General features: G+C 67.1%; 48 protein-coding genes (2 of these 48 cut by a window edge). 21 read left to right on the top strand and 27 right to left on the bottom strand.

Going from position 1 to position 57,435, the window contains the following annotated elements:
* Positions 1–437, bottom strand: the 5' end (the start) of a protein-coding gene (locus K9D25_RS23140) for a DUF1403 family protein (protein WP_244451171.1). It extends 520 nt beyond the left edge of the window; 437 of the gene's 957 nt are visible here — the first part of the coding sequence; it begins with the start codon at positions 435–437; the stop codon falls past the left edge of the window.
* Between the two features lie 534 nt (positions 438–971).
* On the opposite strand from K9D25_RS23140, the gene K9D25_RS23145 reads away from it, so the two are divergent.
* The gene (locus K9D25_RS23145) at positions 972–1,904 is read left to right on the top strand and encodes a recombinase family protein (protein ID WP_244451102.1); all 933 of its coding nucleotides are present in this window, start codon (positions 972–974) and stop codon (positions 1,902–1,904) included.
* A 59-nt stretch (positions 1,905–1,963) separates the two neighbouring features.
* Here K9D25_RS23145 and K9D25_RS23150 read toward each other — a convergent pair whose 3' ends face one another.
* Genes K9D25_RS23150 through K9D25_RS23160 form a run of 3 tightly spaced genes read right to left on the bottom strand, consistent with a single transcriptional unit; the run spans position 1,964 to position 5,714 of the window.
* Entirely contained in the window at positions 1,964–3,259 is a 1,296-nt protein-coding gene (locus K9D25_RS23150; RefSeq protein WP_347881482.1) for a TniQ family protein, read from the bottom strand.
* Positions 3,157–4,074, bottom strand: a complete 918-nt coding sequence (locus K9D25_RS23155) for a TniB family NTP-binding protein (RefSeq protein ID WP_432207966.1) — start codon at positions 4,072–4,074, stop codon at positions 3,157–3,159. Before K9D25_RS23155 ends, K9D25_RS23150 begins: the two co-directional genes overlap by 103 nt.
* Positions 4,071–5,714 carry a Mu transposase C-terminal domain-containing protein gene (locus K9D25_RS23160; RefSeq protein WP_244451105.1) on the bottom strand — a complete coding sequence of 548 codons (1,644 nt, stop codon included), beginning with the start codon at positions 5,712–5,714 and terminating at the stop codon, positions 4,071–4,073. Before K9D25_RS23160 ends, K9D25_RS23155 begins: the two co-directional genes overlap by 4 nt.
* Before the next feature lie 281 nt (positions 5,715–5,995).
* On the opposite strand from K9D25_RS23160, the gene K9D25_RS23165 reads away from it, so the two are divergent.
* From K9D25_RS23165 to K9D25_RS23175, 3 genes are read left to right on the top strand one after another with little or no spacing between them, the layout of a single operon-like run.
* Complete coding sequence (locus K9D25_RS23165) at positions 5,996–6,250, top strand: type II toxin-antitoxin system VapB family antitoxin (RefSeq protein WP_244451172.1); 255 nt, start codon at positions 5,996–5,998, stop codon at positions 6,248–6,250.
* Positions 6,250–6,639 carry a type II toxin-antitoxin system VapC family toxin gene (locus tag K9D25_RS23170; RefSeq protein WP_244451173.1) on the top strand — a complete coding sequence of 130 codons (390 nt, stop codon included), beginning with the start codon at positions 6,250–6,252 and terminating at the stop codon, positions 6,637–6,639. The genes K9D25_RS23165 and K9D25_RS23170 overlap by 1 nt, the downstream gene beginning before the upstream one ends.
* Before the next feature lie 11 nt (positions 6,640–6,650).
* Positions 6,651–7,721, top strand: a complete 1,071-nt coding sequence (locus K9D25_RS23175) for a site-specific integrase (RefSeq protein ID WP_244451174.1) — start codon at positions 6,651–6,653, stop codon at positions 7,719–7,721.
* A 22-nt stretch (positions 7,722–7,743) separates the two neighbouring features.
* Here the strand turns inward: K9D25_RS23175 and K9D25_RS23180 are convergent, their stop codons facing one another.
* From K9D25_RS23180 to repA, 5 genes are all read right to left on the bottom strand, one after another.
* Entirely contained in the window at positions 7,744–8,154 is a 411-nt protein-coding gene (locus K9D25_RS23180) for a type II toxin-antitoxin system VapC family toxin (protein WP_347881485.1), read from the bottom strand.
* Positions 8,151–8,384 (bottom strand): AbrB/MazE/SpoVT family DNA-binding domain-containing protein, encoded by a 234-nt coding sequence (locus K9D25_RS23185; RefSeq protein ID WP_244451175.1) that lies wholly within the window; start codon positions 8,382–8,384, stop codon positions 8,151–8,153. The genes K9D25_RS23180 and K9D25_RS23185 overlap by 4 nt, the downstream gene beginning before the upstream one ends.
* Before the next feature lie 75 nt (positions 8,385–8,459).
* The gene (gene repC, locus K9D25_RS23190) at positions 8,460–9,689 is read right to left on the bottom strand and encodes a plasmid replication protein RepC (protein ID WP_244451176.1); all 1,230 of its coding nucleotides are present in this window, start codon (positions 9,687–9,689) and stop codon (positions 8,460–8,462) included.
* A gap of 197 nt (positions 9,690–9,886) precedes the next feature.
* The gene (gene repB / locus K9D25_RS23195) at positions 9,887–10,891 is read right to left on the bottom strand and encodes a plasmid partitioning protein RepB (RefSeq protein ID WP_244451177.1); all 1,005 of its coding nucleotides are present in this window, start codon (positions 10,889–10,891) and stop codon (positions 9,887–9,889) included.
* 202 nt (positions 10,892–11,093) lie between these two features.
* Positions 11,094–12,326 carry a plasmid partitioning protein RepA gene (gene repA / locus K9D25_RS23200; RefSeq protein ID WP_244451178.1) on the bottom strand — a complete coding sequence of 411 codons (1,233 nt, stop codon included), beginning with the start codon at positions 12,324–12,326 and terminating at the stop codon, positions 11,094–11,096.
* A 568-nt stretch (positions 12,327–12,894) separates the two neighbouring features.
* On the opposite strand from repA, the gene K9D25_RS23205 reads away from it, so the two are divergent.
* The 3 genes from K9D25_RS23205 (at position 12,895) to K9D25_RS23215 (ending at position 17,934) form a co-directional block, all read left to right on the top strand.
* A complete protein-coding gene (locus tag K9D25_RS23205; RefSeq protein WP_244451179.1) occupies positions 12,895–13,407 on the top strand; it encodes a sigma-70 family RNA polymerase sigma factor in 513 nt (170 codons plus the stop codon).
* Positions 13,408–13,491: 84 nt separating this feature from the next.
* A complete protein-coding gene (locus K9D25_RS23210; RefSeq protein WP_244451180.1) occupies positions 13,492–14,466 on the top strand; it encodes a FecR family protein in 975 nt (324 codons plus the stop codon).
* Between the two features lie 174 nt (positions 14,467–14,640).
* Positions 14,641–17,934: a TonB-dependent receptor domain-containing protein gene (locus K9D25_RS23215; RefSeq protein WP_244451181.1), complete on the top strand. Its 3,294-nt coding sequence runs from the start codon at positions 14,641–14,643 to the stop codon at positions 17,932–17,934.
* On the opposite strand, the gene fhuF is transcribed toward K9D25_RS23215, so the two are convergent.
* The 6 genes from fhuF to K9D25_RS23245 form a co-directional block, all read right to left on the bottom strand.
* Positions 17,918–18,643, bottom strand: coding sequence for a siderophore-iron reductase FhuF (fhuF, locus tag K9D25_RS23220; protein ID WP_244451182.1), 726 nt, complete (start codon positions 18,641–18,643; stop codon positions 17,918–17,920). The genes K9D25_RS23215 and fhuF overlap by 17 nt on opposite strands.
* Entirely contained in the window at positions 18,640–20,643 is a 2,004-nt protein-coding gene (gene fhuB, locus K9D25_RS23225) for a Fe(3+)-hydroxamate ABC transporter permease FhuB (protein ID WP_244451183.1), read from the bottom strand. The genes fhuF and fhuB overlap by 4 nt, the downstream gene beginning before the upstream one ends.
* The gene (locus K9D25_RS23230; RefSeq protein WP_244451184.1) at positions 20,636–21,544 is read right to left on the bottom strand and encodes an ABC transporter substrate-binding protein; all 909 of its coding nucleotides are present in this window, start codon (positions 21,542–21,544) and stop codon (positions 20,636–20,638) included. Before K9D25_RS23230 ends, fhuB begins: the two co-directional genes overlap by 8 nt.
* Positions 21,538–23,925, bottom strand: a complete 2,388-nt coding sequence (locus K9D25_RS23235; RefSeq protein ID WP_244451185.1) for a TonB-dependent siderophore receptor — start codon at positions 23,923–23,925, stop codon at positions 21,538–21,540. Before K9D25_RS23235 ends, K9D25_RS23230 begins: the two co-directional genes overlap by 7 nt.
* A 194-nt stretch (positions 23,926–24,119) precedes the next feature.
* Positions 24,120–25,037, bottom strand: coding sequence for a FecR family protein (locus K9D25_RS23240; RefSeq protein WP_244451186.1), 918 nt, complete (start codon positions 25,035–25,037; stop codon positions 24,120–24,122).
* Between the two features lie 53 nt (positions 25,038–25,090).
* Positions 25,091–25,585 carry an RNA polymerase sigma factor gene (locus tag K9D25_RS23245; protein ID WP_244451187.1) on the bottom strand — a complete coding sequence of 165 codons (495 nt, stop codon included), beginning with the start codon at positions 25,583–25,585 and terminating at the stop codon, positions 25,091–25,093.
* Between the two features lie 231 nt (positions 25,586–25,816).
* Between K9D25_RS23245 and K9D25_RS23250 the strand changes: the two genes are divergently transcribed.
* On the top strand, positions 25,817–26,614 hold the full coding sequence (locus tag K9D25_RS23250) for an ATP-binding cassette domain-containing protein (RefSeq protein ID WP_244451320.1): 798 nt from the start codon (positions 25,817–25,819) through the stop codon (positions 26,612–26,614).
* A 30-nt stretch (positions 26,615–26,644) separates the two neighbouring features.
* Here the strand turns inward: K9D25_RS23250 and K9D25_RS23255 are convergent, their stop codons facing one another.
* Entirely contained in the window at positions 26,645–27,256 is a 612-nt protein-coding gene (locus tag K9D25_RS23255) for a TetR/AcrR family transcriptional regulator (RefSeq protein WP_244451188.1), read from the bottom strand.
* A gap of 275 nt (positions 27,257–27,531) precedes the next feature.
* On the opposite strand from K9D25_RS23255, the gene K9D25_RS23260 reads away from it, so the two are divergent.
* From K9D25_RS23260 to alsS, 10 genes are all read left to right on the top strand, one after another.
* Complete coding sequence (locus K9D25_RS23260) at positions 27,532–28,584, top strand: efflux RND transporter periplasmic adaptor subunit (RefSeq protein WP_244451189.1); 1,053 nt, start codon at positions 27,532–27,534, stop codon at positions 28,582–28,584.
* Positions 28,581–29,666, top strand: a complete 1,086-nt coding sequence (locus tag K9D25_RS23265) for an efflux RND transporter periplasmic adaptor subunit (RefSeq protein ID WP_244451190.1) — start codon at positions 28,581–28,583, stop codon at positions 29,664–29,666. Before K9D25_RS23260 ends, K9D25_RS23265 begins: the two co-directional genes overlap by 4 nt.
* Positions 29,663–32,755, top strand: a complete 3,093-nt coding sequence (locus K9D25_RS23270; protein ID WP_244451191.1) for an efflux RND transporter permease subunit — start codon at positions 29,663–29,665, stop codon at positions 32,753–32,755. Before K9D25_RS23265 ends, K9D25_RS23270 begins: the two co-directional genes overlap by 4 nt.
* A 476-nt stretch (positions 32,756–33,231) precedes the next feature.
* A complete protein-coding gene (locus K9D25_RS23275; protein WP_244451192.1) occupies positions 33,232–34,245 on the top strand; it encodes a tripartite tricarboxylate transporter substrate-binding protein in 1,014 nt (337 codons plus the stop codon).
* A 114-nt stretch (positions 34,246–34,359) separates the two neighbouring features.
* Positions 34,360–34,863, top strand: a complete 504-nt coding sequence (locus K9D25_RS23280; RefSeq protein ID WP_244451193.1) for a tripartite tricarboxylate transporter TctB family protein — start codon at positions 34,360–34,362, stop codon at positions 34,861–34,863.
* A 12-nt stretch (positions 34,864–34,875) separates the two neighbouring features.
* Positions 34,876–36,396, top strand: a complete 1,521-nt coding sequence (locus K9D25_RS23285; protein WP_244451194.1) for a tripartite tricarboxylate transporter permease — start codon at positions 34,876–34,878, stop codon at positions 36,394–36,396.
* Positions 36,397–36,405: 9 nt separating this feature from the next.
* The gene (locus tag K9D25_RS23290) at positions 36,406–37,692 is read left to right on the top strand and encodes an RNA polymerase subunit sigma-70 (RefSeq protein ID WP_244451195.1); all 1,287 of its coding nucleotides are present in this window, start codon (positions 36,406–36,408) and stop codon (positions 37,690–37,692) included.
* 3 nt (positions 37,693–37,695) lie between these two features.
* On the top strand, positions 37,696–37,956 hold the full coding sequence (locus K9D25_RS23295) for a hypothetical protein (protein WP_244451196.1): 261 nt from the start codon (positions 37,696–37,698) through the stop codon (positions 37,954–37,956).
* Between the two features lie 163 nt (positions 37,957–38,119).
* Complete coding sequence (budA, locus tag K9D25_RS23300) at positions 38,120–38,950, top strand: acetolactate decarboxylase (protein ID WP_244451197.1); 831 nt, start codon at positions 38,120–38,122, stop codon at positions 38,948–38,950.
* A 22-nt stretch (positions 38,951–38,972) separates the two neighbouring features.
* Positions 38,973–40,646 (top strand): acetolactate synthase AlsS, encoded by a 1,674-nt coding sequence (alsS, locus tag K9D25_RS23305; RefSeq protein ID WP_244451198.1) that lies wholly within the window; start codon positions 38,973–38,975, stop codon positions 40,644–40,646.
* 315 nt (positions 40,647–40,961) lie between these two features.
* On the opposite strand, the gene K9D25_RS23310 is transcribed toward alsS, so the two are convergent.
* From K9D25_RS23310 to K9D25_RS23340, 7 genes are all read right to left on the bottom strand, one after another.
* On the bottom strand, positions 40,962–43,988 hold the full coding sequence (locus K9D25_RS23310; RefSeq protein WP_244451199.1) for an efflux RND transporter permease subunit: 3,027 nt from the start codon (positions 43,986–43,988) through the stop codon (positions 40,962–40,964).
* A complete protein-coding gene (locus K9D25_RS23315) occupies positions 43,988–45,070 on the bottom strand; it encodes an efflux RND transporter periplasmic adaptor subunit (RefSeq protein WP_244451200.1) in 1,083 nt (360 codons plus the stop codon). The genes K9D25_RS23310 and K9D25_RS23315 overlap by 1 nt, the downstream gene beginning before the upstream one ends.
* A 204-nt stretch (positions 45,071–45,274) precedes the next feature.
* Complete coding sequence (locus K9D25_RS23320) at positions 45,275–46,726, bottom strand: GntP family permease (RefSeq protein WP_244451201.1); 1,452 nt, start codon at positions 46,724–46,726, stop codon at positions 45,275–45,277.
* 3 nt (positions 46,727–46,729) lie between these two features.
* A complete protein-coding gene (locus tag K9D25_RS23325; protein ID WP_432207972.1) occupies positions 46,730–47,815 on the bottom strand; it encodes a patatin-like phospholipase family protein in 1,086 nt (361 codons plus the stop codon).
* Between the two features lie 71 nt (positions 47,816–47,886).
* A complete protein-coding gene (locus K9D25_RS23330) occupies positions 47,887–48,990 on the bottom strand; it encodes an ABC transporter substrate-binding protein (protein WP_244451203.1) in 1,104 nt (367 codons plus the stop codon).
* A complete protein-coding gene (locus K9D25_RS23335) occupies positions 48,987–50,375 on the bottom strand; it encodes a sensor histidine kinase (protein WP_244451204.1) in 1,389 nt (462 codons plus the stop codon). The genes K9D25_RS23330 and K9D25_RS23335 overlap by 4 nt, the downstream gene beginning before the upstream one ends.
* A complete protein-coding gene (locus K9D25_RS23340; RefSeq protein WP_244451205.1) occupies positions 50,362–51,036 on the bottom strand; it encodes a response regulator transcription factor in 675 nt (224 codons plus the stop codon). Before K9D25_RS23340 ends, K9D25_RS23335 begins: the two co-directional genes overlap by 14 nt.
* A 211-nt stretch (positions 51,037–51,247) precedes the next feature.
* Here K9D25_RS23340 and K9D25_RS23345 point away from each other — a divergent pair, with 211 nt between their 5' ends.
* The 3 genes from K9D25_RS23345 (at position 51,248) to K9D25_RS23355 (ending at position 54,286) form a co-directional block, all read left to right on the top strand.
* Positions 51,248–52,219 (top strand): Bug family tripartite tricarboxylate transporter substrate binding protein, encoded by a 972-nt coding sequence (locus K9D25_RS23345; RefSeq protein ID WP_432207973.1) that lies wholly within the window; start codon positions 51,248–51,250, stop codon positions 52,217–52,219.
* Between the two features lie 71 nt (positions 52,220–52,290).
* The gene (locus K9D25_RS23350; RefSeq protein ID WP_244451206.1) at positions 52,291–52,770 is read left to right on the top strand and encodes a tripartite tricarboxylate transporter TctB family protein; all 480 of its coding nucleotides are present in this window, start codon (positions 52,291–52,293) and stop codon (positions 52,768–52,770) included.
* A gap of 7 nt (positions 52,771–52,777) precedes the next feature.
* The gene (locus K9D25_RS23355) at positions 52,778–54,286 is read left to right on the top strand and encodes a tripartite tricarboxylate transporter permease (protein ID WP_244451207.1); all 1,509 of its coding nucleotides are present in this window, start codon (positions 52,778–52,780) and stop codon (positions 54,284–54,286) included.
* Positions 54,287–54,449: 163 nt separating this feature from the next.
* Here K9D25_RS23355 and K9D25_RS23360 read toward each other — a convergent pair whose 3' ends face one another.
* The 4 genes in view from K9D25_RS23360 to K9D25_RS23375 are tightly spaced (at most 38 nt apart) and all read right to left on the bottom strand, a layout consistent with a single transcriptional unit that may run on beyond the window.
* The gene (locus K9D25_RS23360; protein WP_244451208.1) at positions 54,450–54,803 is read right to left on the bottom strand and encodes a cupin domain-containing protein; all 354 of its coding nucleotides are present in this window, start codon (positions 54,801–54,803) and stop codon (positions 54,450–54,452) included.
* A 38-nt stretch (positions 54,804–54,841) separates the two neighbouring features.
* Entirely contained in the window at positions 54,842–56,539 is a 1,698-nt protein-coding gene (locus tag K9D25_RS23365; protein WP_244451209.1) for a GMC family oxidoreductase, read from the bottom strand.
* A complete protein-coding gene (locus K9D25_RS23370; protein WP_244451210.1) occupies positions 56,536–57,330 on the bottom strand; it encodes an ABC transporter permease in 795 nt (264 codons plus the stop codon). The genes K9D25_RS23365 and K9D25_RS23370 overlap by 4 nt, the downstream gene beginning before the upstream one ends.
* A protein-coding gene (locus K9D25_RS23375; protein WP_244451211.1) for an ABC transporter permease crosses the window boundary here: on the bottom strand, positions 57,330–57,435 show its end. It continues 767 nt past the right edge of the window; the window shows 106 of its 873 coding nt (coding positions 768–873); the start codon falls outside the window, past its right edge — the gene reads right to left on this strand; the stop codon is at positions 57,330–57,332. Before K9D25_RS23375 ends, K9D25_RS23370 begins: the two co-directional genes overlap by 1 nt.

The raw sequence follows: 57,435 nt of genomic DNA on the forward strand, positions 1-57,435 counted from the left end.
CCCTCGATCCGGTCCGGCAACATCGCCAGTTCGTCGCTCCAGCGAATCCCGAGTTGCTCCGTGACCGAGCGCAGGGCTTCCACATCGACACCGGGCGAGCGGCCGGCGAGGCGGCGCCAGGCGGCGAGAATGGTGCCGGCAGGCCCCGGATCGTCGCCGGGCTGGCGCAGGTGCCACGCATCGCGCAGCACGGCCTCAGTCTCGGCCCGGCCGACGACGGACATGGCGGCGGCAGCGCAATTCAAGGCGAGACGCTGGCGCCAGGCGCCGGCCCAGGGCGGAGCCGCTCGCACGAGATTATCGAGCGAATTCAGCGCCGCTCCGGCGAAAAAGGCGGCTTCGGCGGGGTCCGTCACCGGGCCAAGCGGCAGGGCCCAGCCGGGGACCGTGGGCACAGCGAAAGAGACCGGGAGGAACGGATTCGGCGCGGCGTCCATGGCGGAACCCTATCGGGCTCGTGCGCTTTCGTCTATCAGATTGGCAATTAACCGCACGCACTGTCAAACGATAATAGCATCCGATAATCTTGCATTATCGGATGTCATGATCCTTTATATAAGAGAGGGCGTGTCGCTCGGCCGAGATGGCTGGAATCGGCTGGAAAGCCGTCGTTTTTCGCCTCCCCTCTTCCCGGATGGGTGGATTCCTCGCCCTAATTGAGCGGACCGCCCGACCTGGATCGGTGGATTTCCCACGCCGCTGGAGCCGCGAGGGCACCCCTCGGGCGGAAAATCAGCCTCTTCGGGCCCGATGGGCACGGCGCCAGCGTCCAAAACCCCTGAAATCGCCTGTTTTCCGCACAGAGCCCCACAGGCGGCCGTTTTGGCCTCTTCTGGCACTTGGACCCATCTGCGGTGCCCGATCGACCTCCACGGGCCTCTGGCAAGGTCGATAAAACACGTCTGCAAAGGTTCGTTTGCTCAAATCTGTATTGATTGTACAAAGGGCCGGAAATCGCCCCCGGAGACGCCATGGCCCGCCCCGCCTTCTCCCCTCCCCGGCCGGCTCGCCGCCTGATCGGCTATGCCCGGGTTTCGACCGACGAGCAGGCGACCGATGCCCAGGTCGACGAGTTGCGCGCGGCCGGCTGCCAGATCATCCACCAGGAGCATGGCTCCGGGGCTTCGCGGGCCCGGCCGGTGCTGGCCAGGCTGATGCGCGAAATCGGGCCCAGTGACGTCCTGGTCGTCGTGCGGCTCGATCGCCTCGCCCGCTCGGTCAGCCACCTGCTCGCGGTAATCGAGGACCTGGAAGGACGTCAGGCCCATTTCCGCTCGTTGCGCGACCCGATCGACACCTCGACGCCGCAGGGCATGTTCTCGCTGCAGGTGCTCGGCGCTGTCGCCCAGCTTGAGCGTGCCCTTATCGCCGAGCGCACCAGGGCCGGGATGAAGGCGGCCAAGGCGCGCGGCAAGCTCCCCGGCAACCCCGGCCTGCGCGAGCGTCGGCCGGAGGCCATCCGTGCCGCCTCGGCGGCACGCCAGAAGGTCTATGTCGGTGACCTGATCGCCTCGGCCTCGGCCTGGCTGCCGATCGTGCGGCGCATGCGGCCGCAGCACAGCTGGGACGACGTGGTGCGGGTGCTGAACCATCGCGGCCAGAGCTGGACCATCGAGAAGCTGCGGCGCGCCGTGCATCGGCTGGTGCAGGAGCGGATGGCGGAGGCGGAGCTGCTTCGGCGCTCACCGCGGCGTCCGCCCGAGGACCGGCTGATGACGCTCGTCGCCGGCATCGCCATCGCCGACCCGGATCTCAGCTTGCGCGACATCGCCGCCCAGCTTGAGCGGATGCGCGAGCGCACACCGCGTGGCGGGCGGCAATGGGCCGCCTCTTCGGTCAAGTCCCTGTTGGACCAAGCGCGCCGGCTGGGGCTCGTGGTGCCGCAGCCGCGGGACGATACCTGAGATCGCAACGTGGCCCGCTCCGATCGCGCCGCGCTGCGCCGACGACAAGCGCGCCGAACCTATGCTGCCCTGGTGTCGCTGTGCGCCGGTCCTTGGGCGGCGCCACGCTTTGCTGCCAACCGCACTGCCGACGGAGCCGGGGCATCGGCCTCAGGCCGCCGGGCCAGAGCCTTGTTGGACAGGGTGTTGAGAATTCGCCGCTGCGTGCGCGGATCCTGTCCCTGAACAGCACGCCATTCCTCACTGGCCAGGATGGACCGGGCGAGCGCCAGATAGTCCGCATCCGATCGGCCTGGGGTTTTCGCGCACGAGGAAGCCATCGGCACGGGTCGCTCCTTGGGCCGCGGGCGCGGCTCCTCGGTCCAGGCCACCAACTGGTCCAGTGTGAGGGCCAGGCGCCCCCTCATCGAGGAGTTGCCGAGGTCCAGCAGCGCCGCGACGCCCAGCAGCGTCACCATGCGCCAGCCGATCGGCGCCGTTGCCAGCGGCTCGCCGGGATCGACCCCTGCCTGTGCCGTCGGAGTCAGACGAAGATCCGGCACGACATCTGCCACGAACGGTGTGCGACGCCCGGTGCGGGGGCGCGGCGGCTTCCACAGTAACCGGGCGACATGGAGCATCCGATCCCGAACCGCAGACTGATCTTCGATCCCTGCCGCCACCAGCGTCGATACGGCGGCAAAGAGGTCCGCGGAACCGCCGCGCCGCTCCTGGGGCATCGTTCGGGCGATCCTGCCGCATCGGATACAGGCGAGCCGGGCCGCCGCCTCATGAACAACGAACCGAAAACCGGAGCTGTCGAGACAGTGAGGACACGCTTCGTCGAGAACGCGATGATGGCGGCTGCAGACCACGGTCTCGACCAAGGCCCACGTCCGGCGGATATGATGGTCACGGCCGGCGGCGGCATCGTCATCAAGACAGGCCAAACAGACCGGCCGCCGGAAAGCGCCGGCCACTCTCCCCTCCCCCCAGACATACCAGCTGCGCGACCGTGACCGCGAGGAGAGCGCGAGGGCCCGCATGCGCTTTTCCGAAAGCCGGCACGCCGCCGCCCAAGCCTGCACCATCTCGGCCGAGGGCGCGAAGTCCCGCTCGGTGAACCTGACACAGCGGTCGTCCCGGAGGACGCCAAGCCACCTCGAAAGGTCGTCGTGGATGAGGTCATAGCGGCACGCGACGCGACCTTGCCAGGATGATAGCAGCTCATCGTCTTCCGGCCTCGGCGCGAGGGGGAGCTCGCGCCGCACTGTCATCGGCCGGCCCGCGGCTGAAGGCGCGCCTCGACCTTGCGCGTCATCGTGACGAGCGGCAGCACCAGTTCCTCGGTCTGGAAACTGTCCATGGTGATACATTCGGCGCCGGAGCGGATCGCCTCGACCGCAACCGTCTCGATCAGGCGGAAGATCCGCACCGTGACGCCATCGGTGAGGTCGAGCACGCGGGTACGGATCGCCGGCGCCGCCAGGTTCGAGGGCCGGCGCAGCGGCAGGATCGTCGCCAGGCTCGCCAGCAACTGCGCGAGGCGGGCGTTATTCTTCCAGTGCCGCAGGTGGAGGGCTTCGAACCGCTCTGCCAGCTGCGGATCGGTCAACAGCGCCTGGCGCGCGAGGTCCGTCCCCGCGCAAACCAGAGGAATCCTGAGATCGTTGGCCAGAAACCGGATGGCGTTCAGAAAGACCCGCTGTTGCCGGAAGCTGCCGGCGAGCATGGCGTGGATCTCATCGATGATCAGCATGCGGGCGCCCATGCTGCGCAGCAGCCGGCGGCAGACTTCCTTCTGCCGGTGGGTCGCCCCGTCCGCAGGCCCGGGCGCCCCGAGCGCCGTGAGCAGCTCACTGTAGATGTCCCGTTCGATCGGCTCGGCCGGCATCTGCATGGCGACGACCGGCATGGTGGTCACGCCCGTGCCCTGGTCGAAACAGGCGGGATGGTCGCGCAGGAACTTGCGGATGATCTTGGTCTTGCCCATGCCGGTGTCGCCATAGAGCAGCAGGCACGGCATGCGATCGCGGGGCGGATAGACTAAAAGGTCCTCGAGGCGGCTGAGCGCGGCCCGTGCCTGATCGAGGTCAAGCCACCGATCCGCTCGGATCCAGGCGATCCGCTCCGCATCCGCCAGAGCGGCCTGGTGGCGATAGGCCGGCAGGAGGTGGGCGTAGTCGGTCATGACCATTCCTCGACCGCCAGAACGGGCAAAGTCTCCGGTTCGTCCTTGGTGCCGGGCGCGACGACCTCCGCCGCGGCGCCCTGATCTGCGGCGTTGAGCGATCTCGCCCGCCGCGCGACCTGACGACGTGCGGATTTCGTGATCGATGCCGAGGTCTCCAGCAGCTCGCGCTGGGCCTCGACCGTGTCGAAGATGAGTTGCTCGTCGGTGAGCCGCACACCGCGCTGCCGCAAGGCCGCCTGGGCCAGCCGGTGCTCGCCGAGCGTGATACGCGGCCGGCGCAGGTCCGCATACCGGATCGGCCAATGGGCGCCGTCGGGACCCTCGACGAACACGCAGGACAGGTCACGGGGATCATACTTGACCCGCAGCTGTCGATCGAGCCGACCTGCCCAAGGGCTCAGAACGTCATCCCAGTAGCGCAGGCCGAAGATGTGCACGCCATCCCGACGGATGCTGCGCTCCTCGAACGGCAGGAAGTCGTAGAAGAACTGTTGATCATCATGCGGGTGCCGGAACGGCGCGCGGCGACGATCGAGAGCCTCCCGCCAGGCGGCATTCGGAGGCATCTGCAGGCTGCTGTGGACCTCGTTGTGGTAGCGGCCGACGATTTCGAGCGTCAGCCAGCGCTCGAGCTCCTCGATCGTCATGACCGCGTGACGCTCGGGATCGTAGTCGCCGCGCTCTGAAATGGAGCTGAACGTAGTACCGGGGAGCATATGGACCGCTCCCATCATGGTGCCGATCAGCCGCTCGATGTGGCCGCCATAGTGCGGGGTCGCCACAGGCCGGTGGAGCAGCGAGATGCCGTACTCGGCAGCTCCACGGGCCAGCGCCCGGGCGCGGAATTCGCGCGCATTGTCGACGTGGATGATGTCCGGCAGGCCCGACACAGGCCAATCGAGCTCGATGCCGCGCGCCAGGAGCCACTCCGCCTTTGGCATCACCGCATGATGTATGGCCAGGGCGACCGATGCCGACGACGGCGCCTCGAGGCTCAGATAAAAGCCCACCACGATGCGGCTTGCTACGTCGATCGCGAGCGTCAGCCATGGCCGCTGGATCGGCAGGCGGTAGATCGTGTCCACCACGAAGAGATCGACGCGCGTGTGATCGATCTGGACGATCTGGAGTGCGTGATCGGCACGGTATTCCTCCGGAACCGGTCTGAGCCGATCTCTGGCGGCCTTGTTGCCTTCACGCTGGCGGACAAGCTTGAAGCGGTCGATCTGCTCGACACGGGCTCGAACGGCTTTCCAGGACGGAATGTCCAGCCCGCGTTCACGACAAAGATGCCGGATGTGGTCATGAAGCGTGCTGACGGACGCTTTTTGCCGGGTGAGATACTTGTCGCGGATCGCCTCCTCGATGGCCGCCTCGACCTCGACGGCGAGGCGCCGGGCTCCTTTCTTTGGACCAGGTCGCGCCGCGGCCAGCGAACTCGTCACCGGCGCGCTGCGGTACTGCTCGATCAGCGCGTACAGCCGGCTTCGGCGTAATCCGAGGATACGGCACGCCGTCGCGACATCGATCGGCGACAATTGCCCGGCGTTGATCAGTGGCCGGATGACCGCCTCTCGGGCGACCGCGACCTGCCACCGGCTATCATCGATCGCGAGCTTGTCCTGGTCGCACGGCACGTGTCGACCTCCGCACTCGCCTTGATCCAGCGATCAAGGCTAAGATTCCAACGAACAAGGCTGAATCCACCGAATTAGGGTGAGCCGAACATGTTAAAAATCAATCAAATGGAATCCGGGGAAAAGAGCAGTGCGACAGGGCGGTTTTGACCCTTTTGGGCCGGCCGGCGGCCATCGGCCGGGCCCGAAGCCATGAAAATCGCGTTCTGCGGGCATCGACAGGTTGCCCCAAATCGACGCTCAGGTAGAATATTGACAAAATAGAACCTGGAACCATAAAAATGGCGCTGAGCATAAAGGACCCTGAAACCGAGAGACTGGCCCGCGCCTTGGCCGCACGCACTGGCGAGAGCCTTACCGTGGCGACACGCCGCGCGATTGAGGAACGTCTCAAGCGAACCGGAACGGGCGCGCGCAGGGCCGCTCTCCTCGAGGACATGGAAGCAATGCAGCGGCGCTTGAGTGCGCTTCCCGTTCTCGACGATCGCAGTCCGGAGGAGATGATTGGCTACGACGAGAACGGCGTGCCCAACTGATGGTGATCGACACCTCCGCCATCATCGCGATTTTTTTCAACGAGCCGGATGCCGCCCTTTATCGCGAGCGGATCGCCGAGGATTCGGTGCGGCTGATGTCGGCCGCAACCCTTGTCGAGGCCGCAATGGTCATTGAGGCCCGCTATGGCGATACCGGCGGCGCCGAGCTCGATTTATGGCTGCACAAGGCCGAGGTCGAGATCGTGTCGGTGACGGACGATCATGCCGACCAGGCGCGCCGCGCCTGGCGACGCTACGGTAAGGGCCGGCATCCGGCCGGCCTGAACTATGGCGACTGCTTTTCATACGCCCTGGCCGTGCTCTCCGGCGAACCGCTGCTGTTCAAGGGTGCCGACTTCGCCCAAACCGACATCGAGGCGGTGCGATAAGCGAGGAAACGATGCCCGAGCCTCCCCGCAGCGAGGATCTGCACGCCGGACCGGACTCGGCACGAGCAATTGCCGAAGCCCTCTCCGCTGCCCTGCCCGCTCATCTCGAACGTCTCACGGACCGCGCGCGCGGCTATGTCGAGGCGGCGAGTTCGGCGAATACGCGCCGTGCCTATGCCAGCGACTGGGTGCATTTTTGCTCCTGGTGCCGGCGGCAGGGACTCGAACCGCTGCCCCCCTCCCCTCAACTGGTCGGGCTTTACATCACCGCCTGCGCCTCCGGTGCGGCCATCCCCGGCGGCAAGGCGAATTCCGTCGCCACCATCGAGCGGCGGCTGTCCGCCCTCGGCTGGAACTACGCCCAGCGCGGCACGCCGCTGGATCGCAAGGACCGGCACATCGCTACCGTGCTCGCCGGCATTCGCAACACCCATGCTGCCCCGCCCCGGCAGAAGGAAGCCGTGCTGCCGGAAGACTTGCGCGCCATGCTGGAGACGCTGGAGCGCGGATCGCTGCGCGGCCTGCGCGACCGGGCCATGCTGCTGATCGGTTTCGCCGGCGGCCTGCGCCGCTCAGAAATTGTCGGGCTGGACTGCGGGCGCGAACAGACGGCGGACGGGCGCGGCTGGATCGAGATCCTCGACAAGGGGATGGTGGTCACGCTGCGCGGCAAGACCGGCTGGCGCGAAGTGGAGATCGGCCGCGGCTCATCGGACGCCACCTGCCCAGTCAGCGCGCTGCAGACCTGGCTGAAACTGGCGCGGATCGGCCATGGTCCGCTGTTCCGGCGCGTGACCGGTCGCGGCACGGATGTCGGCACTGAGAGGCTCAACGACCGCGAGGTCGCCCGGCTGGTCAAGCGCGCCGCGCTCGCCGCCGGTGTGCGCGGCGACCTTTCCGAGGGCGAGCGGGAGATCAAATTCTCCGGTCATTCGCTGCGCGCCGGCCTTGCCTCCTCGGCCGAAGTCGACGAGCGCTATGTGCAACGCCAACTCGGCCACGCCTCCGCCGAAATGACCCGCCGCTATCAGCGCCGGCGCGACCGGTTCCGGGTGAATCTCACAAAGGCGGCGGGGCTATAGCGGAAGAGCACCCTCCCCCAATCTAATCCTCCGCTTCCGGGGAGATCAGCGACAGCGAGGGAAAATAGCGCGCATAGCGGCCACGGTCCCGCGTGAGCAAAGGCAGTTCGTTCACCGCCGCATGAGCGCCGATGAAGAAATCCGGCAGCACGCCTGTGCGCGTCCCCCCGCCTTGCGGTAAGAGGCAAAGACCTTGCCGGCCAGAAACAGCGCCGCGCGCGGCATAGGCGCAACGGCTATCCCCGCTTCGCTCAAAAACCGCCTCGATATCCTCGATCCGCTCATAGCGGACCGAAAGCTCGGCATAGACGACATCGTTGACGAGCAACGGACCACGCAGGGACGCCGCCTCCAACTGGTCGATCGACCATTGCGCCCAAACCGGGTCGTCGGTGACCAGATCGAGCAGGACATTGGTGTCGATCAGCGTCACGTGTCACCGCGCGTCAGCGCCATGATCGCATCCGTCGTCAGCCCTGCGCCGGCATGCCCGCGCAGCTTGGCAAACCGACTGGGCGCGCGCTTTTCATCCGCCCGAGTCAACACCACAGTGCCATCTGGTGCGCGCCGAAAATCCACCCGGCTCCCCGCCACAATGCCGAGCAGGTCGCGCACGGGCTTCGGGATCGTCACCTGGCCCTTGGACGTCACAGTCGTGCTCATCGCCCCTCTCCTGGTAAGGACACTTACGAGATAAGTATTACACGCCCTGGGTTCTTCAAGCCACGCCTCTCGCCCTCATGCCCGTTTCTTCTCCCCTTTCCGTTTGCCGATCAGCGCCATGAGCATCGGCCCGATGGAGAAGGTGCCGGCTTGCGCCTTTCGCGTCAGGTCGCGGATATAGCCGCCGGCACTGTTGATCGCCGTGCCGCGCTGAAGAATGGCGGCGACGACCACGGCGGCCTGCACCTCGCCCATGGCGGATTGCGCCTCCTCCCAGGCGCTGGGGCTGATCCCGAGCATCGGCCGGACCACGGCGACGGTCGCCATGAAGTCCCGCCAGTTGGAAATGCCGCCCCGGGCATAGTCGATGATATCGGGGCAGGCATCGAGGATCATGCCAAGAGGATAGGCCCCCTCTGGCGGACGCGGCGGTTCCGTCTTCAGTTCGGTCCCCGCCCCCCTGCTTTCTCGAAAGCGAGGTTCAAGATCAATAGGAGACTTTGGATTTGAATTCTGTTTGTGGCGCTCAGTTTGAGACTCATTGGCGCTTGAAAATGAGGTTTTTGCCTGCGCTTCCAGCAAGATGAGGATCTCGTCGGCCAGAATCGCGAGGTCTTCCGCAACACGCTCCAGCGTCGGGCGGTCAGCATTGCGCGGAATCCGCTCGACAATGGCCCGGTAGAGCCCATGGATCTCCATCCAGTCGGCGGGGCCCTGCCCGCACAGCTGCGTGGGAACGCCTTCCTCAAGGCCGGTGGCGATCATCTTGGCGATGTCCCGCCGGCACAGGGTGATGCGCTCGCGCACCAGCTTGAGCGCTCGCTCTTCCGCCTTCACTTCCTCGGCCCAGGCTTCGAACTCCTCGGCCCGCGCCACCAGCGGCGACAGGTCGAAGCCGAAGGCCCGCTCGATTTCGCCGGCGCGGTCCTTGCGGGCGTAGCGTTTGCCGTTGGGGCTGTCGCGCCGGACGATCAGCCCCGCATCCACCAGCACCGCGAGATGCCGGCGCAGCGTCGCCGGCGCCATGCCATGCGCCCGCAGCGACAATTGCTGGTTGGACGGGAAGACGATGAGGTCCTCGCCGGTCAGCGCGGTCTCCGGGTGAAACGACAGCAGCGCGTCAAGCACCGCCAGCGCCCGCTCGGACACACCGATGCGCGCCTTCGCGGTGCAGATCGCCCGGAACACGTTCCATTTATGCACCGCCTTGTCCAAGGGGCGGGCCTTCGCCACGGCCTGGCTCGCCACATGGGCAAGCGACAGCGACCGCCGCCCGAAGGGGGTCGTCGTGATATGCGTCTGCATTTTCCTTCACCTTGATCTGGGCAAAAGAAAAACGCTCGCCGAAACGGCGCTGAGGCCTCGCATGAGGCTTGACGGTGATTCCAGGAAGTGCGATTCTCAGGCTGTCACACGTTGAGAAGGGCTTCCGGAACTCTGTTTCGGGGGCCTTTTTCTTTTTGCCGGGTGTAGCATTGGGGCATGGGCCCCGGCTCAGCCGGTCAATTCGTCATCTCATCTCCCTTGTTCGCGTCCGAGAATTCCTCAAACAGCCTGTCGAGCTGGGAGGCAACGAAGTCGGCGAAATCCGGCACGGCCTTCTCGTTGAAGACCAGCGCCGTGCGCCCGCCTCCACGCTCGACATACCCTGCCCGGCGGCCCTGCGGCGTCGTCCAGACATCGCTCCGCGCAGGCAGCCGGGGCTTGTCGGCCAGCCTCTGCCAGAGCGCCTGAAAGCGCCGGTCGCTGTCCATGGCCCGCAGGGCCGGGTCGTCCAGCATCGCTTCCACGCTCTGGAGAAGTTTCGGGTTGTCCAGCTTCTCGGCGAGGCCGAGCCATCGTGCTCGTCCCGATTTGGGGGCCGGGCCGATACGCCGGACAAGCGCTTCCGGAATACGGCGCGCAACGGCGATGTAACGGCTAAGATCGGCCTTGTCGGTGGAAAGGGCGGCGATGATGGTCTGCCGGTCATGGCCGGCATCCTCCAGCCGCTTGGCGAACAGCGCTTTCTCGATAAACGACAGGTCTTGTCGGTCGAGATTCTCGCGCCCTTGCGCCACCACCAGCTCGGCGTCGCTCAGCGACTTGATGATCGCCTTCACCGAACGGCCGAGCCGCTCGGCGGCTCGCAGCCGGCGTCGGCCATAGGCGATCTGAAAGCGCCCGGCCGCATCAGGGTGCGGCCGCACGAGAATGGGCACCTGCTGTCCGTTCGCCTCGATGCTCGCGACCAGTTGCTCGAAGCCGGGATCGATCTCGATCGAAATCCGGTCGGCGATTGTCGAGCCGTCGATCTGGCTCGGCTCAAGCGATACCACGACATCGCTTGTGGCCAACTGCTGCTTCAGCCGTTCGCTGGCTCTCGCGGTTTCGGACAGCTCCTGGAGCGATGCGCCCATTGCCGCGACGGCGCCGGTGCGAACGCGCTCCGGTGCCCGCGCAGGGGAGGGGGCGGCAGCGTCCGGCTTCTTCAGGAACAGCGAATTGATCGCGTCCTTCCGACTCATCGCCATCCCTCCTGAATGAGGCGCCGCACGACAGGGTCGAGCCTCGGCGTGCTGTTGGGAGCTCCCAACGCGGCCGCGATGTCACCGCGGATCGCGCGCCCATGTGAGAGGGTCGCGTAGGCTTGCCTCGCCGTGTTGGGAGCTCCCAACACGGTCGGCCGGGGAGGGGAGGAGCAGGGCGCCATACCGCGATCCCTGTTCATCACGCCCGCCCCCACGCGGCCTTGATCAGCCCTTCGATCTCGGCGTTCACAGCGTCCAGGGCTTCCATCGCTCGGTCATAGGTCGACCGCGTGAGATTCTCCCGCCCGATCTCATAGAGCGTCTGCTTGGTCAGGCCGGCATCGGAGATGGCAGCGGACTTCACCATCGGGTTGGTCAGGACATAATCGTCGAACAGGTTGCGCAGCAGGGCTGCCACCTTGGTCTGCGGGGCGTCCTGCGGCTCGAAGCGCGTGAACAGGTAGCGGAGGAAATCATATTTCAACTCTCCGCCCGCCTCGCGAACCACGCCGAGCAAGTCCCGCGTCATGAGCAGAAACTGGCTCATCGAGGCAATGTCCAGCATTTGCGGATGCACGGTAACGATCATCGCGGTCGCCGCGCACAGGCCGCTCAGGGTGAGGAATCCCAACTGAGGTGGGCAGTCGATGACAATAACGTCGTAGCGATCCGCCACCTCGTCAAAGGCCGCAGCCACGCGGGTAAAGAAGAGATCCCCTCGCGACCTGTCCGTGGCGGCCAGCGCCTTCGGCGTCGTGTGCTCGAACTCCATCAGTTCGAGATTGCCGGGGATGAGATCGAGGCCGTCAAAATAGGTGGGCCGGATCACCTCGGCCAGCGGCCGACGGGCACCGTCATACCGAATGGCGGCGTAGAGCGTTTCGTTCGCAAGGACGTCGGTTTCCGGCATCACGCCAAGCAGGGCGGAGAGGCTAGCTTGCGGGTCGAGATCGACCGCGAGCACGCGGTATCCCTGCAGTGCGAGGTACTGCGCCAGGTGAGCGGAAGTCGTGGTCTTGCCCGATCCGCCCTTGAAATTGGTGACCGCCAGAACCTGAAGATGTTCGCCCGCGCGACGATGCGGCACGAACTCGACGCTTTCCCTGCCGCGAGCCGACCCTGCCAGAAGACGTCGGATCTCATTGAGCTGTCCCAGCGTATACAGACGCCGGCCATTGGCGGCCGTCTCCGGCAGGGGGCCTTCTCCCGCAAGCGTCATTTTCCGCAAGGTCGAATCCGAAATGCCGATCAACCGCGCCGCTTCGCCGGACGTGAAGCGGCGGAGAACCTTCTTCGACGAGGGCGGGAACAAGGCCTCGCTCATCGCCTGCAGCTGCGAACTCAACAATTCGGCCTGTGAGCCGATCGTCTCGTCCACACCAGCTATAATTTTTCGCGCGGGATCAGCGGCGTTCACGTCGAAAACTTTCATCACGGATAAACTGCCAATACGGCATGTTTTCCGTGACGATAAGCATGAACCGATTCGACGCAAGCGTTTAGTGGTTAACGAGACCTTACCAGCACGAAAGCGCCAGTGGCACCGGCCTGCTGACATTGAAGAACTTGGCGTGTTGTCAATACCTTGACCAAGATGCATTCCGCGACAGGACGCTTTCGGCCGGCTAGGGCGGGCCAAAATTGTCAGTCACGCCCGCTCGCTTTGTCACCCCCAATTGCCTTCCGGTAGAGCATTCACCGGCCTCAACGCGCCGTCCGACCGGTCACGCCCGATTCCCTCCGCGAACGCGAATGAACCCCAGCCTTCAACCGCGCCAACTCGTGGCCGAAACGCAGCAGATTTTATCTGTAATCGTTAGAAATCATTGATCTTGCATCACAATTCGGTTGAGCTAAGGCTAGCACTGCTTTTCCTTTACAACGCGGCGCGCAGCCCATCAGCGGCGTTCGCCTTCCACCGGTAACCGCCTTGGCTCCTTGCGTGATCAACCATCGGCTCTGGACGGCATGCGCCCACGCCCGCGCCGGAGGAGGGGACCATGCCTAGGGCGCTCAACCATTGGCTCGGAGAGCTTTACCGGCGCCATCACCGCGACCTCGTGCGGTTCGCCGCCCGGCTGGTGGGGGATCGCGACGGCGGCGAGGAAGTGGTGCAGAATGCCTATCTGCGGCTCGCCGGCCGCTCCGCGCAGGCGGTGGCGATCGAGCATCCCAAGACCTATGCGTTTGCCGCGACCCGCACCGCCGCCATCGACTTCACTGCCCGGCGCCACGCCGAATGGCTTCACCGGGTCGACATTGAGGAAATCGACGCGCTGGCCGCCCGCGGCGATTGCGAGGGCGACCTGCACCACCGGCGCCGCATCGTCCGGCTCGCTGTGCTGCTGAACGAACTGCCGCCGGCCTGCCAGAGGGCTTTCGTGATGAACAAGCTGGAAGGCCGTGGCCATCGCGAGATCGCCGCGCATCTCGGCGTCTCCGTCAGCATGGTGGAGAAGCACATCCTGCGTGCGCTCATCCATTGCCGGGACCTCATGCGCGACGAGGAGTGAGGAAAGGCCATTGAGGATTTCGCGCGTGACAGGCGTCTATAGGGGTGTGCCTTTGTCCCATTCTGTTGCGAGACGCCCTTGGTAATGTCGCCGCCCCATCGCCCGTCCTACCCGCCCCGTGCCCTGTCGGACGAGGCGCTGGCTTTCATCGTGCGCCTGCATTCCGGCGAGACGCAGCCGGCGGTTCTTGCCGCCTTCACGGCGTGGCGGCAACTGAGCCCCGACCACGAGGCGGCGGCACGGGAGGCGGAGCAGCTCTGGGGCGATGCGTCGCTTCTGCACCAGGATGCCCGCAGCGGCCTCATCCGCCCGGGCCCGGGCCGGCGCGCCGGCGACGGCCTGTCGCGACGCGACCTGCTGGCGGGAGCCGCCGGGCTCGGCCTCGCCGGCGCCGGCGGGGCGTGGCTCGCGGGACGGCTGGGGCCGCGTGCCGACATCGCCACCGGAACCGGTGACGTGCGGACGGTCACACTGGCCGACCGCTCTCAAGTCACGTTGAACGCCCGCACGGCGCTCGCGCTCGATTTCACCGCCGAACGGCGCGAGGTGCGGCTGCTCGAAGGGCAGGCGTTTTTCGACGTGGCGGCCGATTCCTCGCGGCCGTTCGAGGTGGTGGCGGGGGAGAGCCGGCTGCAGGCGCTAGGCACCGCCTTCGATGTCGACGCCAATCGCGGCGACGGCTCGGTGGCGGTGAGTGTCGTCGAACATGCGGTGCGCGTGACAGGAGCGGACGAACGCACGCTGAAGGCGGGCGAGCGCCTGCGCGTCGGTGCGGATGGGCGCCTCGGGCCGGTCACGTTGCAGCCGGCCGATATCACTCTCGCCTGGCGCTCGGGTTTTTACATCGCGCAGGACCGTTCGCTCTCGGACATCATCGCGGCGCTGCGTCCCTACCATTCCGGCTGGATCATTGCCCGCGGCGCCGGCCTCGACACGCTGCGCGTCAATGCCGTGCTCGACCTGCGCACCCCCGAGGCGTCGCTTGCCGCTCTGGCGCAGGGGCTCCCGGTCCGGGTGATCCCGCTTTCGGCGTTCCTCACCATCGTCTCGGCGGCGTGAGCGCGATTTTTCTTCTGAGAGCGCTGAGGATTTCCCCGCCGCCTCCCGTCTTAGCCAGCGAGGAACCGGAAGACCCGGCAGGGCAGGGGCCTCGTCACGCGAGCGGAGACAGGACGAATGGCGGGCTTCAGGGGACGAAAGGGTGTTTTGTGGGCATGCCTGACGGCATCGACGATGCTGATGCCGCTGCATCTCGGCGCGGCGCAGGCGCAGCCGGCGGGCGCGGTCCAGCGCAGCTTCGACATACCGGCCCAGCCGCTCGGCGCGGCGCTGACCGCCTTCGCCCGCCAGACCGGCATCCAGTTCGCCTATCCCGCCTCGCTCACCTCCGGGCGGACCTCGCCGGCGCTGCGCGGCAGCTTCTCGCCGGAAGACGCGCTGGCGCGGCTGCTGGCCGGAAGCGGGCTGATCTATGCCTTCACGGGCCCGGCCCGCGTGACGATCTCGGCGCCGGTCTCGGGCGGCGGCGTGGACAGTGCCGCCGACGGCGCGATCGCCCTTGACGCCATCGACGTCTCCGGCGCCCGCGCGGCGGCGGACACGCCGTTCGAGACCCCGGGCTCCACCAACTACATCTCAGCCGAAGAGATCGAGCGCTTCCCGCCGCAGACCGCCGGCGCGTTGTTCCAGGGCACGCCGGGTGTCATTTCCGGCGGCGGCAATAACGGCGCCTCGATCGACCCGAACATTCGCGGCCTGCAGGGCCAGAACCGCGTCGCCACTACGATTGACGGCTCCCAGCAATCGACCTCCTCCTATCGCGGCTATTCCGGCATCGACAGCCGCACTTATGTCGACCCGGATCTCATTTCGGGCATCACCGTCACCAAGGGCCCGGACGGCGCGGTCGCCGGGGCGATCGGCGGCACCATCGCCATGCAGACGCTGGACGTCGAGGACATTCTTCAGGCCGGCGAGCGTTGGGGCGTGCGTGTGCGCGGCGGGCTCGCCACCAATTCGGTCGCGCCGGTTGTCGGCGAAACGGCGGCGGTGTTCGGCGGCGGCGACGGCGCGGCCATCACCAATGGCAGCTTCGCCCTCGCGGTGCGGGAGGAGAATGTCGACGTGATCGGCGCGGTGGTGCGGCGCAAGACCGGCAATTACTTTGCCGGCACGCAGGGCTCCCTCACCACCACCGACTATCTCGGAAACGAGGTGCCGCTGTCGAATTACGGCCATGGCCAGCTTGTCTACAACACCTCGGAAGACGTGACCTCGGCGCTGCTGAAAGCCACTTTCCGCCCCACCGACGAGCAGGAACTGCAGATCGGCTATCTCTATTACGGCAACGAGTTCGGCGAGATTTCGCCTTCCGCGATCAATGCCGGAACCAATGTGACCTTCCAGATCCCGCTCAGCTCGGTCGCCATCAACCAGCTGACGGCGCGCTATCATTATGAGCCCGCCAACAACGACCTCGTCGACCTCAAGATCAATGCCTACCTCTCCAACACCGATGAAAACAATGTCTTCGCCGTTCTCGGCACCACGCCGGAACTGCAGCAGCAATCGAAGAATGTCGGCGTCAACGCCAGCAACACCTCGCATTTCATGCTGAAGGACACGCCGCTCGATCTCACCCTGGGCGGCTCATTCACCTATGAGGACGCAGAGCCCGTATCCGTCGACACCTGGGCCGATGCGACGTGGTGGGCGATTCCGGCCGATGGCGACCGCACCATCGGCGCGCTGTTCGCCCGCGTGAACTGGGAGCCGACCCCGTGGCTCGCCTTGGCGGCGGGGGTGGAATACCTCGCCTATGACACCAACTTCACCGGCACGACCTATTACGCGACCGACGAACCCTTCAGCGGCTATTCCGGCGATGGCTTCAGCCCGAGCGCCAGCATCACCGTGACGCCACTTGAGGGCTGGCAGATCTATGGCCAGTACCAGAGCGGCATCCGCCCGCCCAGCGTGCGCGAGACCAGCCAGACCCGCGCCGACCAGGTGTTCACCAGCGATCTCGACGCCGAACAGGCGAGCAATTGGGAAGTGGGCACCAACTTCCTGCGCGACAATCTCTTCATGGAGGGCGACAAGGCCCGGCTGAAGCTCGCCTATTTCGACAATACCACGAACAACTATATCGGCCGCACCTTCACCGGTACGATGAGCCTGTTCAATTATGATTATGTGCGCTTCAAGGGCTTCGAAATTTCCGGCCGCTACGATGCCGGGCCGATCTTCACCGAATTCGGCTTCAACTACTACACCGACTACGAAGCTTGCCTCGATGACGGCACCTGCCTCGACTACACTCTGCCGGCCGATTACCTGACCAATCAGGTGCCCCCGCAGTTCACCGCGTCCTTCACCGCCGGCGCGCGGCTGTTCGACGACCGCGTGACCATTGGCGGCCGCGTCACCTATATGGGCGAGCGCCTCGCCCCCGTGGTGGATGACGGCTCCTATTTCGTCGTCACCAAGCTGTGGGAGCCCTACACGGTCGTCGATGCCTTCGTGCAGTGGAAGCTGAACGAGAACCTGACGCTGGATGTCAGCGCGCTGAACATTCTCGACGCCTATTATGTCGACGCGCTGAACAACACCGACATGCCCGCCCCCGGCCGCACCATCACCGCGACCCTGACTGGGCGCTTCGGCAGCGGCGAACCGCTGGCCCCGTTGCCGCTCGGCCTGCGGCTGAACAGCGAGGCGTGGACCGGGCTCTATGCCGGCGCCTCCGTCGGCTATGGCTTCGCGTCCATCGACGGCACGACGACGCTGGCGGATGGTAGTGCCAACGCCATTGCGGCGACGGAATCGGCGAACGAGACGCTCGACGGCATGCTGGGCGGTGGCCAGATCGGCTACAATTACCAGTTCCGCAATGGGATCGTGCTCGGCGTCGAGGCGGATTTCAGCTGGCTCGCCCACAAGACCACGCATGCAGCGATCGCCACCGAGGCGCAGATCCTCATCGACAACGAGATGTGGCAGGCCAAGACGGATTATGCGTTCGACTGGCTCTCCACCATCCGCGCCAAGGCCGGCTATGCCCTCAACGACCGGCTGTTCGTGTATGGCACCGGCGGCGTCGCCTTCCTGCGCGAGAGCGAGCAGCGCTCGCAATACATCGCCACCACGTCAGGGGCGAGCGTGCCGAACGGCCACACCACGACGCTCTATTTCACCGAGGCGACCGGTGCGACCCGCACCGGCTTCGCCGTGGGCGGCGGCGCCGAATACGCGCTCTCCGACCGCTGGTCGTTGAAGATGGACTATCTGTTCACCGGCTTCGGCAGCGAGAGCTTCCTGTTCCCCGGCGCCCGGGCCGGCGTCGGCAAAAGCTATTCGGTGCGCACGGTCTGCCGGGCCAACAACTCGACCCCGCCATGCCCTGGGGGCAAAACGGTCATCATCACCCAAAACTTCACCGGCAGCTCCGAGACGGTGAATGGCCGCGAGGCCTCCAACGAGGCGGACCTGCAGATGCTCAAGATCGGCCTCAACTATCGTTTCTGACCATCGGATCCCGATCAAGCGGACAGGTTCCGCAATAGGGGAGGGTAGGGATCAGGTAGCGCAGGCAGCACACGCGGCGCTGGCGCGTGCCGTCGGCGAGGTAGCGCACCGGTTCGGCGAGCGGGTTGGCGGCACCATTGGCGAAGCGCCGACGCGCCAGCAACTCCCGCCCCTGTTGCACCCCGGGGTGAGCTTCCCCCAGCAACTGCGCGCAATGGCCGATGACCCTCTCGAACAGGTTGCCGGCATTGCTCCAGATCACGCGCCGCGTCAGTCCGCTCGCCCGGGCGAGGCTGTCGATGACCGGCGGCAAATGCTCGGTGACAAGGAACCCGAAGCGTTCCTCCGTGTCGCCGGGCGCTGAGGCCGTCCCCGCATGCGGCAGCGCGAAGGTGGCGACGCCGCCTTGAGCGTCCAGCGCGACCCGCATCCCGCGAGGGGCAAGTGGCAGGTGCCAATCGGCGGCGATCGCCGCCGCCGTGGCCGGCACCAGAAGACGGGAGAAATACAGCTTCGACCATTGCGAGGCGACCGCGCGCGGCTCCGGCTGCTCATAGCGCTCGCCGAAGCGGGCAAGCTCGGCGGCGAGGCGGTCGCTCCGCAGAAGCGCGTCGAGCGGTTCGAGCGCCGCCCGACCGTCATAGACGATGAGCGCGTCGCCGAACTCCTCTAGCGCGCCGGGGAACAGAGGGGCCAGCGGCTCGATCATCGCCGCCCCATCAGCACGGCATAACCCAGCGCGCCGATAACCGTCACCACCAGCCCGGCGGGTGCGTCCCAGGGGAAAGCGATGGTCCGGGCGAGCAGATCCGCCAGCATGAGCAGGATCGCACCGGCGAGCATGGCGCCGGCGATCTCCGCAAGCGGCGTGGCGAGGCCGGCGCGGCGGACGATATGCGGCGCCAGTAGACCGACAAAACTGATCGGCCCGACGATCAGTGTCGCCGTGGCCGTGAGCACCGCGGTGAGCACAATCAGCGCCAGCCGTGCCCGCGTGACGCCGACACCGACCGAGGCCGCCGTCGCGCGCCCGAGCGGCAGCAGCGCGAGCCAGCGTCGAACCAAGGGCAGTGTGAGCAGGGTTGCGGCGAGGACGGCAAGGGCCACGCCGGCATCTGCCGGGCGCACGGCATAGGTGGAGCCGGACAGCCAGCCGAGCAGCTGCACCAGTCGGGGGTCGCCGACCAGCACCGCCACCGAGAGGATCGAGGCGGCAAAAGCGCTGACCGCCACCCCGGTCAGCAGCAATTGCTCCGGCGCGAAACCGGAACGCCCGGCGAGGCGCAGGCTCAGCCCCAGCATGGCAAGGGCGCCGAAGCTGGCGAGCACCATGGCCTCGGACCGGCTAAGTGGCGGCAGCAGCAGCACCGCCGGGATCAGCACCAGTGCCGCGCCTGCGGAGACCCCGGTGAGTTCAGGGCTCGCCAGCGCATTGCCGGTGAGCCGCTGCATCAGGCAGCCGGCCAGCGCGAGCATGGCACCCGCCGCGCCCGCGGCCGCAAGGCGCGGCCAGCGCCAGGGCAGCACGTCGGCAAGGTCGCCCCCGGTGGCGAGGAACCAGCCTTCCGGCAGGCGCCCCAGCGACACGCCGGCAGCAACCGCGAGCAGCAGCGCGAGAGCCGCGAGCACCAGGACCGGCCCCGCCCGGCGCCGGGCGACGGCAGTGGCAGCGCGCGCGCGCGGCGGCGCCGGCGGAAGACGGCCGAGCAGGATGAGCAGCAAGGGCGCGCCCAGAAGCGCCGTCACGATACCGGTCGGGATGTCGATCACGCCGGAGACAAGCAGCACGGTTTGATCGGTCACCAGCAGCAGCCCCGCCGAGAGCAGCGGTGCCGCCACGAGCGACAGGCTTGCGCGCCGGGCGCCGGAGAGATCGGCCAGTGCCGCACCGGCGAGGCCGACAAAGCCGAGAATGCCGAACTCGGCGCAGACCAGTGCCGCCGGCACGAGCGCCAGGACCAGCGCGACCAGCCGCAGCCGCGCTGGCGCCAGGCCGAGAGCGCGCATTCCCTCGTCGCCAAGTTCGAGCAGGGCGAGCGGGCGGCGGATGAGCAGCGCCCCGGCGCCCGTGGCGAGGACCGCCAGCGCCAAGAGCCGCACCCCCGACCAATTGTCCTGCACCAGCGAACCCGACTGCCAGATCAAGAGTTCGCCGATCTCCTCGAAATGCACCAGGATCAGGAGGCTGGTGAAGGCATCGAGGCACAGCCCCAGCACCAGCCCGTTGAGGATCAGCCGCAGCGGGTCGAGACCGGAGCGGAGCGACAGCAGCAGAACGAGGCCCGCCGCCAGGCCGGCGCCGGCGAGAGCCGGCAGGAAGAAGCCGGCGGCGAGCCCGGGCAGCCAGATCAGCGTCCCGGCGACGCTGGCACGCGCCGCGGCGAACAGGCCGAGCGTGCCGGCTTCCGCCAGTGGGTTGCGCAGGCTCTGGCGCAGCAGGACCGCGCTGGTGCCGAGCAGCCAGCCGGCGAGCAGCGCGGCCGCCACGCGCGGCAGCAAGCCGTAAAAGACCCGCACTTCGGCAAGATCCGTCCCATCAGGAGCGAACAGCCGGAGCGACCAGTGGGTGACGCCGATGCGGGCGAGGTTGAATCCGGCCAGCGCCACGCCAAGACCGAGCAGCGCCGCGATGAGCGGCAGACCGGGCAGGCGGGGCCAGCCGAAGCGGGGCGCGCCGACACCCTCCTCGCGGCGGGCGGCTTCAGACATCGCGCAGGACCGGAAGCGTTGCGGCGAGCGCGCGCGCCAGGCGGGTGACCGAGCGTGGTCCGCCATTGGGATAGACCACCGGGATGCGGACGAGCCGGCCCTCCCTCACGGCGGGCAAGGCTCTCCAGACCGGGCTCCGCCCCAGCCGGGCCAGCGCCGCCTCGGTCTCGGCCCCGCGATCGAAATGCACGATCACCGCTTCGGGTCGCTCGGCGAGGCGCAGAAGTGGCGCGTTGGTGACGCCGAAGCCATTGACGCGGCCGTCATAGGCATTGGCGAGGCCGAGGCGCGCCAGTGTGTCCCCCACCATGCCGCGACCGCCGAACAGCGAGAGATTGCGCCCGTCGCGGTTGAACCGGCAGACATAGACGGGCCGGACGAACCCGCGCAGCGCCGCAGCCGCGTGCACAAGCGTGGTCTCGCATTCTTCAATGGGCGCATCCGCCCGTGACGGTTCGCCCAGCAGCGTGGCGACGAGGCGCAGAAGATCCTCGCCATGCGCAATGGCGGCCTCCCGGCCGGCCAGCACCGGCAACGGCACGAGCGGCGCGATGGCCGCGAGGTTCTCCAACCCCGCCGCCTGCCAATCGGCCAGCAGAATGCGCCGGGGCGCCAGCCGGCGCAGATAATCGAGATTCGGCTGCGCGAGCGGCCCGAGGTCGCGCACTTCCTCCGGCAGCAACGGATCGGCCACCAGCCGCCGATAGAGCGCGACATTGGGGGTTGCCAGCGGTGCGACACCGAGCGTCAGCATGAGTTCCGTGATCAGCAGGTCCATGCTGACCACGCCCAAGGCTTCGCCGGCGGCGGCGCCTCGTCCGGCGAGCAGCAGCGGCAGAGCAAACGCCCCGGCCAGAAGCCGGCGCCGGTCGAGGCCGCCGCCCACCGTATCTCTCACCATTTATAGCTCAGCGTGCCGATGACCGTCGCCGGCTCGCCATAGCGGCATCCGTCAATGGAGACGCAGGTATAGTACTGCTCGTTGAACACGTTGCGGGCGTTCACCTTCAGCGTCGCGCCCTCGAGCTTCGGGTTGTAGACGCCGAGATCGATGCTGGCCATGGCGTCGACCAGCGTATAGGCCGGCACCTCATAGACGCTGTCGGTGAGATTGGTGGTGCCGATATAGCGGATGCCCGCCCCGATCTTCACGCCCCGCAGCCCGATCTCGTCCAGCGTATAGGTGACCCAGAGCGAGGCGGCGTTGCGCGGCACTAGCGCCACCTGCTGGCCGATATCCTCGGTGTAAGCGCTCTCGATGATGGTGGCGTCGGTGTAGCTGTAGGCGGCGATCAGCTCCAGCCGTCCGATCGTGCCGCGCGCCTCGAATTCAAAGCCGCGCGAGCGCACCTCGCCCTGCTGGTAGGAATAGCCCAGCGCGTCATAGGTCACGACATTGGTCTGGGTGATGTCGTAGACGGCGGCGGTGAACAGCAGGTTCTGCCCCAGCGGCTCATAGCGCAGGCCCGCCTCATATTGCAGGCCCTTGCTCGGATCGAGCGGCGCGCCGGTGGCGTAGTTGAGACCGGCCTGCGGCTGGAACGACTGGCTGACGCTCGCATAGGGCGCGAGCCCGTTGTCGAAGAGATAGACGAGGCCGGCGCGTCCGGTGAAGGCGGCGTCTTCCTGATCCGTGACCTTGCCGGTCTGGTAGCTGGTGGTGGTGCTGTTGGTCCAGTCCTGCCGCCCGCCGAGCAGCAGCACCCAGTGCTCGCCGAACTTGATCTGGTCCTGCACGAACACGCCATACTGGTTGGCCAGCGTGTCGGAGCCGCGGTCGATCGCATAGTTGATGTTGGCGCCGCCATAGGAAACGCCGGTATCGAGATCGAGGAAGCTGTAGGAGCCGCCGCGGTAGCGATGGGAATCGTAGGAGCGCAGATAGTAATCGAAGCCGACCAGCGCCGTGTGCTCGGCGCCCAGCGCCTCGAACTTCGCTTCCAGCGAATTGGCCGAGGTCACGCCATAGGAGCTGTCCATCCGCGTCTGCGCGATCCGCGCCAGCAGCCCGCCGGTCGCCCAGAGCGGCGCGAGATTGCCGGTCATGTAGCTCCAGTCGACATCGGCATTGTAGTAGCGGTTATTGCTGCGGAAGGTCAGGCCATTGTCGAAGCGGTGCTCGAACAGGGCAGCGGCCGAGTAGCTGTCGCTGTCATAGCCATCGAAGCCATCGATGCCGAGAAATTCACTGCGTGGAATGTTGCCGGCGCTGACATCCTCGAACAGCAGCGGGGTGGCAAATCCGGTATCGACGCTCTGATAATTCGCCAGCAGCGTCAGGCTGGTGTCGTCGGTCGGGCTCCACGTGATCGCCGGGGCGATATAGGCCTTGTCGTCGGGCGTGTTGTTCACCCAGTTCTCGCCGTCGCGGTAAAGGCCGGTGAGCCGGTAGGTGAGCGTGCCGTCCTCGGTCAGCTTGCCGCCGAAATCCGCCGATATCTGCTTATAGTCATAGGTGCCGCCTTCGAGATTGACCTCGCGCAGCGTCTCCTCCGTCGGCCGCTTGGAAATGGCGTTGATGACGCCGCCGGGCGACATCTGGCCGTAGAGGATGGAGGCCGGGCCGCGCAGCACCTCGACCCGCTCCAGCCCATAAGGCTCCTGGCCGCCGCCATAGACATTGGACTGGTACTGCATGCCGTCGCGCAGCATGCCGCTCGACCCGTCGGCGACATTGAAGCCGCGCATCATCACATCGTCGGCCATGCGGCTGAAGGCGCCGGACTGGGCGACCACGCCGGGCGTGTAGAGCAGCGTGTCGGTGAGCGAAGTGGCATTCTGGTCGGCGATCTGGTCCGCCGTCACCACGCTGATCGACTGCGGCGTCTCGATGATCGGCGTGGCGATGCCGGTGCCGGACGAGGTCGTGGTGGCAAGATACCCGTCGACCGGGCCGAACGGATTCTGCTCGCCCGCGACCTCGATGGTGCCGAGCTCGATCGAGCCGTCGGCGGCCGATGCGTCTGCGCCGGTGGACGGGCCGGAGATGGTCAGCGTGTTGCCGCTGATCCGATAGGTGAGCCCCGAGCCCGCCAGCAGCCGGTCCAGCGCCTCGGCATAGGTGAGACTGCCGGCGAGGGCTGGCGCGTTGCGACCCCGCGCGAGGCCGGCGTCGAAGAACAGCTGCAGACCCGTGGCATTGGAGAAGGCGATCAACGCCCGCGACAGCGGCTGGGCCGGCATGTCGAAACGGGTCCGGGCCGCAACGGATGCGCCTTGCGCGTGCGCGGCTCCCATCGGCAGCAGGGCGCCGACGAACGCGCCGGTCATCATCAGGGACATCAGCAGCGCCGATTTGCGCTCCCGCCGCGCGCGCACCTGTTGTCCCGGCTTCCGGCCGGACCTTTCCCCGATGCCGCCTGCGTGCATTGACCAACCCCTGTCCTGTCCGTGAAGGGCGCCGTCTGCGGCCCTCACAAGGTCAGACACCCCGGACGGGGAAACAAATGAGCGCGAAGGCGAAAAAATCGTTCCGGCTACCGGCCATAGACGAAAGCGATGAGACGGCCGTCGACGACCCGCACCGGAAGCGTCGCGGCAATGGTGGCGAGAGCGGCGTCGACATTTCGGGTCTCGAACACCGCCGTCACCGGCATGTTGCCGATGTCCGTGTCCATGAGGAGGATGCGCCCGCGCCGGTAGCGTTGCAGTTCGCGCAGCACATCGGCGAGCGGGACATCCTCAAACACGATGCGATCGCGCCGCCACGCCTGAACGATGCCGGTGTCCACCTCGACCGGCGCGGCGAGGCCGGCCGGGCCATAGCTCACCTGCCAGCCGGCTTGCAGAGTGAGGGGAGGGGCGTCCGGCACCGCTACATCGACCGCGTGCTCGACGACCGCGACGGCGACGGTCTCGTCAGTCACCTTCACGTCGAAGGCCGTGCCCAGCGCACGGGTGCGCCCGTGCGCTGCATCCACGACGAAGGGGCGCGCCGGGTCGGGAGCGACCTCGAAGAAGCCCTCGCCCTGCAACAGGAGGATGCGGCGCAGACCCGGCGAGAAATCCGTCGTCATCGCCGAAGCGCTGCCGAGTTCCACACGGCTGCCGTCCTCCAGCGTGAAGCTGGCCCGTTCACCGGCAGCGGTGCGGAAGGTCGCGAAAAGGAGCTGCCGGTTGTAAAGGACATAGCCGGCCGGCACGGCGAGAGCCGCCGCCAGGCCTCCGAGCAGCACGTCGCGGCGCCCCAGCCGGCCGGCCCGGCGCAGCCGGCGGAACTCCGGCTCGACCGCGTCAAAGCGATTCCACAGGGCTTCCGCCCGGGCAAAGGCGGCGCCGTGTTCCGGATCGGTGGCCAGCCACGCGGCAAAAGCCCGGCGCTGCTCGGCGTCCGCCGGCTCCTCGCGCAGGCGCACGAACCATTCAAGGGCTTCGATGTCGACGGGTTCGGTCAAGCCGAGGCTCACGCGCATTGGGGGTTGCGGCAGAAGCCCGCCGCCAGGGCAGCCTACAGGCGCCGGCTGAGTTCAGCCATGGCCGCGACGATATGGGTGATGACCGTGTTGCGGGAGACCTGCATGCGCGCGGCCACCTCGTCATAAGACAGCCCCTCGATGCGGCACAGCACGAAGGCCTCGCGCCGGCGCGGCGGCAGCGCGGCGAGGGCGGTGAGCAGATGCATGAGTTCGCTGCGGTGCAGCGCCGCCATTTCCGGCGAGGGCGCGGGATCGGCAAGCGCGTCCAGCGGCTCGCCGGCCATTTCCACCTCCGCGCGCCGGCGGCTGTCGCGCAGATGGTTGAGCGCGAGATTGCGCACCGCCTGCATCACATAGGCCGGGCTCGGCGCTTCTCCCTGCGGATGCCGCCCGAGCAGGTTGACGAAGGCCTGCTGCACCACGTCCTCCGCGCTCGCCGGATTGCGCAGGATGCGGCGCACATAGGCGCGCAGGCGCCCCTGCTCGGCGACGTAGAGCCGTGTTACGTCCAGAAGCTGTGCAGTCATCTCGTCATGAACCGGAGAGCAGGACACGGGGCGGGAAGAGACGCGCACCCTATTCATGCTGATGACTTGATTCAACAATCTTAGTTTTGATTTATTATAATATCAGATGAGCAATGCGAGCGGCTTATACTTCATCGCATTTGACCTCGTGCGACGGAATAGCGTAAGCGGGGAGGCGAGAGCCGGAGAAGGCCCGCCGCCAGCCAAGGACACCGCTTGACCCCAACATCCATGCTCACCTCCGCCGCTTCCGGCGCGACACCGCTGTTCGACCTCGACCGCGTCAGCTTTGCCGTGCCGGGGCGGGTGCTGCTCGCGCCGCTGACGCTTACTCTCCCGGCGGGAGGGCTGATCGGCCTGATCGGGCACAATGGATCGGGCAAGTCGACGCTGCTGAAGATTCTCGCGCGTCAGCATCCGGCCTCGGCCGGTGAAGTCCGCTTCGACGGGCAGCCGCTCGGCGCGTGGAAGGATCGCAGCTTCGCCCGCAAGCTCGCCTATCTCCCGCAGGCGACGCCGCCCACCGGAGGGCTTCTGGTCCGCGAGCTCGTCGCTCTGGGCCGCTATCCCTGGCATGGCGCGCTCGGCCGTTTTTCCGCCACCGACCGCAGCAAGGTGGACGAGGCAATCGCGCTGACCGGCATCAGCTCCTTCGCCGACCGACTGGTGGACACGCTGTCCGGCGGCGAGCGTCAGCGCGCCTGGCTCGCCATGCTGGTGGCGCAGGATGCCGAATGCCTGCTGCTGGACGAGCCGACATCGGCGCTCGACATCGCCCATCAGATCGAGGTGCTGGCGCTGGTGCGCGACCTCTCGCACGCGAAGAAACTGAGCGTGATCGCGGTTCTGCACGACATCAACATGGCAGCGCGCTTCTGCGACGAGATTCTTGCCTTGAGCGGCGGGCGCCTCGTCGCGCGCGGCGCGCCCGGCGACATCGTCACGCCGGATCAGTTGCAGGCGATCTACGGTCTGCGCATGGAGGTGCTGAACCGCGCGGGTGGAGGCCTGTTCGCCACGCCCGCCTGACGATGCTGGGCCGCTCCCACGCGCGACCGCCTATCGGCCGCCGCCAAGCCCCGGCTCGGAGGACGAAGGCGGGCGGTAGCCCTTCAAGAACAGTGCGAGGCCGCTTTCGATCGTGGCCGTCACCCTGTCGTTTGTCAGCGGCTCAAGGGCGAGCAGACCCGTCAGCGGTATGTCGACGGAAATGAGCTGAAGGAACTGTGAGGCGGCAAGCGCCGGGTCGGGCACCGCCAGGTCTCCCCTCGCGCTCGCCTCGCGCAGGAAGAACTCGACCCGCTCCAGGATCGCCTTGGGTCCAGATTCATAGAAGATGCGTCCGAGTTCGGGGAACCGCGGCACCTGGGCGATGATGGTCCGATAGAAGGCAAGCGCATCGGTCGTGGCGAACATCGCCGTGAAATTCTGGGCGATGGCCCTCAACGCCTCCTCGACATCTTGGGTGTCCGTCGCTGAATTCCAGATGGACTGCGCCGTCTGCTGGCAATTGTCCCGCACAAGCGCCGAGAACAGCGCCTCCTTGCTCGGGAAATAGACATACATGGTCGTCTTGGAGATCCGCGCGGCCTTGGCGATCGCGTCCGTGCTGACGGCATCATAGGGAAGTTCCAGAAACAGCGCATGCGCGGCCTCCAGCACCTGCCGCACCTTCGGGTTTTCCATGTCAGCTGGTGCGGTCGTCCCCGTCTCGGGAGCCTCGATTTTCCCACCGTGCCGAACCATGCCGCACCTCCTCACACGAAAATGGACTGTACAGTACAGTTCACCATTGACCTCTCGCGCATTTTGCGTCAAGCCTGCGACTGAACTGAACTGAACTGACCAGTACAGCCAAGGCGATTCCCATGCACGTCCGTCTTATAGGCATAGCCGGGCACACGAAGCACCCGCCGACGCGCCGAGCGCCCGCCGTCCTTGGCGGCTTGCTCGCGCTCGCCGCGCTGACCGGCTGTGGACAGGAACAGGCAGCGACGCCGCGGGCGCTGGAGACCGTCAAGGTTCAGACCGTGTCGTTTCAACCCGTCGCCCGAACCATATCGCTGAGCGGCACGGTGACGGCGCGGGTCGAGAGCAAGCTTTCCTTCCGCACCGCCGGCCGAATTGCCGAACGCAAGGTCGATATCGGCGATCATGTGAAGGCCGGCGATGTTCTCGCCACCATCGAGACGCCGCAGCAGGTGGCCGACCTCCAGGCCGCGAAAGCGACGTTGCAGTCGGCCGAAGCGACGCTGACGCAGGCGCAAAGCAGCTTCGACCGGCAGAAGCAGCTGATCGACAGCGGCTTCACCACGCGCAGCAGCTACGACTCCGCCGAGGAGCAGCTGCGCCGGGCGGAAAGCTCACGCGACTCGGCCCGCGCGGATGTCGGAACCGCCGAGGAACAGCTCGCTTTGACGGTGCTGAAGGCCGACGCGGACGGCATCGTCACTGCGCGCGATGCCGAAACCGGCCAGGTGGTGTCGGCCGCCCAGACCGTGTTCACCGTCGCGCGGGACGGTGCCCGCGACGTGGTATTCGATGTCTACGAATCCCTGCTCGCCGATACCCCTCAAAGCGATCAGGTGGAGATCCGGCTGCTGTCCGACCCGAACGTGGTCGCCACCGCCATCGTCCGCGAAGTGTCGCCGACCTTCGATTCCGCCACGGGAACCGTGCGCGTGAAGATGTCGCTGATCGATCCGCCGGTCGCCATGGGCCTTGGCGCGGCGGTGGTCGGCAGCGGCACGTGGGCGCCGAGAAATCTTGTCTCTCTCCCATGGACCTCTCTGTCGGCGAGCGAAGCCGGGCCGGCCGTCTGGGTCGTCGACCCACAGACCCACACCGTCTCGCATCGCGCCATCACCGTGGAGCGCTACGTCAAGGGCGAAATCCTCATCAGCGCCGGTCTCAAGGACGGCGAGATCGTCGTCACTGCCGGCGGCCAGTTCCTGCGCCGGGGTCAAGTCGTCTCCATCGCATCGGGAGAGCCGTCGTGAGGTTTCAACGCGCAGTCATCGCGCTGGTCGGCATTGGCGCGCTTGGCGTGCTGACCGGCTGCTCGGAAAACGAGGCCGCCACCGCGCCTGTGGTGCGGCCGGTGCTGTCGATGGTCGTGGAGCCGCAGCGCGCCGAGACGGTGAGCTTCACCGGAACGATCCAGCCCCGCTTCTCGCACGACCTCGGTTTCCGCGTCCTCGGCCGGGTGATCTCGCGCGACGTTGATGTCGGCGCCACGGTCACGGCCGGTCAGCTCCTCGCCACGCTCGATCCGGTGACGCTCACTCTCGCGGTCCGGCAGCTGGAGGCGGAGCTTGCGAAGGCCGAGGCTCAGCTGGTGTTCGCGACTGCGACCCGAGACCGCAAGAAGGCGCTGGTCGCCCAGAAGGTCGCGTCGCAGGCCGATCTCGACACGGCGGATGAATCGCTCGCCAGCGCCAGCGCCGCCGTCACCCGCGGCCGCGCCAACCTCGACAAGGCGAAGGAACAGCTGTCCTACACCCGGCTGGTGTCGGAAACCGACGGCATCGTCACCGCCACAGCGGCGGAAGTCGGCCAGACCGTGAATGCCGGCGACACCGTCATTACCGTCGCCCAGGCGGACATTCGCGAGGCGATGGTCGACGTTCCCGACGAAATGGCGCGGACGCTGAAAATCGGCGATCCATTTACCACCTCGCTCCAGGTCGAGCCCAGCGTCCATGCGGAGGGACGCGTGCGCGAAATCGCGCCGCAGGCCGACGCGGCCACCCGGACCCGCCGCCTCCGGATCACCCTTGACGCGCCGCCGCCGACGTTTCGCATCGGGACCACCGTCGTCGCCTCGCCTCGGCGCGACGAGCGCAGCCTGGTCGATCTGCCGCGTTCAGCGCTGCTCCGTGCCAATGGCGACACCTTCGTGTGGGTGGTGGACGAGAAGGCCATGACTGTCTCCCGCGCCCGCGTGGAGGTAGGGGAGGCGACCGGTGACACCGTGCCGATCATCCAGGGCATCGACGCCGGAACACGGGTCGTGATCGCCGGCGTCAACAGCCTCAGCGAAGGCCAGAAGATCAAGATTGACCCGGAGATGGTCCCATGAGCGGCTTCAACCTGTCCGATTGGGCGCTCCGCCACCGTTCGCTGGTCTGGTACTTCATGCTCATCGCGTCGGTCGCTGGCGCGCTCGCCTATGTCCATCTCGGGCGGGAGGAAGACCCGAACTTCACCATCAAGACGATGCTCATCACCGCGACCTGGCCGGGCGCATCGATCGAAGACACCGCCACTCAGGTGACCGACCGGATTGAGCGCAAGCTCGAGGAAATCACCACCCTCGACTACACCAAGAGCCAGACCTCGCCGGGTCGGACCACGATCTTCCTCAATCTTCGTGACACGACCCAGGGGCGCGCCGTCAACGACACTTGGCTGCGGGTGCGCAACATCCTCACCGACCTCAAGGGCGAGTTGCCGGACGGCGTTCAGGGCCCGTTCTTCAACGACGATTTCGGTGATGTGTACGGCAATATCTACGCCTTCACCTCCGACGGGCTCACCCAGCGCCAGCTGCGCGACTATGCCGAGGCTGCGCGGGCGCGCATCCTCACCGTGCCCAATGTCGGCAAGGTCAACTTGATCGGCGCTCAGGACGAGGTCGTCTATCTCGAATTCTCGACCCAGCAGATGGCGGCTCTCGGTCTGAGCCAGCAGACCATCATAGATGCCCTGAGCGCGCAGAACGCCGTCGTCCCCTCAGGCACCATCGAGGCCGATGGCGAGCGGATTTCCGTGCGCACCAACGGGCAGTTCGGGTCGGAGAAGGATCTCAGCAAGGTCAATCTCTGGATCAATAAACGCTTTTTCCGCCTGTCGGACGTGGCAACCATCACCCGCGGCTATGTGGACCCGCCGACCTCGCTGTTCCGTTACAATGGGCAGCCGGCGATCGGCCTCGCCATCGGCATGAAGCCGGCCGCCAATCTGCTCGAATTCGGCGAGGCGCTCTCCCAGGAGATGCGCCGGATCGAAGCCGAGCTTCCCATCGGCGTGGGCGTGCATCTGGTCTCCGATCAGCCGCAGGTGGTCGAGGAAGCCGTCGGCGGCTTCACCAAGGCGCTAGGCGAGGCGGTGGCGATCGTGCTCGTCGTCTCCTTCATCAGCCTCGGCCTGCGCGCCGGGCTCGTCGTCGCCCTGTCGATTCCGCTGGTGCTGGCGATCACCTTCGTGGTGATGGAATATCTCGGCATATCGCTCCAGCGCATTTCACTGGGCGCGCTCATCATCGCCCTCGGTCTGCTGGTGGACGACGCGATGATCGCGGTCGAGATGATGGTCTCGCGGCTGGAAGTGGGCGACACGCTGGAGAAGGCGGCGACCCATGTCTACACCTCCACCGCCTTCCCCATGCTGACCGGCACGCTCGTCACCGTCGCCAGCTTCATTCCCGTCGGATTGAACAGCAGCAGCGCCGGCGAGTTCACCTTCACCCTCTTCGTCGTCATCGCGGTCTCGCTGGTCGTCTCCTGGATCGTCGCGGTTGTCTTCACGCCGCTGCTCGGCGTCACCCTGCTGCCGAAATCCATGAAGAAGCACCATGAGCAAGCCGGGCGCTTCACCCGCCTCTTCCGTGCCGTCCTGCACACCTGCGTCCGCTTCAAATGGCTGACCATCGCGGCCACATTGGCGCTTTTCGTCGGCTCGGTCGTCGGCATGGGCTATGTGCAGCAGCAGTTCTTTCCGTCGTCCGACCGGCCCGAAGTGATCGTGGACTGGACCGCGCCGCAGAACGCCTCCATCACCGAAACCCGCACGCAGATGGATCGTTTCGAGGCGGTCCTCAAGGATGACCCCGACGTCGCCTTCTGGTCGTCCTATGTCGGCGAAGGCGCGCAGCGTTTCCTGCTATCCTTCGATGTGCAGCCGGCAAGCCCCAATTTCGGCCAGCTCGTCATCATGGCGAAGGGGCTGGAGGCACGGGACCGGCTGATCCGGCGGCTCAAAGCTCTCGGCGAGACGCAGTTCGTCGGCACGGACGTGTTCGTCCATCCGCTCGACATCGGGCCACCGGTCGGCCGTCCTATTCAGTACCGGGTCAGCGGCCCGGATATCGGCAAGGTGCGCGGCTATGCTCACGAGGTCGCATCCATCATCGGCTCGAACCCCAACACCGATCGCGTGACCTATGACTGGAGCGAACCGGCCCGGGTGGTGAAGATCGACATATTGCAGGACAAGGCCCGCCAGCTCGGCGTCACCTCGCAGGATGTGGCGACGGTGCTGAACGGCGTGGTCGGCGGAACCACGGCAACCCAGATCCGCGATTCCATCTACCTCGTCGATGTGGTCAGCCGGGCCCGTCCGACCGAGCGCGCCTCCACGGAGACGCTGGAGAACCTTCAGATCCCCGCGCAAAACGGGCGCTCCTTCCCGCTCGCGGCGATCGCGACCTTCCACTACGAGCTGGAGCAGCCCCTCATCTGGCGGCGCAACCGCATTCCGACGATCACGGTCAAGGCCGGCCTGATCTCCTCGGTCCAACCGGCCACCGTCGTCGATCAGATCAAACCGCAGATCGACACCTTCATCGCCAAGCTGCCGGCCGGCTATCATGTCGTCACCGGCGGCGCGGTCGAGGAAAGCGCCAAGGGACAAGGTCCGATCGTAAGTGTCGTGCCCATGATGCTGATCGCCATGGCGACGCTGCTCATGTTCCAGCTGCAGAGCTTCCAGCGCCTTGTCCTGGTGGTGGCCGTCGCGCCACTCGGCCTGATCGGCGTCGTCGCCGCACTGCTGCCCTCCGGGGCGCCGCTGGGCTTCGTGGCGATCCTGGGCGTTCTGGCGCTTATCGGCATCCTGATCCGCAACTCGGTCATCCTCATCGTCCAGATCGAGCATCTGGTGGAGCAAGGAAAGGACAAATGGGGTGCCGTGCTCGAGGCCACGGAGCACCGGATGCGACCGATCATGCTGACCGCCGCCGCGGCCTCGCTGGCGCTGATCCCGATCTCGCGCGAGGTGTTCTGGGGCCCGATGGCCTATGCGATGATGGGCGGTATCATCGTCGGGACGGTTCTGACGCTGCTGTTCCTCCCGGCGCTGTACGTCGCCTGGTTCCGCATCAAGGAACCCGATGACATGCAGGCCAGAACGGCAGAAGGGGTCTCAGGCGTTCAGCCGGCTGGTAGCTGATAGCTGCCTCGCGCCCGGCGCGAAACCGCGTCGGGCGTGCCGCGCGTGGGGCGCCGGCCGCACCCACGGACGCCATCGGCCTATGGATGCCGCCGCTGCGCCCCAAGGAAAAGCGATGCAGGCCATGGCCGGGCGCCACAGGCTCGGCTATCCCTTGACCTTCCGGCAATTGCTCGCAACTGCCGGAAGGCGGCGCCCCCACTTCATACCGACACGTCAGGGCATCGGCACGAATAAACCAATCGTATATTGGTTTATTCGTCACCCCCGACCCTGGCGTGCAGATCGAGAGATTTCGATCCCTAATAGCCACCAATAACTTAGAATTCCCTGAAACGGGCGGGCCGCGGCCGGCCAAAATCTTGACTTACTTCCGAACCAATATATAACCAAAGACGAATAGGGTCAGATTGATCCAATAATCGGGCACAGACCCGACACGGCGGGCGCGGCCACGTGCCTTTGGGAGGAAGCCAATGTCCAACATGTTCAATCGCCGCCAGATCCTGGTCGCGGGCGCTGGGGCGCTTGCCGCTCCGGCGCTTCTCGGGCGCTCACGGGCCTTTGCGGCCGACGGGTTCCCCAGCAAGACCATGCAGGTACTGATACCCACCGGCGAAGGCGGCGGCGTCGATCAGGCGGCGCGCGCCTTCAATCGTATCTGGAGCAAATATCTCGGGGCCAATTTCGAATATTCCTACTTCCCCGGCGCCTCGGGCCAGGTGGGTTATGAGGTCTTCGTCGCCATGCGGGAGCCGGACGCCTACAATATCCTCTTCGGCAATATCGGGCCGGAAATGATCATGTACGCGACCCAGAAGGTAAAATACAAATATCCTGAGGACTTTACCTATATCGGCAGCATGGATGTCGATGACTCGGTGATCTGGGTGCCGGGCAACAGCCCGTTCAAGACCATTGGTGACATGGTCGAGCAGGGCAAGAAGCGGGAGATCACCCTTTCCACCAGCCGCCTGCCTCATCCCTCCACCATCGGTGCGCTGGCCCTGGCCGAAGCCACCGGCATGAAGGTGCGGATGATCCCCTATGGCGGCGGCGGCCCGGCGCGCTCCGCCGCGCTCACCGGCGAGGTCGACGGGTGCGCGACCTTCCTGTCCTCCTCGCTCGGTCTGGGCGATCAGGCGCGGTTCCTGGCCGTGTTCAACGACAGTAACCGGGCGCCGGAACTGACCAATAACGCCCCGGCGGTGAACCAGGCGCTCGGCACCAAAATTCCGCCCTTGTCCGGCCAGCGCGCCATCGCCATCCACACCAAGGCGGTGGAAGCCTATCCCGACCGGGTGAAGAAGCTGACCGACACCTTCCAGCAGGTCTTTTCCGATCCCGACTACAAGGTCGTTGCGGAGAAGGCCGGTACGCCGTGGGAATTCATCCAGTTTGGCGACGTGGCCTCCTGTCAGAAATCGGCGGCTGAATTCATCGAACTCGCCGAGCGGTTCCGCCCGCTGCTCACCGCTTCCAAGGGCTGAGCCCGGCAGACCCATCCGGCGCCACTCCGCATGCCGGGTGGCGCTGCGGCCGCATGCGTGCGGCGCCCCGCCCGGCGGGACCGGGCCTTCCCGTTTTCTGCGCAGGACAGAGCCATGAACGACGAGCGTAAGGCCCCCGTCGCGACCGGCGCCGACTGGATCATCCCCGGCCTCGGCGCCGCCTTTGCGACCTACTATCTCTATTCCATCAGGGACCTCGAATGGGAAGCCAAGGTGTCCGGCGTGTTCTGCGCCGTCGTCCTGTTCCTTCTCATCGCCATTTTCGCGCTGCGGACGGCGATCGGCCTGCTGCGCGGCACCCATTACGTGGAATGGCGCAGCCTGTGGGAAAGCCGCTCGCTCGCCACCATACGCGGCCTGCTGTTCGGGCTCACCGTGCTGTCGGTGGCGATCATCCCGTGGGCGGGGTTCACCGTCTCCACCTTTCTGTTCCTCTTCTTCGCCTTCCTCTGGCTGCAGCGGATGAGCGTGAAGAACGCGGCAATCACCGCCGCAGCCCTGGCTCTGGGGGGCTATCTCCTCTTCATCTTCATCCTGCGCACCGCCTTCCCGACCGGCCCGTTCGAGCGGCTGGTCGCGGCTCTGACCGGCCTGTGAGAGGCGCCTGCGATGAACCTCAGCTTCAGCCTGCTCGCCGACCAGTTCCTGCTTAATTTCAGCTATCTCTGGCTCATCGTCATCGCCACGACGATCGGCATCATCATCGGTGCCATGCCCGGCTTCGGCTCGGCCAACACCATCATCATGCTGCTGCCCTTCACCTTGGCAGTGGATGTGGACGTCGCCATGATCTTCATGGTGTCGCTGTTCGTCGCCTCGCATATGGGCGGGGGCATCACCTCGATCCTGCTCAACATTCCCGGCAATGGCGGTTCGGCGGCGACCTGCCTCGACGGCTATCCCATGGCCAAGAAGGGGCTTGGCCAGCAGGCCCTCGTGCTGTCCTTCGTGGCTTCCACGGTCGGGGGCATGGTGACGGCGCTGATGTCGATCTTCCTGCTGCCCTATATTGCGCGCCTCGCCTACTACATGCACAGCGTCGAGATGGTGGTGATCCTGCTGTTCGGCATCACGCTGATCGCCTCCGTCGCCTCCGACAACATGCTCAAGGGCCTGATCGCCGGCTTTCTCGGTCTCCTCATCGGGGCCATCGGCGCCGACCACATCTATTCCACCCCTCGCGGCACCTTCGGCTTCATCGAGCTTTATGACGGCGTGCCGCTGATCGCGGTGCTCATCGGCATCTTCGCCATCTCCGAGGCGCTGATCATGATGGAGCAGAATTCCGTCCTCAGCGAAACCGGCATGCAGATGATGAAGCGGTCCGGCTGGAGGGAGACCTGGGACGGCGTCGTCATGTCGTTCCAGCGCACCTGGCACATGATCTGGACCGGCATCATCGGCCTCATCATCGGCATCGTGCCCGGCGCCGGCGCCTCCATTGCCGCTTTCGTTGCCTATCAGCAGTCGCGGCTCTATTCCAAGACGCCGGAAAAATACGGCACGGGTATTCCCGAGGGCGTCATCGCGCCGGAATCGGCCAATAATGGCTGCGCCTCCGGCGATCTCATCCCGCTCCTCGTCATCGGCGTGCCCGGCGGCACGACGGCGGCGGTGATGCTCATCGTGATGACCTATCACGGGGTGCAGCTCGGCCCGCGCCTCTTCCTGCAGAATCCGGGGCTGGGCTATGGCGTCTTCATCACCATGCTTGTCGCTTATGCGGTGATGCTGTTCACCACCCTGCCGCTGACCCGCTGGGTCTCCAAGCTGGTGATGATCCCCACCCCCGTCCTGGCCCCGATCATCATCGCCTTCACCCTGGTCGGCGCCTTCGCCCCGCGCGCCTATATGTTCGACCTGTGGCTGACCCTGCTGTTCGGCGCGATCGGCTATGTCTGCCGCAAGACCGGCTTCAATGTCGTGGCGCTGCTGATCGGCGTGATCCTGGGACCGATGCTGGAAGCGAATGTGATGCGGGCGCTGCGCATCAGCGGCAATGACCCGTGGGTGTTCTTCTCCTCACCGGTCGGCAATGTGTTGTGGGCGGCCCTCGCCATTTCGCTGGCCATTCCGTCCATCGTCCAGTGGCGACGCAACCGCGCCGCTGCCCGCATCGCCGCCGCCTGAGGTACGACCATGAACGCGCCTTCGACGCCGGGCCCGATCGCCAGCGCCAATCTCCGCCCGCTCGCCCGGCTCGACCTGCCGGGCGGGGGCGAGGTGACGATCAAGGACGGCCATGCCTTCATCGGCCATATGTCGCCGCCCGACGGCACCACGATCCTCGATATCCGCGATCCCGTACGGCCGCGGATCATCGCCCGGCTGGCGCCGCCCGATCCGTTCTCCCACACCCATAAGGTCAAGGTGGCGGGCGATCTCATGATCACCAATGTGGAGCGGCACCGCCGGCACTTCTACCGCCGGGGAGAACGCCTCGCGACCGTCGCAGCGGAACTGGAGGCCGGTCTGGGCCGCCCCCCGGAGGAGGCGGAGCTTGCCGCTGCCCTCGGCGTGGCGCCCGGCGAAATGGCGGATCTGCGCGCCGGGCTCGCCCGCGGCTACGATGCCGGCGGCTTCCGCGTCTGGGATATCGCCGATCCCGCCCATCCGCGCGAGCTGGCCTATGTGAAGACCGGCGGCATCGGCGTGCACCGCTTCGATATGGACGAGCGCTTCGCCTACATCTCCACGGAGATGGAGGGCTATGTCGGCAATATCCTCGTCATCTACGATCTCGCCGATCCGACGCGGCCGCGCGAGGTCTCGCGCTGGCACCTGCCGGGCCAGAATGTCGCCGCCGGCGAGACGCCGAGCTGGCCCGGTCAGCGCCACCGTCTGCACCACGCGCTGCGGGTGGGCGACATTCTCTGGGCCGGCTGCTGGTATGCCGGCGCCTATACGATCGATGTCTCCGACATTTCCCGGCCGCGCACCCTCGGCAGCTTCAATTACCACCCGCCATTTCCGGAGCCGACGCATACGCTGTTCCGGCTCGCCACTTCCATCGCCGGCCGCGAGATCGCCCTGATGGTCGACGAGGAACACGACCATACGCCCGGCCAGCCGCACGCCTTTCTCTGGGTGATGGACGCCAGCTCTCCGGGGGCGCTGACCCCCATTTCCACCTTCCATGTCGCCGACACGGATTCGCCCTACGCAAAGGCCGGAGGCCGCTTCGGCGCCCACCAGTTCCAGGAACGGCAAATCGGCAGCCTCGTCTTCGCCAGCTGGTTCGCCGGCGGGCTGCGGGTGATCGATCTGGCGACCCCGGACGTGCCGCGCGAGATCGGCCATTTCGTGCCGCAGCCGGCGCCCGGCCATCGGGCGCCACAAAGCAACGATGTCGATGTCGATCCCCGCGGCATCGTCGCTCTGCTGGACCGCGACCGCGGCCTCGACCTCATCGCCTTCGAGGGCTGAGCCATGTGCATCGACTGCTTTGACGACAGCGACGCGGCGGGGGAGGATCTCGGCTTCGCCGCCGGGGAGATCGCCTGGCTGGCGCGCCGCATCGAGAGCGACATGAAGGGCGCGCCTCTGCCGGCGCGCAGCTGGCAGATCTATTTCGGCGAGGCGAGCGGCGCCCTCGACTGGCCGTCACTGGAACGCATCGGGCGGGCCATGGAAGGCGCCCGGCAGGTTGCGCAGCTCGCGGGCGGGCCGTTCCACGCGGCTGACGGCTGATCTCGGCACATCCTCTGGCGGACCGCCTTGGGTGGCGCCGGAGGCTGGCCGACAATCAACCTACGTCGAAGACCTCGAGTGCCCCATGCGTTGAGCAGGGTTGCGTACCATGTTAGGGCATGTGGCCTCTGCCGCGCGCGGGGCGGCATGAAAGGGAACTGGCATGGCACGAACGACCATCCATCTACCCATCTCCCTGCAGAGGCGGCTCGACGACGAGGCCGCGCGAAGGAGTATCAGCCGCGAGTGGCTGATCCTGTCCATCCTCGCCGAGCACGTCGATCTCAATGTTCATACCGTCTTCCAGGTTTCCACCTCGGGCGCGCTGGTCGCCGGCGTGTACGACAAGGAGGTCACGGTCGGGACATTGCTTGAACATGGCGATTTCGGCCTGGGCACTTTTGCCGGCCTCGATGGCGAGATGGTGGTGCTCGACGGCCGTGTCTATCAGGCCCACGGCTCGGGCAAGGTGACCGAGGCCACCGGCGAGGCCGGCGCGCCCTTCGCCGTCATCACCCACTTCACCCCAGACCGTTCAGGGAACGTCACCGACATCGGCAGCTTCGGCGATCTGGAAGCGCGCTGCGACGGCTTCCGCGCCTCCGACAATATCTTCTATGCGCTACGCCTGCACGGCCGGTTCGCGCACATCAAGACGCGGGTGGTGAATCCGCCGGCGCCGGGCACCGCGCTCACCGAAGCCGCCAAGTCGCAGAGCGAGTTCGAATTCGACGATGTTACCGGAACGCTGGTCGGCATCTGGTCGCCGGTCTTCGCCAGCGAGTTCAGCGTCCAGGGTTATCATTTCCACTTCATTTCCGACGGCAAGGATCAGGGTGGCCATGTGCTGGATGTGCGGGCGGAGACGCTCGACATTGCCGTCGAGGCCCTGTCGGATTACCGGCTGATCCTGCCGGAAACGGAAGCGTATCTGAAGGCTAATCTCGGCCGTGACATCGCCGCCGAGCTGAATGCCGCCGAACGTGGCCACTGAACGCACGCCTGCGGAGAGCATCATGTCCGATGAAAACAAGACGGCCCCGATCGGCGCCGACCTGGTGGTTCGCACGCTCGAAGAACGTGGCGTGACGCATGTGTTTGGTATTCCGGGGGCGAAGATCGACGCGGTGTTCAATTCGCTGCTGTCGTCGAAGATCGAGACGGTGGTCTGCCGCCACGAGCAGAACGCGGCCTTCATTGCCGGCGGCATCGGCCGCATGACCGGCAAGGCCGGTATCTGCATCGCAACGTCCGGGCCTGGAGTCTCCAACCTCGTGACCGGGCTCGCCACCGCAAATAGCGAGGGCGACCCCGTCCTCGCCCTTGGCGGCGCGGTGGCGGTGGCCGATGCGGACAAGCACATCCATCAGTCGATGGATGCGATCGCGATCATGAAGCCGGTGACGAAATACGCGGTCAGCGTCGGCGCGACCGACCAGATCGCGGAAGTCATGGCCAATGCCTTCCGCGCCGCTGAAGGTGGGCGCGCCGGCGCGAGCTATGTCAACCTGCCGATGGATGTGATGAAGGCGCCGGCGCCGCAGTCGCCGGTGGCGCTGCCGCGCTTCTCCGGTCTCGGCCCTGCCGATCCGGCCGCAGTGGCCGAGGCGGCGCGGCTGATCAACGAAGCTGCCAACCCGGTCGTGCTGCTCGGCATGATGGCGAGCCGGCCGGACGCCGCCGCCGCGCTGCAGCCCTTCCTCAGCAAAGGAAACCTTCCCGTCGTCGGCACCTTTCAGGCGGCCGGCGCGGTCGGAGCGTCGCTGTTCGCGAATTTCGGCGGCCGCGTCGGCCAGCTCGACAATCAGCCGGGCGATGAACTCCTCGACGCGGCGGACCTCATCATCACCGTCGGCTATGAACCGGTCGAGTACTGGCCGCCGGAATGGAACCGGGGAAAGACCCGCGCCATCATCCACATCGACGTGCTGCCCTCGACGCTCGACGCCGACTATCAGCCGCTCATCGAGCTGGTCGGCGACATCGCGCTGACGCTGCAGGCGCTGACGCCTAAGCTCGCGCGCCATGGCACGCCGGCCCTCTCGGCGGCCATGCTGCACAAGATCGACGCGGAACGGCGGCTGCTCACGGAGGGGGCGGCCAAGCGCGGCGGCGTGCCCATCCATCCGCTGCGCCTCGTCCACGATCTGCAGCAGTTCCTTAGCGACGACCTGACCGTCTGCCTCGACATGGGCTCGTTCCATCTCTGGATCGCGCGCTACATGTACAGCTTCCGCCCCCGCCAGCTTCTCATCAGCAATGGCCAGCAGACGCTCGGCGTCGCGCTGCCCTGGGCGATCGCCGCCTCGCTCGTGCGGCCAAGCGAGAAGGTGCTCTCCATCTCCGGCGATGGCGGTTTCCTGTTCTCGGCGATGGAGCTGGAGACGGCCGTGCGCCTCGGCACCAACATCGTGCACATGGTCTGGATCGACGGCAGCTACGACATGGTCAAGATCCAGGAGGAGATGAAATACGGGCGCGGTTCGGGCGTCGAGTTCGGCCCGATCGACTATGTCAAATATGCCGAGGCTTTCGGGGCGAAGGGCGTGATGATCCGCTCGCCCGACGACATCCTTCCCGTCCTGAAAAAGGCATTCGAGACGCCCGGCCCGGTGATCATCGGCGTGCATGTCGACTACAGCGACAATGCCAAGCTGTTCGCCCAGGCCCGGGAGAACGCGTTCCATTGACGCAAGACGGATACTGAACCGTGTCCGGCCCTTCTTTCAGGATGAGGGCCTCCAGCTCGCTGGCGAGATAGGCGGTGAATTCCGCCTCGCTCATTCCCTCCGGCTTCCCGCGATATGGGTCGACCGAATGGTACGGATGACCTACGGCCGCGGCAGGTCGAAGCCCCGTGGCGGTTGGTCGGCCCGGTGAGGCTCCCGGCGCCGGTGGGCGAAAGCGGCGCACACCGGCATGGTACTGAGGAGCGTTTTCCGGATCGTGCAACAGCGACGAGGCACGTTCTGGGCCGCCCCTCCACGCCGGCCTCACCCCGGCGATCACCGTTCCCGCCCGACCGTGGCCAGATAAAGAGCCGGCAGGAAGACCAGTGTGAGCAGTGTGGCCACCATCAGACCGCCCATGATGGCGAAGGCCATGGGGCCCCAGAAGACAGTCGGGGCGATGGGGATCATTCCGAGGACGGTGGAGACTGCGGTGAGCATGATCGGGGTGAAGCGGGCGCAGGCGGCGTCGGTCACCGCCTGCCGTGCCTCCTTGCCGGCAGCGCGCTCGGATTCGATCTGACCTATTAGAATCACAGCGTTTTTTATGATCATGCCGATCAGCGCCAGCACGCCGAGAATGGCGACGAAGCCGAGCGGGCGGCCGGACACCAGCAGTGCGATGACGACGCCGATGAGACCGAGCGGCGCGACGCTGACGACCAGTGCGGTCAGTGAGAACCGCCTGAGCTGGAACATGAGGACGGTGAGCATGATGAGGATCATCACCGGCACCACCGCGATCACCGAGGCGAGCGAGGCTGCGCTTTCCTCCACCGTGCCACCGGTCTCGATCCTGTAGCCCGCCGGCAGCGTCTTCGCCAGCGCGTCGATGGCGGGGGAGAGCTGGTCCACCACCGTCTCCGGCAGCTCGCCCGGTGCGATGTCCGACTGCACGGTGAGCGAGGGCTGCCGGTCGCGGCGCCACACCAGCGGGTAGGTCTGCTCATAGCCGAAGCTGGCGAACTGGCTGAGCGGCACGGTGCGCCCGCCCGGCAGCGGCACTTCCAGCGTGCGCAGCGTGTCGAGCGACACGCGCTGCTCGTCGGTCGCCCGCAGCACCACGTCGACGAGATAGATATCGTCGCGCACCTGCGTCACCGGGGCGCCGGTCACCACCGTGTTCAGCACCGAGCCGATGGCCTCTGTCGACAGGCCGAGCAGCCGCGCCTGGTCCTGATCGACCCGGATGCGGATTTCGCGCGCCGGTTCGATCCAGTCGTAATTCACCGTCCGCGTCAGCGGATCGGCGGCGATGACCTCGGCCAGTTTGAAGGCAATGTCGCGCACCTGCCCGAGATCGGGCCCGACCACCCGGTACTGGATCGGCCAGCCGACCGGCGGGCCGAGTTCCAGCGGCGAGACGCGGCTCACCACATTGGGGAAGTCATTGGCCAGCAGCGTCGCCAGCTTGGCTTCCAGCCGCTGCCGCGCCGCCACATCCTTCGCCACCACCACCGCCTGGCCGAAGAAATCATTCGGCAGCTGCGCGTTGAGCGGCAGATAGAAACGGATCGCGCCGCGCCCGACATAGCCGCTCCAGCGCGCCACGTCCGGGTCGTCGCGTAAGGCGTCGTCGAGCCGCGCCATGGCGCGCTCGGTGGCGTAGATCGAGGCGTTCTGCGGCAGTTGCAGGTCGACCAGCAGCTCGGGCCGGTCGGAGGAGGGGAAGAACTGCCGGGGGATCAGCGGCAGCGCCAGCACGGCAGCGACGAACAGCGCCAGCGTGACGGCGATGGTCACCCAGCGGGCGTTCAGCGCGGCGGAGAGCAGGCCGCGATAGAGGCGCATGATCCGGCCCGGCGGGCCGCCCGCCGCCTTTGGCGGCTTCAGGATGACGAGGCCGATCAGCGGCGCGAACACCACCGCCACCAGCCAGGACACCAGCAGCGCGATGGTGACCACCGCGAACAGGCTGAACGTGTATTCGCCGGCCGAGGAGGCGGCGAAACCCACGGGCACGAAGCCGGCAATGGTGACCAGCGTGCCGGCCAGCATGGCGAAGGCATAGGTCTTGAAGGCGAAGACCGCCGCCACTTCCTTGGGCTCGCCAGCGGCGAGGCGCCCGAGCGTGGCGTCGGTCGTGGTCATGGCGTCGTCGACCATCAGCGCCAGCGCGATGATGAGCGCGCCGAGCGAAATGCGCTGCATGTCGATGTGAAGCAGCCACATGATGGCGAACACGCCCGCAAGCGTCAGCGGGATGGTGAGCGCCACCATGAGCCCGGCGCGCACGCCCAGCGCGATGAAACTGACGACAAGGATGATGAGAATGGCCTGCCAGAGCGATTCCATGAATTCGGAGATCGCGCCCGCCACCGTCACCGCCTGATCGGCCACCAGATGCGGCTCGATGCCGAGCGGCAGTTCCGCCGTGATCTTCGCCATGGCCGCGTCGACATTGCGGCCGAGCCGCAAGATATCGCCGCCCTCGCGCATGGCGATGGCCAGGCCGATGGCCGGCTCGCCATTGGTGCGGAACAGCGGGCGCGGCGGGTCGGCATAGCCGCGCCGCACCGTGGCGATGTCGGCGAGCCGCAGCATGCGCCCGTCCACGGCGAAATTGATGTTGGCGATGTCCTGTTCGGAGCCGAAGGCGCCGGTCACGTCGATCACCAGCTTCTCGTCGCCGGTCTGGATGGTGCCGGCGGGCTGCACCACATTCTGCGCCCGCAGCGCCGCCACCAGCGCCGAGCGGTTGATGCCGAGGGCGGCGAGTTCGCGCACCGAGAACTCGACAAAGATCTGCTCGTCCTGTTCGCCCAGCAGCTCCACCTTGGCGACATCGGGAACCAGGAGCAGCTTCGAGCGGGCGGCCTCCACATAGTCGCGCAATTCGCGATGGGTGAATCCGTCGGCGGTGAAGCCGTAGATCAGCCCGAACGTGTCGCCGAATTCGTCGTTGAAACCCGGCCCGACCACGCCGCGCGGCAAAGTGTGGGCCATGTCGCCGATGCTTTTGCGCACATGGTACCAGACATCGGGCACCTCATCGGCCGTGGTGCTGCCCTTGAGGTTGACGAAGATGGTGGTGATGCCCGGGCGGGTATAGCTGCGGATGAAGTCGAGATGCGGCGTTTCCTGCAGCGTGCGTTCCAACCGCTCGGTGACCTGCTGCAGCATGTCCTCGATGCCCGCGCCGGGCCACGCCGCCTGCACCACCATGGTCTTGATGATGAAGGAGGGGTCCTCGGCCCGGCCCAGCCGCGTATAGGCGAACAGCCCGGCGACCACGACCGCCAGCATGAAGAAGATGACCAGCGAGCGCTCGCGGACCGCCCATTCCGAGAGGTTGAACCGCATCACGAGCCCGCCCCGAGCAGGCGGACCTTCTGGCCGGGATGCAGCGCCTGAACGCCGGCGGTGACCACCACCTCGCCCGGGCTGAGCCCGGTCTCGACGCTGATCGACGCCGGGGAGAAGCGGCGCAGCTCGATATTGCGCAGCGCCACCGTGCCGGTTGCCGGATCGACCACCCACACCGCCGGGCGGTCATTGACGGCGGTGAGCGCCGAGGCGGGCAGCTCGATCGCCGCATCGGTGCCGAGTTCGACCCGGCCGACGACGGTGGAGCCGAGCCGCATCGCCGCCGGCGGATTGTCGAGCCCGACCCTCACCCGGAAAGTCCGCGTCACCGGGTCCGCCTGCGGCGCCACTTCGCGCACGCGGCCGGTGGCGGTCACCGTCGGATCGTCGCTCAGCGCGACGGTGATGACAGGGTCCGCCGGCACCGCGCGCAGCACATTGGCCGGCACGTCGAACACCGCGTCGCGCCCGCCCTGCCGGGCCAGTTGCAGGATCATCTGCCCGGCCTGCACCACCTCGCCCGGCTCGCCGCCGCGCGCCGTCACCGTACCGGCGGCATCGGCGACGAGTTCGGTGTAGCTGACATTGTCCTGCGCGATCTTGAGCTGGGCCTCGGCATTGTCCACCCCGGACTGGGCCGCCTGCAGCGCGGTGCGGGCGGCATCGTGACTGGCCTGGGTGGTGAAGCCGTTGCGCAGCAATTGCTCCTGCCGCTCGAACGTGTTGGCGGCGGTGACGAGCTGGCTTTCCGCCGCTGCCAGCGCGGCCTGCGCCGAGCGGCGCGCGTTGAGCGCGTTCTGCGGGTCGAGCCGGGCGACCACCTGCCCGGCCTTGACGACATCGCCGACATTGGCGCTGCGCTCGATCATCCGGCCGGAAACGCGGAAGGCGAGGGCGGCCTCGTCCTGTGCCTGCACATCGCCGGTGAAACTCGCCACCTGACCGCCGACGCCCTTCTCCACCGTGACGACCCGCACCGGACGGGGCGCCGGCGCCTCCGCTTCCGGCTCCGCACCGCAACCGGCAAGGGCGAGGCTGGCGGCGAGAATCGCGGCGATCAACAGGGGGCTGGCCGTCATCGGGATGCACCTTCGCTGTCCGGCTGTGCCGCAACGCCACGGCGCTACGGGAGGGGGAACCCGCCATTGGATACCCGCTCACGTGACCGAGCGGCAACCACTATACGCGCGGGCGCGCACCGCGACACGGGCCGAGCGTCCCCAATACAGGCGTTTCATCCCATCCCTTCGACGGAGGAAGCGACAGGCGGGACAGCGGCCGCGTCAGAAGCTCCCCAGCACCGAGCCGAGCCCGATGACCGCCACCAGCGCCAGAAGCGCGCCGACAATCGCGACCATGACGATGTCGCGGTAGCTTTCCCTCGGCGTCACCCCGCAGACGGCGAGCAGCGTCACCACCGCCCCGCTATGCGGCAGGCTGTCGAGCGTGCCGGCGCTCATCACGGCGACGCGGTGCAGCAGCGCCGGCTCGATACCGAGCGCCCCCGCGCGCTCCAGAAACACCGGGCCGAGCGCGTCGAGCGCGATGGTGAGCCCGCCCGAGGCCGAGCCGGTGAGCGCGGCGAGGATGTTGACCGCCACCGCCAATGACACCAAGGGCCCGCCGCCAATGGACAGAACCCAGTCGCGCACCAGCGCGAAGGCCGGCAGCGCCGCCACCACGGCGCCGAAGCCGACGAGGCTCGCCACCGAGAAGATCGGCAGCACCGAGGCATTGGCGCCGGCATCCATGGTCTCGCGCAGCTTGGGCAGGCGGCGCCGGTTGAGGAGGAGCGTCGCCGCGATGGCGACGATCAGCGCCACCGCCACCGACCACACGCCGCTGACCGCCGACAGGGGAATGCCGCCCCAGCGTTCCTCGGCGAGAAAGCCGACATCGAGGCGCGGCAGCACGGCGAAGGACATGACGAGATTGACCAGGATCACCAGCCCCAGCGGCAGCGCGGCGACCGCGATGGACGGGCGCGCGGCGCTCTGGTGGCCATGGGTGATCTCCGCCGGATCGAATTCGCGCGCCGTGCTGGCCCGCTCGCGCAGCACCGGGTCGTCGAGATGGGCATTCACCCCGGCGCCGGCATCGCCGAAGCCCTCGCCCGCCCGCCGTGCCGCCGCCTCGGCGCGGGCGAGCCACCACAGGCCGAAGCCGAGCATGATCGCGGAGGCGATGATGCCGAGCCCGGGCGCGGCGAAGGCGGTGGTGCCGAAGAACGGCATGGGAATGGCGTTCTGGATCGCCGGCGTGCCGGGCAGCGCCATCATGGTGAAGGTGAAGGTGCCGAGCGCGATTGCCGGCGCCATCAGCCGGCGGGGAATGTCGGCGGCGCGGAACAGCGCCTGCGCCATCGGCGCCAGCACGAACAGGGCGACGAACAGGCTCACCCCGCCATAGGTGACGATAGCGCCCGCCAGCACCACGGCGAGGATGGCGCGGCGCGGGCCGAGCGTCGCCGTCATGAAATCGGCGATGGCGGCGACCGAGCCGGAATCCTCCATCAGCTTGCCGAACAGCGCGCCGAGCAGGAACAGCGGAAAGAACTGCCCGACAAAGCTCGCCGCGCTGCCCATGAAGGTCTGGGTCCAGCTGGCGAGCAGCGGCTCGCCCGACAGCAGCGCGGCCGTCAGCGCCGCCAGCGGCGCCAGCAAGAGGACGCTCCAGCCGCGATAGGCGAAGCCGACCAGCAGGCCGAGACCGAGCAGAATGCCGAGGAGGCCCATGGCTCACACCCCTTCGAGCAGCACGTCGAGATCGACGGAAGACCGCGCGCCGATATTACCCGCGTTCGCCTCCAGGAAGGCATCGGCCGCCTTGCGGCCCTCCGCGCGCAGCATGCTGAGAAATTCCCATTCGGCGTTGAGCTTCGACGAATAGCCGAGCGTGTCCATGATCGAATTGCGCACCAGATGGATCCGCATCTTCGCCCATTGCGCCCCCTCGCTGTTGCCGGGATCGGCGACCTGCCGCAGCAGGGCGATCATCCGCAATTCCTTGAGCAGAACGGCGTTGAACGAGACTTCGTTCAGCCGGTTGAGGATTTCCGGCGCGCTGCGCGGCGTGCCGGGGCGCTCCACCGGGTTGATCGGGATGAGGATGGTGTCGTCGGATTTCAGCTCGCGCACCAGCGGCGTCATGGTCGGGTTGCCGGAATAACCCCCGTCCCAATAGCTCTCGCCCTCGATCTCCACCGCCTGGAACAGAGTGGGCAGGCAGGCGGAAGCCAGCAGCACGTCCGGCGTGATCTCGGCATTGCGGAACACCCGGCCGCGCCCGGTGCGCACATTGGTGGCGGTGATGAACAGCTTGACCGGCGAAGCCCGCAGCCGCTCGAAGTCGATCGCCTTTTCCAGCACCGCGCGCAGCGGGTTGCCGGCGCCGGGATTGAGATCATAGGGCGAATAGAGCCGCGACATCAGATCCATGGTGACGAAGAGCGGCGAATGGTCGAGTGTCCAGCGCCCGAGCAGCACGTCGAGCGGCCCGCGCTGGAACGGGCTGAAGCGCGCCGCCTCGGCGACATGGCGCCAATAGGTGTCGAGCGCCGCGCGCGCCCCCGCCCGCCCGCCGGCGGCGTAGCCATCCGCCAGCACCGCCGCGTTCATCGCCCCGGCCGAGGTGCCGGAAATGCCTTCGATCTCCAGCCACTCCTCTTCCAGCAGCCGGTCCAGCACGCCCCAGGTGAAGGCGCCATGCGAGCCGCCGCCCTGCAGAGCGAGGTCGACGAGAACCGGGGCGCGCCCTGTGCTGGCGTCCAAATCCGGAGCCTTGCGCGTCTGTCGGCGGGGCGCAGCGGAGGTGGAACGTCGCATAGGCGCCGCCTTATCTGGACCGGACAGGGTGTATCGGTAACAGCCGCCGTGTTGCGCCGCAACATCCCATGTTACCGGGCGCTCTCGATCATCGACTGCGACCAGTCTTGCAGGAATCGCTTGCGGCGGGCCGCGTCCTGCACGGCCAGAAGCGCCGGGCCGACGGTGATCGGGCGGGCGATGCCCGATGTCACCACATCCGGCCCCTCGATGCCGGGCGGCGCGGAGCCGTCGAGCCCGAAGAAGAAGGACTGGCTGCGCCCGACGGACTGGCCGCGCTCCGACAGCAGATAGTTGACGAAGCGGGACGCCAATGACGGGTTCGGCGCCCGCACCGGCACCATGGCGCCGCGGCTGAGAACCAGCGTGTAGTCGGCCGGCATGACGATGCCGATGGGCTGGCCGCGCCGCACCCGCTCATAGGCATAGGAGCCCAGCATATTGTAGCCGATGAGCAGGCGGCCCGCCGCGACCTCGTCCAGTATCTGCGAAGTGCAGCAGCGCACCACCACCTGCGCGCGGCCCAGGCTTTCCAGCAGCCGGCCATAGGTGGTCGTGGTCTGCCGCGCATCGTTGAACGCCAGCAAATAGCCGATGCCGGACAGCCGGATATCATAGGTGCCGACCCGCCCGCGATAACGCTCGGGGTCCCGCCGCAGCAGTTCCGCGAGTTCGAGATGCGTGCCCGGCACGTCGGCCCCGGAGAGGCTGTCGCGGTTATAGACCATGACGATCGGCTCGAAAGTGAAGCCGAAGACCTCGTCGCGCCAGTTGGCCCAGCGCGGGGCGCGTCCGAGATCCGTCCCTTCGATGCGCTGGGCGCAGCCATCATTGGCGAGCTTCACCAGCTGGTCCACCGAAGAGGACAGGAGGACATCGCCGAGCGCGCCGCCTTCGGCGCAGATGCGGGCGGCGGTCGAGAACAGGTCGTTGGTGACATATTCGACGATCTCGACCGTGGTGCCGGGCGCGAGCTGCTGGAAATCGCGGATCAACGGTTCCAGGGCATAAAGATCCGTCGCCGCGTGGATCGACAGCGTGTCCACCGGCGCGGCGAGAGGCGGGAACCGTGTGACGGTCTGCGCCTCGGCACAGGCGACGGCAAAGGTGAGGGCAAAAGCGAGCGCACAGGCAAAAGCGAAGGCGCGGGCGACGACTCTCGCAAGACGGGTCATGTTCCCTCCGCCGGGTTGTGGGACAGCGACATCACCACGACGAAACCGAAGGTGCCTTTTTCCACGAAGGACAGCGCGCCGCCATGCGCGGCCAGCACCTCCGCGGCGATGGACAGGCCAAGCCCCGAACCCTTGCCATCCGACGACGGCGAGCCGAAGCGCTGGACCACGCGCGCCCATCGGTCCCGTGCAATGCCCGGCCCATCGTCCTCGACCTCGACAATCGCCCGGTCGTCCCGCGCCAGCAGCCGTACGGTGAGGCGGGACGCGGCGCCGTGGCGGACGGCATTGTCGAGAATGTTCTTGATCGCCTCCGCCAGATTGACCGGATCGCCGCTGACGATGAGCGGCGCCGGCGGGGCGTGCAGGGTGACGAGAATATCCCGCTCCAGCGTGTCGGGAATAGCGGCGTCGAGCGCCCGCCGCGTCAGTTCGGTCAGGTCGACGGCGGAATTGGCGATGGCGCGCTCTCGGTGCGCCACCATGGCGTGGCTGAGCAGCTGGTTGGTCAGCCGCGACAATTGCCGCGTGCGCGACTGGATGCGGGCGAGATGCTTGCGGCCGGCCGGCGCCACCTCGTCGCCCGACAGCAATTCGACCTGCGCCTCCAGCGCGGCGAGCGGGGTGCGCAGCTGGTGCGCGGCGTCGGCGATGAATTGCTGCATCAGTTCCACCCGGATGCGCAGCCGCTCGATAAAGCCGTTGATCTCGGCGATGAAGGGCGCGAGTTCGCGCGGGGTCGACACGTCGATCAGGGTGAGGTCCAGCGGGTCGCGCTGGCGGATGGCCGCTTCCAGCCGCGCGATGGGTGCCAGCGCCCGGCGTACGGCGAAGATCATGCCGCCAATGGCGATGAGGCCCATGGCGCCCACCAATATGAAGGAGCGGAAGGTGAGATCGCGCGCCAGGGCGCGGCGGGCCTCGACCGTCTGCGCCACGATCACCACCGCCTCGCCGCGCATCTGCGGATCGTCCAAACGGCGGGAAACCCGTGCCACCCGCACGATCTCGCCGCCGAAACGGGCGTCCTCCACCACGGCCTTGTCCGGCTTCTGAGCCCCGGCGGCGGGATCGTCGAGGCTCTCATAGCCGGTGAGTGTCTCCCCCGCAGGATCGAGCACGCGGTAGAAGATGCGGTCGCGGTCGGAGAGGGCGAGAAGTTCGAAGGCGGAGACGGGAAGCTCGATTTCCGGCTGGCCGTCCTGCACCTGGATCGCGTCGGCGATCTGGTAGGCGGCGCCGAGCAGCAGCCGGTCATAGGCCTCGTCCGCCGCCTCGCGGGCCGAGTACCAGGCAGCGGTCATCAGCACCGCCGCGCCGAACGCCAGAACGAGTGCGATCAGCACGAACAGGCGGATGAACAGCGAAGGTTCACGCCGAACCATCGATCACCATCTGGTAGCCGAAGCCGCGCACGGTGACGATCTGCGCCCGCGCGCCCTCGATCTTGCGGCGCAGCCGGCCGACATAAAGCTCCACCGCGTTCGGGCCCGGCGCCTCGTCATGGCCGAACATGCGGTCGAGGAGTTCATCCTTGCCGAAGATCCGCCCGGGACGCGACGACAGGATCTCCAGCAGAGTCAGTTCCCGCCGCTTGAGGTGCACCTCGCAATCGCCCACGCGCACCATGCGGGTCAGGCGGTCGATGCTGATATCGCCGCAGCGCAGAAGATTGGTCGCCTCGCCGCCATTGCGCCGGATCAGCGCGCGCACCCGCGCTTCCAGCTCGCGGAAGTCGAAGGGTTTGACCAGATAATCGTCGGCGCCGATGTCCAGCGCGTCCACCCGGTCCTCCACCCGCGAGCGGGCGGTGAGGATCAGCACCGGCGTCGTCGAGCCGCGCGCCCGCAGGCGCGACAGGATTTCGAAGCCGTCGAGGCCCGGCAGCATCACGTCGAGGATCACGAGGTCATAGCTGGTGCGGCTGAGCACCTCCATGCCGGCCGTGCCGTCCAGCTCCCAGTCGATGGCATGACCGATCCGGCCGAGGCGCGCGACGATGGCCTCGCCGACATCCTTCGTGTCTTCCACCAGCAGGATACGCATCGCTCACCCAGGGCGCGGCGGCGGCCGCAAAGACAGCTGTATGACAGGAATCGGCTCTAGCAAAGCAGCCTCAAGCACCGCGCAGACGGTGTCGTACCCGTGGAGGAACGTCCGGCCGGCGCAGGGTTGCCCCCGCGCGCGCGTCCCGCCTCCGCTGACCTTGATCCGCCGCGCAGATGCGCGGCCGCAGAGTTTTCGGAGGAAACCCGCAATGAACGCTCTTCTCAAGACCTTCGCGCTTGCCGGCCTGGTCGGCACGCTGATGACCGGCGCCGCCGCCGCCCTGCCGCAGAAGACCGAATGCCTCGCCGGCGCCAAGCCGGGCGGCGGCTTCGACGTGACCTGCCGCCTCGCCGCCAATTCGCTGCTCGCCGCCAAGCTGATCGAGCAGCCCATGGTCGTCACCTATATGGAAGGCGGCGTCGGCGCCATCGCCTATAACCATGTCGTCGGCAAGCGCGCCGCCGATCCGAGCCTGATCGTCGCGGCCTCCACCGGCTCGGCGCTGCTCCTCGCCCAGGGCAAGTTCGGCAGCCATGACGAGAACGCGGTGCGCTGGATCGGCGCGCTGGGCGCGGATTACGGCGTCATCGTCGTCGGCGCGGATTCGCCCTACAAGACGCTGAAGGAACTCTCGGACGCCTATGCCGCCAATCCCACCGCCTTCCCCATCGGCGGCGGCGGTGCCGTCGGCAGCCAGGACTGGATGAAGGCCGCGCTGATCGCCAAGGGCGCCGGGCAGGACCCGAAGAAGATGCGCTATGTCGCGCTCGAAGGCGGCGGTGCGGTGCTGACCTCGCTGGAAGGCGGCCATATCAAGATCGGCGCCGGCGACGCCTCGGAAATGGTCAAGCATCACCTCGCCGGCAAGGTGCGCATTCTCGCCGTCATGTCGCCGGAGCGCCTGCCGGGCGACCTCGCCAACATCCCGACCACCCGCGAGCAGGGCTATGACTTCGACTGGGTGATCTGGCGCGGCTACTACACCGGCGGCAAGGTGAGCGATGCGGACTATGCTGCCTGGACCGACACCTTCCAGAAGCTGGTGCAGACCCCGGAGTTCAAGACCGAGCTCGCCGCCCGCGGCCTGTTTCCCTACACCCTCATCGGCGCCGAGTTCGACGCCAAGGTGAAGAGCGACGTGCAGCGCTTCAAGACGCTGGCCAAGGAAGCCGGTCTCTGATCGCGCCCCGCTGAGCCACGCGGCCTCGCCACGCGCGGGGCCGCGCCCTGACCTGTGCCGGGAGACACGCCATGGATGCCCCCAAACACCCCGCCGCGGGGCCGCTGAGCAATCGGATCGCGGCGCTCGTGCTGCTCGCCTTCAGTGTGATCTACGGCGTCGCCGGCAGCGGGATCGACTACGCCTTCTCCTCCGACCCGCTCGGCCCGCGCGTGTTCCCGGTGCTGCTGGCGCTGCTGCTCGGCGCCTTCTCGCTGATCTATCTCTTCGTGCCTGGCCAGGCCGAGAGCTGGCCGCAGGGCACGGTGCTGATGCGCTGCCTCGCCTTGCCGGTGCTGGTGCTGGTCGCCGCGCTGCTGTTCGAGCCGCTGGGCTTTGCCGCCTCGATCTTCGTCATGACCACCGGCGTCGGCCGGATTTTCGGTGCCTCCTGGCGCGCCTCGCTGATCGGCGGGCTGGTGCAGGCGGCGCTGTGGTACGTGATCTTCGGCTATCTGCTCGACGTCTATCTTCCTGTCGGCGACCTCTTCGCCGCCTCGCGCCGGGGCTAGCACCGCCATGAATCTCGATTATCTCTGGACCGGCTTTTCCGTCGCGCTGAGCTGGCAGAACCTGCTGATCGGCCTGATCGGCTGCTTCCTCGGCACGATCATCGGCGCGCTGCCGGCGATCGGACCGATCAACGGCATCGCGCTGCTGCTGCCCATCGCCTACACGCTCGGCCTGCCGCCGGAGAGCACGATGATCCTGCTCGCCGCCATCTATTCCGGCTCGGAATATGGCGGACGCATCTCCTCCATCCTGCTCAATGTGCCGGGCGACGCCGGCGCGGTGATGACCGCGCTCGACGGCAACCCGCTGGCGCGTCAGGGCCGCGCGGGCGAGGCGCTGATGATCAGTGGCTTGTCCTCCTTCGTCGGCGGCATCATCGGCGTGCTCGGGCTCACCTTGTTCGCCCCGTTCCTCGCCAGCCTCGCCGTCGGCTTCGGCCCGGCCGAGTATTTCGTGCTGATGGTGTTCGCCTTCGCCACGCTGGGCTCGATGGTCGGCAGCCAGCCGGTCAAGACGATGATCGGCTGCGTGCTCGGGCTGATGCTGGCAACCGTCGGCCTTGACGCCACCTCGGGCGCTTATCGCTTCACCTTCGACAGTCCGGAGCTCGGCGACGGCATCGACTTCGTCGTGCTGGTGATCGGCCTGTTCTCGATTTCCGAGGCCATGCTGATGCTGGAGAGCCACGCCACCGGCAGCTCGATCATCGGCAAGGTCGGGCGCAGTTTCGTGCGCTGGAAAGACGTGGTCTTCACCACCGGCGCGACACTGCGCGGCTCGATCATCGGCTTCGTCGTCGGCGTGCTTCCCGGCACCGGCGCCTCGGTGGCGAGCGCGGTGTCCTACACGCTGGAAAAGCGCGTCTCCGACCGTGACGGCACCTTCGGCAAGGGCGACATGCGCGGCCTCGCCTCGCCGGAAGCGGCGAATAATTCCTGCGCCGCCGGCGCCTTCGTGCCGATGCTCACCCTCGGTGTGCCCGGCAGCGGCACCACGGCGGTCATGCTCGGCGCGCTGATGCTCTACAACATCCAGCCCGGCCCGCAGCTCTTCGCCGAACGCCCGGAAATCGTCGGCGGCCTCATCGCCTCGCTCTATATCGGCAATGTGCTGCTGCTGCTGCTGAACATCCCGTTCGTGGGCATCTTCTCGCGCCTGCTGCTGCTGCCGAACTGGATTTTGGTGCCCGGCATCCTGGTCCTGTCCATTGTCGGCGTCTACTCGACCCATGCGAGCGTGGAATCGATCATGCTCATGCTGGGTGTCGGCGTGCTCGGCTGGCTGCTGCGCAAGCTCGGCTTCGACATGGCGCCGATCATCCTCGGTTTCGTGCTCGGCCGGGTGATGGAAGTGAACCTGCGCAACGCGCTGGCGATCAGCGGCGGGGAACTCGGCATCCTGTTCCAGAGCAACATCTCGCTCATCCTGTGGGTACTGGCCCTCTTCGTCGCGGTGGGGCCGTGGGCGCTGCAGCGCTGGTCGCGTCGCGGCAAGTCACCGGGCATGACGGAGTGAGGATGAGCGACGACCCGCACGCGGCAGTGTGACGGAGACGGGCGGGCACGGCGAGCGCCGTGCCCGCCGGCGGCCCGGCTGGCGATTGTGCGGGACAAGCGGACCTCGCCGTCGCGTGGCCAGCATCCGGCCAGAGCGCAGCTCCAGTTCCGGCGCGCGCGCGTCAGGTCACCGTGACCCAGAGCTTGCGCACCGTTTCAACCGTTTCCCAGGTGCCGACGAAGCCGGGGCGCATCACGAACGTATCGCCCGCGGTGAAGCGGCGGGCCGCGCCGCCCTCCTCGGTCAGGATGACCGTACCGGAGAGGATGGTGCAATACTCCCAGGTTTCGCCCTTGATCGAGCGGGTGACGCCGGGTGTCGCTTCCCAGATGCCGGTGTGGATGCCGCCATGCGCGGCTGCCGCCATTTCCCAGGTCCGGTAGCTCGGATCGCCGGCAATCAGCCGTTCCGGGGCGGCCTTGCTCTGTTCCGGCGCACCGGGATTGGCGAGGTCGAAGACGACGAGATGGCTCATGGGGGCCGGTCCAAGGTTGAGGGGAAGAAGGGACGCGCTCAGCGCCGCTCGGAGAGGAAGGCGGCGATGCGCTCGGCGATCATGATGGTTGGCATGTTGGTGTTGGCGCGGGGGATGGACGGCATCAGCGACGCGTCGGCCACATGCAGGCCCTCCACACCGAACACGGCGCCGGCCGGCGAGGTCACGGCCTGCGGATCGCCGGCGCGCCCCATGCGGCAGGTGCCGGAGGGGTGCCAGGTTCCGCCGACATTCGTCCGTACAAAGTCGGCAAGCGCGTCGTCATCGGACAACAGCCTGTCCATGCGCACGCCCTGCGTCACCACCGCGTGGACAAGCGCCGCGCGCAGCGGACCGGCGATGTCGAGCAGTGCCGCCAGCGCGCCGCGCTGCGCCGCGTTCCACAGTCCCGGCACCGCGATCCTCGCCACGCGCGGCGTGTAGCTCGCCGGGAACACCACGTCACGGAAACCGTCCATGGCGGGGTCGAGCAGCGCGTGCGCGCCCATGCGCAGCGCCGATGTCAGGCGGACGAGATCGCGCTCGTCGCTCAGCATGCGGAAATCGACGTCCGGCTCGACGCGGGGATCGGCCGAAGCGAGCCGCAGGAAGCCGCGCGAATAGGATTTGTTCACCCAGAAGAACAGGCTGCCGGTGCGCTGCCCCACTGCGTGCCAGCCGGCGCGCGAGAGAATAGCGGCGTGCATGTCGCCGGTCGGCGTTCCCGGCAGGCCCGAGGAATAGCGCCAGATCGCCTGCTCATGGTGCTCGCCCGGATTGCGCTCGCGCGCGCCGGGCGGCAGCCAGGTGGCCACCGCGATCGAGGGATGTTCCATCAGGTTGCGACCGACGCCCCGCCGGTCGGCGACGACCGGAATGCCGAGCGCGCGCAGTTCCTCCGCCGGCCCGATACCCGCGCGCAGCAGCAGCGCAGGCGAATGGATGGCGCCGGCCGCGAGCACGACCCGCCGCGCCGCGATGGCAAAGCGCCGGCCCCCTTCCGCCTCGACCTCGGCACCGACGGCCCGCGTGCCCTCCAGCAGGAGGCGGGTCGCGGCATGGCCGGTGAGGATTTTCAGATTGGGGCGCCGCCGGACCTCCGGCGTGAGATAGGCGAGCGAGGTGGGCTGGCGCTCGCCCTTGTCGTCGACAGCCACCACGCCGCGAAAGGTGCCGTCTTCCCACGGGCCGTTCTGGTCCGGCCGGATCGGATGGCCGCGACCGTCCAGCGTCGTCATCACGCGGTGGACGAAGGGCGAAATCTGGGCGTCACCGATGCGACGCACCACGAGGGGGCCATCGGTCCCGTGCAGCGGGCCGTCACAATCGCGGTCGGCCTCCATGGCCCGGAACACCGGCAGGCAGGCTTCCCAGTTCCACCCCTGCGCGCCGAGGTCCTCCCATTCGTCATAGTCCCCGGGCGCGCCGCGATTGGCCATCAGGGCGTTGATCGCCGAGCCGCCGCCGAGGAGGCGGGCCTGCTCATAGCGCCGTGGCCGGCGGCCGGCATTGCGCGCCGCGTCCCCCATCAGCGCCGTCAGGCCGCTCCATATGTTGGTGGTGTCGAGATAGGCGCGGCCGGGATAGCGGGCGCGCACATCGGCCGGAATGTCGCCCGCCGCGACGTTGCGGCCGGCTTCGACAAGGATGACATCGCGCTGCGGGTCTTCGGAAAGCCGCGCGGCCAGAACGCAGCCGGCCGAGCCGCCGCCAAGAATCAAGGTGTCGGTGTTCATGAGGCGGTGTTCTGTCTGGGGTCGCGGCGCGCGCTGAGCGCGACCAGCATCACCACGAGGAACGAGACGGCGGTGAGCAGCGTGCTGATCGAGGCGATCGTCGGGTCGATCTCGTCGCGCAGGGCGGTGAACATGCGCTTGGTCAGCGTCTGGTACTGTCCACCGGAAATGAACAGCGCCACCACGGTCTCGTCCAACGCCGAAATGAAGGCGAAGAGCAGGCCGGTGATCACGCTCGGGCGGATCTGCGGCAGCGTGACGATGAAGAAGGTGCGCAGCCGGTTCATGCCGAGGCTGCGCGAGACCATCTCCTGCGCCGGATCGAACTTGCGCAGCCCCACCAGCACCGAGGTGATGACATAGGGCAGGCCGAGCATGACATTGGCCAGGATCAGGCCGGTCATGGTCGCCAGCAGGCCGACATTGGCATAGACGAGGAAGACGCCGACGGCGGTGATGACGATCGGCACCACCAGGGGCAGCATCAGCACCACCTGCAGGCTGCGCGCCAGCCGCGAATTGGCGAGGTTGAGCGCATAGGCGGCGGCGGTTCCCATCACCGTGGCGATGATGGCGCTCGACACGGCGACGATGAGGCTGACGCGCGTCGCCTGCATCCAGGCGGAACTGGTGAAATAGGCCTCGTACCAGCGCAGCGACCAGGAGGGAGGCGGAAAGGCGAGGAAGCGCGCGCCGGAGAACGACATCGGCACGATGATGACCACGGGGATCATCAGCCACACCAGGACGAGGCCGACGAAGACGCGCAGCAGGATCTTCGGGACGTTCATCACCGCGCTCCCATGATGCGCTCGAACGGGATCACGAAGCTGGCGAGCCGGAAGATGAAGAACACGCAGGCCAGCAGCACCACGCTGATCGAGGAGGCCGCGCCC

It is taken from the genome of Ancylobacter polymorphus, from assembly GCF_022836935.1.
Lineage (GTDB): Bacteria > Pseudomonadota > Alphaproteobacteria > Rhizobiales > Xanthobacteraceae > Ancylobacter > Ancylobacter polymorphus_A.

What these genes read in the sequence shown, in the direction of transcription:
- K9D25_RS23335 (WP_244451204.1), bottom strand. Translation starts at nt 50,375, where the DNA reads ATGGTTCGGCGTGAACCTTCGCTGTTCATCCGCCTGTTCGTGCTGATC.
- K9D25_RS23340 (WP_244451205.1), bottom strand. Translation starts at nt 51,036, where the DNA reads ATGCGTATCCTGCTGGTGGAAGACACGAAGGATGTCGGCGAGGCCATC.
- K9D25_RS23165 (WP_244451172.1), top strand. Translation starts at nt 5,996, where the DNA reads ATGGCGCTGAGCATAAAGGACCCTGAAACCGAGAGACTGGCCCGCGCC.
- K9D25_RS23325 (WP_432207972.1), bottom strand. Translation starts at nt 47,815, where the DNA reads ATGCGACGTTCCACCTCCGCTGCGCCCCGCCGACAGACGCGCAAGGCT.
- K9D25_RS23360 (WP_244451208.1), bottom strand. Translation starts at nt 54,803, where the DNA reads ATGAGCCATCTCGTCGTCTTCGACCTCGCCAATCCCGGTGCGCCGGAA.
- K9D25_RS23310 (WP_244451199.1), bottom strand. Translation starts at nt 43,988, where the DNA reads ATGCGGTTCAACCTCTCGGAATGGGCGGTCCGCGAGCGCTCGCTGGTC.
- K9D25_RS23330 (WP_244451203.1), bottom strand. Translation starts at nt 48,990, where the DNA reads ATGACCCGTCTTGCGAGAGTCGTCGCCCGCGCCTTCGCTTTTGCCTGT.
- K9D25_RS23210 (WP_244451180.1), top strand. Translation starts at nt 13,492, where the DNA reads ATGTCGCCGCCCCATCGCCCGTCCTACCCGCCCCGTGCCCTGTCGGAC.
- K9D25_RS23320 (WP_244451201.1), bottom strand. Translation starts at nt 46,726, where the DNA reads ATGGGCCTCCTCGGCATTCTGCTCGGTCTCGGCCTGCTGGTCGGCTTC.
- K9D25_RS23295 (WP_244451196.1), top strand. Translation starts at nt 37,696, where the DNA reads ATGTGCATCGACTGCTTTGACGACAGCGACGCGGCGGGGGAGGATCTC.
- K9D25_RS23345 (WP_432207973.1), top strand. Translation starts at nt 51,248, where the DNA reads ATGAACGCTCTTCTCAAGACCTTCGCGCTTGCCGGCCTGGTCGGCACG.
- K9D25_RS23230 (WP_244451184.1), bottom strand. Translation starts at nt 21,544, where the DNA reads ATGGTGAGAGATACGGTGGGCGGCGGCCTCGACCGGCGCCGGCTTCTG.
- K9D25_RS23175 (WP_244451174.1), top strand. Translation starts at nt 6,651, where the DNA reads ATGCCCGAGCCTCCCCGCAGCGAGGATCTGCACGCCGGACCGGACTCG.
- K9D25_RS23365 (WP_244451209.1), bottom strand. Translation starts at nt 56,539, where the DNA reads ATGAACACCGACACCTTGATTCTTGGCGGCGGCTCGGCCGGCTGCGTT.
- K9D25_RS23355 (WP_244451207.1), top strand. Translation starts at nt 52,778, where the DNA reads ATGAATCTCGATTATCTCTGGACCGGCTTTTCCGTCGCGCTGAGCTGG.
- K9D25_RS23290 (WP_244451195.1), top strand. Translation starts at nt 36,406, where the DNA reads ATGAACGCGCCTTCGACGCCGGGCCCGATCGCCAGCGCCAATCTCCGC.
- K9D25_RS23275 (WP_244451192.1), top strand. Translation starts at nt 33,232, where the DNA reads ATGTCCAACATGTTCAATCGCCGCCAGATCCTGGTCGCGGGCGCTGGG.
- K9D25_RS23270 (WP_244451191.1), top strand. Translation starts at nt 29,663, where the DNA reads ATGAGCGGCTTCAACCTGTCCGATTGGGCGCTCCGCCACCGTTCGCTG.
- fhuB (WP_244451183.1), bottom strand. Translation starts at nt 20,643, where the DNA reads ATGTCTGAAGCCGCCCGCCGCGAGGAGGGTGTCGGCGCGCCCCGCTTC.
- K9D25_RS23145 (WP_244451102.1), top strand. Translation starts at nt 972, where the DNA reads ATGGCCCGCCCCGCCTTCTCCCCTCCCCGGCCGGCTCGCCGCCTGATC.
- repB (WP_244451177.1), bottom strand. Translation starts at nt 10,891, where the DNA reads ATGAGTCGGAAGGACGCGATCAATTCGCTGTTCCTGAAGAAGCCGGAC.
- K9D25_RS23370 (WP_244451210.1), bottom strand. Translation starts at nt 57,330, where the DNA reads ATGAACGTCCCGAAGATCCTGCTGCGCGTCTTCGTCGGCCTCGTCCTG.
- K9D25_RS23235 (WP_244451185.1), bottom strand. Translation starts at nt 23,925, where the DNA reads ATGTCCCTGATGATGACCGGCGCGTTCGTCGGCGCCCTGCTGCCGATG.
- K9D25_RS23245 (WP_244451187.1), bottom strand. Translation starts at nt 25,585, where the DNA reads ATGACTGCACAGCTTCTGGACGTAACACGGCTCTACGTCGCCGAGCAG.
- fhuF (WP_244451182.1), bottom strand. Translation starts at nt 18,643, where the DNA reads ATGATCGAGCCGCTGGCCCCTCTGTTCCCCGGCGCGCTAGAGGAGTTC.
- K9D25_RS23350 (WP_244451206.1), top strand. Translation starts at nt 52,291, where the DNA reads ATGGATGCCCCCAAACACCCCGCCGCGGGGCCGCTGAGCAATCGGATC.
- repA (WP_244451178.1), bottom strand. Translation starts at nt 12,326, where the DNA reads ATGAAAGTTTTCGACGTGAACGCCGCTGATCCCGCGCGAAAAATTATA.
- K9D25_RS23280 (WP_244451193.1), top strand. Translation starts at nt 34,360, where the DNA reads ATGAACGACGAGCGTAAGGCCCCCGTCGCGACCGGCGCCGACTGGATC.
- K9D25_RS23215 (WP_244451181.1), top strand. Translation starts at nt 14,641, where the DNA reads ATGCTGATGCCGCTGCATCTCGGCGCGGCGCAGGCGCAGCCGGCGGGC.
- K9D25_RS23170 (WP_244451173.1), top strand. Translation starts at nt 6,250, where the DNA reads ATGGTGATCGACACCTCCGCCATCATCGCGATTTTTTTCAACGAGCCG.
- alsS (WP_244451198.1), top strand. Translation starts at nt 38,973, where the DNA reads ATGTCCGATGAAAACAAGACGGCCCCGATCGGCGCCGACCTGGTGGTT.
- K9D25_RS23285 (WP_244451194.1), top strand. Translation starts at nt 34,876, where the DNA reads ATGAACCTCAGCTTCAGCCTGCTCGCCGACCAGTTCCTGCTTAATTTC.
- repC (WP_244451176.1), bottom strand. Translation starts at nt 9,689, where the DNA reads ATGCAGACGCATATCACGACGACCCCCTTCGGGCGGCGGTCGCTGTCG.
- K9D25_RS23315 (WP_244451200.1), bottom strand. Translation starts at nt 45,070, where the DNA reads ATGACGGCCAGCCCCCTGTTGATCGCCGCGATTCTCGCCGCCAGCCTC.
- budA (WP_244451197.1), top strand. Translation starts at nt 38,120, where the DNA reads ATGGCACGAACGACCATCCATCTACCCATCTCCCTGCAGAGGCGGCTC.
- K9D25_RS23155 (WP_432207966.1), bottom strand. Translation starts at nt 4,074, where the DNA reads ATGACCGACTACGCCCACCTCCTGCCGGCCTATCGCCACCAGGCCGCT.
- K9D25_RS23250 (WP_244451320.1), top strand. Translation starts at nt 25,817, where the DNA reads ATGCTCACCTCCGCCGCTTCCGGCGCGACACCGCTGTTCGACCTCGAC.
- K9D25_RS23150 (WP_347881482.1), bottom strand. Translation starts at nt 3,259, where the DNA reads ATGTATCACCATGGACAGTTTCCAGACCGAGGAACTGGTGCTGCCGCT.
- K9D25_RS23185 (WP_244451175.1), bottom strand. Translation starts at nt 8,384, where the DNA reads ATGAGCACGACTGTGACGTCCAAGGGCCAGGTGACGATCCCGAAGCCC.
- K9D25_RS23205 (WP_244451179.1), top strand. Translation starts at nt 12,895, where the DNA reads ATGCCTAGGGCGCTCAACCATTGGCTCGGAGAGCTTTACCGGCGCCAT.